Origin of the sequence: Pseudomonas mendocina (assembly GCF_900636545.1) — a bacterium.
GTDB classification, from domain to species: Bacteria; Pseudomonadota; Gammaproteobacteria; order Pseudomonadales; family Pseudomonadaceae; genus Aquipseudomonas; species Aquipseudomonas mendocina.
In genome coordinates this window covers 1,144,340-1,201,298 of the sequence record NZ_LR134290.1, presented here as the reverse complement: position 1 = coordinate 1,201,298, position 56,959 = coordinate 1,144,340, and the positions used below count along the sequence as shown (strand labels likewise).

Genomic DNA, 56,959 nt, shown 5'->3' with positions numbered 1-56,959 from the left:
CCCCTGCTGCTCGGCGCCTTGTGCCTCACGGTACCCCTGGCCCAGGCCAACCCGACGCAGCATCAGTTCGACTACCGCGTGCGCAGTGCACCGGCTGACGAACTGCATATGGAAGCGCCAAAGCTGCCGGACCTGTCCGGCTACACCAAGGAGGCCGTGCTGGCCAAGATTCCGCGTGACAAACGCGGCAAGGTAGTGGTGCGGCGTATGCTGCGCCAGGACGCGCTGAAGGACTTCACCGGCGGCAACGAACGCCTGCGCGAATGGATCAAACGCCAGCAGGGCATGCCCCAGGCGATCTTCATCGAAGGTGGCCTGGTCACCGCCCAGGATCTGGCCAAGGCGCTGCCCGACAGCCAGTTCGCCGAACAGGAACCTGGCGTCTACCTCGCTCGCCTGCCCATCGTCGTGGCAGAAGGCGCAGCGCTGCACGTCGGCAAGGAAACCCGCGAACTGCGCCTGTCGCAGGAGCGCGGCTCGTTCCTGGTCAACGATGGCCTGATGTTCATCACCGATACCCGCGTCACCGCCTGGCGCGAGGCCGACAACGGCCCGGCGACCATGCGTGACAACGGTAAGGAATTCCGCCCGTTCCTGGTCTCCTGGGGCGGCAGCGAGCTGTATATCGCGGGCAGCGTGATCACCAGCCTGGGCTACGACAACTCCAAGTCCTACGGGGTGTCGATCACCCAGTACACGCCGAACATGCACGAGCGTCTCAAGCGCGACGAGCCGACCGGCTGGCTGATCGACTCCGAGTTCGTCGACCACTGGTACGGCTTCTACTGCTACGAAGCGCAGAACGTGGTGATCAAGGGCAACACCTACCGCGACAACATCGTCTACGGCATCGACCCGCACGACCGCTCGCACGGCCTGATCATCGCCGAGAACACCGTGTTCGGCACCAAGAAGAAGCACGGCATCATCATCTCGCGCGAGGTCAACGACAGCTGGATCATCAACAACGAGAGCTACGACAACAAGCTCTCCGGCGTGGTCATCGACCGTAACAGCGAACGCAACCTGATCGCCTACAACCGCGTGCACGGCAATCACTCCGACGGCATCACCCTGTACGAGAGCGGCGACAACCTGCTGTGGGGCAACCATGTACTGGGCAACCAGCGCCACGGCATTCGCATCCGCAACAGCGAGAACATTCGCCTCTACGACAACGTCTCGGCGATGAACCAGCTCACCGGTGTGTACGGCCACATCAAGGACCTGTCCGACACCGACCGCGACCTGGACCTCGACCCGTTCGATACCAAGATCTCGATGATCATCGTCGGCGGCACCCTGGCCGGCAACGGCTCCAGCCCGATCAACATCGACTCGCCGCTGTCGGTCGAGCTGTACCGCGTGAAGATGCTCGCACCGCGCAAGAGCAGCGGCATCCAGCTCGCCGGCATCCTCGGCGAGAAACAGGACGAAATCCTTGACCTCATGGTGCGCCAGCGCCTGCCCGTGCTGATCGATCCGATCGAGCCCGAGCCGATGACCAACTGACGAGGCCTCCCATGACTGCATACAAATTCAAGACCCTGGCCCTGGCAGTGACGTGCGCCGCATTCGGCAGCGCACTGCAGGCCGAAGAGCGCCAGGCGCCGCAATACCAGGTGGAAGATTGCTGCTCGCTGTGCCCGGCTGCACACGACGCCAGCCGTTACACCACCAGCTATATGAAGAACTTCGTCACCCTGATGGATGCTGACGAGGGCTGGCTGTTCCGCAGTGTCGAAGACCTGCGCACCGAGTTCGGCACCACCGAGATGGGCTACCAGCGCCTGAAGGAACTGCGCGACGGCCTCAAGCAGCGCGGCGTGGAACTGGTGGTGGTCTATCAACCGACCCGCGGCCTGGTCAATCGCAGCAAGCTGCGCCCGGCCGACTACCAGCGCTTCGACTACGACAAGGCGCTGCGCAACTACCGCCAGGCACTGACGCGCTTCGAACAGCTGGGTATCTGGGTACCGGACCTGACGCCGCTGACCGACGAGGACAGCGACAAGGAGTTCTACTTCCGCCGCGACCAGCACTGGACGCCCTACGGCGCCGAGCGCACCGCACGCCTGGTGGCCGAGACGGTCAAGCGCATCCCCGGCTTCGAAGATATTCCGCAGAAGGAATTCGTCACCGAGCGCATCGGCCTGATGGGCAAGACCGGCACCATGCAGAACGTCGCCAGCCAGCTGTGCGGCACCGGCTATGCAGTGCAGTACGTTGATCAGTTCGTCACCGAGCCGAAGGACGCCAGCGATGGCGACGCGCTGTTCGGCGACGACAGCAGCCCGAAGATCACCCTGATCGGCACCAGCCACAGCGGCAAGAACTACAACTTCGGCGGTTTCCTCGAACAGTACCTGGGCACCGACGTGCTCAACGCGGCCTTCCCGGGCGGCGGCCTGGAAGGGGCGATGCTCGAGTACCTGGCTAGCGAGTCGTTCCAGAACGATCCGCCGAAGATCCTCATCTGGGAATTCTCGCCGCTCTACGACCTGGCCTCGGACAAGATCCACCGCCAACTGATGGCCACCCTGAACAACGGCTGCAGCGGCCAGACCGAACTGCTCAGCAGCGAGAAACGCCTGCATCCGGGCAGCAACGAGGTGCTGGTCAATGGCGAGAACAAGCTGCTGACCCTGCGCGGCAACCGCCACCAGCTCGACTTGCGCTTCAGCGACCCCTCGGTCAAGCGCGTCGACGCCACCATCTGGTACCTCAACGGCCGTCGCGAGCAGCTCAAGCTGGAGAAACCCAACACCGTCGATACAGACGGCCGCTTCGCCGTGGAACTGCGCGACGAGCCGGGCTGGGGCGAAGAGAACTTCTTCGCCCTGGAAATCCAGAAACCCGAGGACAGCGCCGACGATCTGAAAGTCCAGGCCAGCCTGTGCCAGCGCCCTGACGGGCCCAACCAGCAGGTCGCGCAGCACAGCGCGAACGACTGAGGAGGCCATCATGCCCAAACGACTCGCTCCACTCACGCTCATGGCGCTGCTGCTCAGCGGCCCAGCCTTCGCCGCGCTGCAGCCGCCAGCGGGTTACTACGCCGCCGTGGGCCAGCGCGAGGGCAAGGCGCCCGTCTGCCCTGCGGTTCCGCAGCCGTACACCGGTGAGCTGCAGTTCACCAGCAAGTACGAAGGCTCCGACAGTGCCCGCGCCACGCTCAACCGCAAGGCCGAGAAGAACTTCCGCGAGCAGACCTCGCACATCACCCGCCTGGAGAAGGAAGCCGGGCGGATGATCACCGGTTACATGCGCACCGGTCAGCCGGAGCGCCTGGAATGCGCCATCGAATGGCTGGATCGCTGGGCCAGCGCCGATGCGCTGGAGTCCGAGCAGTTCAACCACACCGGCAAGTCGATGCGCAAATGGGCGCTGGGCAGCCTGGCCGGCGCCTGGCTGCGCCTGAAGTTCTCCGAGTCGCAGCCGCTGGCCGCCTACCCGCAGCAGAGCGCACGCATCGAAGCCTGGTTCACCCGCCTGGCCGAACACACGGTGCGCGAGTGGAGCGACCTGCCGCTGCGCAAGATCAACAACCACAGCTACTGGGCGGCCTGGTCGGTGATGGCGGTCGCGGTGATCAGTGATCGCCGCGACCTGTTCGACTGGTCCGTGGGCCAGTTCCGCATCGCTGCCAATCAGGTCGACGACGAAGGCTACCTGGCCAACGAAATGCGCCGCAGCCAACGCGCCCTCGCCTACCACAACTACGCCCTGCCGCCGCTGGCGATGATCGCCGCGTTCGCCGAGGCCAACGAAGTCGACCTGCGTGGCGAGAACCATGGCGCTCTGCAGCGCCTGGCCGAACGCGTGCTGCAAGGCGCGCGCGACCCGGCTGCGTTCGCCCAGCGCACCGGCGCCAAGCAGGACATGAGCGAGCTGCGCAAGGACTTCAAGTACGCCTGGCTGGCGCCCTACTGCAGCCTCTATGCCTGCAGCGAACAGACGCGCGAAATGAGCCAGGAGATGGGGCCGTTCAACAGCTTCCGTCTCGGTGGCGAGGTGACCCAGGTATTCAACGGCCGTAGGGCGGACTCAGGAGCGCCAGCGAACAGTCCGCCATAGCGTTTAAGAGATTCACCCGGCGTACTGCTTCGCGACGACTGCATGGATGCAGGAGGTAGAGAGACGCAGGAGGCAAAAGCCGAGTACGCCCTACGGCGAGAGCAGCCGGCAGGGCCGCGTAGGGCAAGCAGTCAGCCATCGTATGCAACAAAACAAACCCTCCGCTCGCCGGGGGGAAAGGGGGGCGCTGCCCCGACTGTTCACGGAGAAGCACGGATGGTCTTTTCATCCAACGTCTTTTTGTTCCTGTTTCTGCCGATCTTCCTCGGCTTGTACTACCTGTGCCCGAATCGCGGGCGCAACCTGCTGATCCTGATCGGCAGCTACACCTTCTATGCCTGGTGGCGGGTGGACTTCCTCCTGCTGTTCGCCGCCGTGACGCTGTGGAACTACCTGTTCGGCCTGCGCATTCACGCCCATGCCGGCACCCAGGCGGCGCGCCGCTGGGTGGTGGCCGGGGTGGTCGGCAACCTGGCCACGCTGGGTTACTTCAAGTACGCCAACTTCGGCGTGGCCAACATCAATGCGGTGCTCGAATCGATGGGGATGGAGCCCTTCATCCTCACCTCGGTGATCCTGCCGATCGGTATCTCCTTCTACATCTTCCAGTCGATCAGCTACCTGATCGACGTGTATCGCCGCGACACCGAGCCAACGCGCAACCTGATCAACTTCGCCGCTTTCATCGCCCTGTTCCCGCAGCTGATCGCCGGCCCCGTACTGCGCTACAAAGACCTGGCCGACCAGTTCACCGACCGCACCCACAGCATCGACAAGTTCAGCGAAGGCGCCACACGCTTCATGCAGGGTTTCGTCAAGAAGGTGTTCATCGCCGACAGCCTGGCGCCGCTGGTCGACCACTGCTTCGCCCTGGAGAACCCCAGCACCGGCGACGCCTGGCTGGGCATGATCGCCTACACCGCGCAGCTGTACTTCGACTTCTCCGGTTATAGCGACATGGCCATCGGCCTGGGCCTGATGATGGGCTTCCGCTTCATGGAGAACTTCAACCAGCCCTATATCAGCCAGTCGATCACCGAGTTCTGGCGGCGCTGGCACATCAGCCTGTCCACCTGGCTACGCGACTATTTGTACGTGCCCCTGGGCGGCAACCGCCACGGCACCTTCAACACCTATCGCAACCTGTTCCTGACCATGCTGCTGGGCGGTTTCTGGCACGGCGCCAACTGGACCTTCCTGATCTGGGGCGCCTGGCACGGCATGTGGCTGGCCATCGAACGGGCCATGGGCGTGAAGGCTGCGCCGACCCTGTTCAACCCACTGAAATGGGCCTTCACCCTGCTGCTGGTGATGCTTGGCTGGGTGATCTTCCGCGCCGAGAACCTGGAGGTGGCCGGACGCATGTATGCCGCGCTGTTCAGCTTTGCTGACTGGCACCTGAGCGAACTGACCCTGGCACGCATCACCGGGCTGCAAATGGTCACGCTGGTGCTGGCCTGGGTGGTGATCGGAGTCTGCGGCGCGCGCCAGTTCCTCGCCAGCCGCAGCCATGAACCGGGCCTGATCCTGGCCAGCGCTGGCGTCGCCCTGCAGGCCATCGACCTGCGCATGGTGGCCCTGCGTGGCGCCCTGCTGGTGCTGTTCTGCGTGTCGCTGCTCAAGCTCTCGGCGCAGAGCTACTCCCCCTTCCTCTACTTCCAGTTCTGAGCGGAGGCCGAGAATGAATCGCTCCTTCAAGACCCTCTACGTCGTGCTGTTCGCCCTGCTGCTGTTGCCGGCCAGCCTACTCGCCCTGACCAGGCTCGCCGACTACCACATGCCGGCGCAGCCAAGCGTGCTCGACGGCGGCCTGGCAAAAAGCATCGAACGTCACTACGACGAGAACTTCCCGCTCAAGCAGGCGGGCATCAACCTCTGGGCGGCCGTGGAATACCTGCTCTTCGGAGAAGGACGCAGTGGCCTGGTGATCGGCGAGGACGGCTGGCTGTATTCGGACGAGGAGTTCGACCCGGTAGCCGACGGCCAGCGCCAGATGCGCGACAACCTGGCACTGATCCGCGGCGTGCAGCGCCAACTGGAAGAGCGCGATATCCAGCTGCTGCTGGCCATCGTCCCGGCCAAGACCCGCCTGTACCCGGAGCACATCGGCAACCATCGTCCCAGTGCCCTGCAGCGCAGCCTCTACCCGCGCTTTCACCGCGCGGTGCGCAATGCCGGGATCGCCGCGCCGGACCTGCTCGTACCGCTGCAAGCGGCCAAGAATCAGGCGCCGATGTTCCTGCGTACCGACACCCACTGGACCCCGGAGGGCGCCGACGTCACTGCCAAGGCGCTGAGCGAAGTGGTGCGCAGCGCCATCGAGCTGCGTGGCGAGCCACAGCAGTTCGTCACCGAGACCGTGGAAACCCGCGCGCACGAGGGAGACCTGACCCGCTTCCTGCCGCTGGCCCCCTTGTTCGAAAGCCTGATGCCGCAGGCCGACCGCCTGCAGCAGCGTGAAACCCATGCCGCCGAAGGTGGTGGCGACGACCTGTTCGGCGACAGCGACCTGCCGGTGACGCTGGTCGGCACCAGCTACAGCGCCAATCCTGCCTGGAATTTCGCTGGTGCCCTGCGCGAGCACCTGCAACGCGACCTGGCCAACCACGCCGAAGAAGGCGGTGGCCCGCTGGTGCCGATGCTCAAGTACCTGCAGAGCGAGGAGTTCGAGAACAACCCACCGCAGTTGGTGATCTGGGAATTCCCCGAGCGCTACCTGCCGATGACCAGCGACTTCACCGATTTCGACCCGCAATGGCTCGCCGCACTCAAAGACGGTGGCGAGCGCCAGGGGCTGGCTGCAGCCAGTCACTGATTCATCCCCCAAGGAGGACTATCCGATGAGCAATCAAACCACTCTACGCCGCTTCACCCTGGGCGCCTGCGCCCTGGCTCTGGGCCTCGGCATGATCCAGGCACAAGCCGATGACGGCGCCCTCTACGGACCCAAGGCGCCCAAGGGTTCGGCCTTCGTCCGCGCCTACAACGCCAGCAGCTCCGAACTCGATGTCAGCGTCGGACAGACCCAGCTCAAGCAGATCTCGCCGCTGGGTTCGAGCGACTTCAAGTTCCTTCCGGCCGGCAGCTATCAGGCCCAGGTAGGCAACTCGCAGATGCCGGTGGACCTGGCACCCGAGCATTACTACACCCTGGTCAGCCAGACCGGCGACAAGCCGCGCCTGGTCGAGGAGCCGCCCTTCACCAGCCGCCAGAAAGCGCTGCTGCGCGTGCAGAACCTGACCGATAGCACCCTGAGCGTGAAGACCGCTGACGGCAAGACCGCCGTGGTCGCCGACGTGAAGCCGGACGGTCGTGGCGACCGTGAGATCAACCCGGTCAAGGTCGGCCTGGCGCTGTTCGACGGTGAGCGCAAGGTCGCCGACCTGAAGCCGGTCACCCTGGAACGCGGTGAAGTGGTCAGCCTGTTCGTCACCGGCGGCCAGGGCAAATTTTCGCCGGTGTGGGTCAAGCGCCCCATCGACGGTTGATGCAGTGAATGGATTTTCTAGAACAAGGAAAACGGCGGGCACACGTCGCACCGACACGACACGGGCAAACCACTTGATCAATCGTTCAGGAGAGACACAACCATGACCCCCATCATCCTTTCCGGTGGCAGCGGCTCGCGACTCTGGCCTCTTTCGCGCAAGCTGTATCCCAAGCAGTTCCTCGCCCTGACCGGTGAGCAAACGCTGTTCCAGCAGACCTTGCAGCGCCTGTCCATCGAGGGCATGCAGCCGCCAGTGCTGGTGTCCAATCAGGAGCACCGTTTCATCGTGCTCGAGCAACTGGAGCAGATCGGCCAGCAGGCGCAAATGCTGCTGCTCGAGCCCTTCGGCCGCAATACCGCACCGGCCGTGGCCATGGCGGCCCTGCAACTGATCGCCGAAGGCCGTGACGAGCTGATGCTGGTGCTGCCCGCCGACCACGTGCTGGATGATCAGCAAGCCTTCCGCCAGGCCCTGGCGCTGGCCACCGTGGCCGCAGAAAAAGGCGAGATGGTGCTGTTCGGCGTGCCGGCCAACCGGCCGGAAACCGGTTACGGCTACATCCGCGGCCAGGCCGACGGCACCCTGCCCGACGGCGTGGCGCGCGTCGCCAACTTCGTCGAGAAGCCCGATGCCAAACGTGCCACCGAGTACGTGAAGAGCGGCGACTACTACTGGAACAGCGGCATGTTCCTGTTCCGCGCCAGCCGCTTCCTCGAAGAGCTCAAGCATCACGACGTGGATATCTACGACACCTGCCTGCTGGCGCTGGAGCGCAGCCAGCGCGAGGGCACGCAGATCGCCATCGACCCGGCCACCTTCGCCTGCTGCCCGGACAACTCCATCGACTACGCGGTGATGGAGAAGACCAGCCGCGCCTGCGTGGTGCCGCTGGCCGCCGGCTGGAACGATGTCGGCAGTTGGTCGTCGATCTGGGAAGTGCACGACAAGGACGAAGCCGGCAACGTCACCAAGGGCGACGTGGTGGTCGAGGACAGCCGCAACTGCCTGATCCACGGCAACGGCAAGCTGGTCTCGGTTCTCGGCCTGGAAGACATAGTCGTCGTAGAAACCAAGGACGCCATGATGGTGGCGCACAAGGACCGCGTGCAGGACGTCAAGAAGCTGGTCAGCAAGCTCGACGCGCAGGGTCGCAGCGAGACCCAGAACCACTGTGAGGTCTACCGCCCGTGGGGTTCGTACGACTCGGTGGACATGGGCGGCCGCTTCCAGGTCAAGCACATTACCGTCAAGCCGGGTGCGCAGCTGTCCTTGCAGATGCACCACCACCGCGCCGAGCACTGGATCGTGGTGTCCGGCACGGCCAAGGTCACCTGCGACGAACGTGAGTTCCTGCTCACCGAAAACCAGTCCTGCTATATCCCGATGACCGCCGTACACCGCCTCTCCAACCCGGGCAAGATCCCGCTGGAGATCATCGAAGTGCAGTCCGGTACCTACCTGGGCGAGGACGATATCGAGCGCCTGGAAGATGTGTACGGTCGCAGCGAAGCCGTGACCGTACGCGCCGCAAGCTAGCCACTCGGTAGCAATCGCGGACAAGTCCTCTCTCACGGGTGCCAGAGCCTACACACAGGAGGCTGACAGCACTCAGGTTGTGGGAGCGGAATTGTCCGCGAAACTCTCAGCGCACCTGACGGCCCACTTACGCGAAAATTCATCCGGGGCCTACGCAGTGAGCCCCCTCTCTCATTGGGAGGGCCAAGACACCCAAGCCATTCGGGCTATCTCGTCCTTGCCCTTTCCCACGGACAAAGCTGTCACACTCTGCGACAGCCCACGCGGTTACCCTGACCTGACACCTTGTGTAGGATGAGCGCAGACTTTGCAAAGGGCTGCCCTCATGCTGTTCGGTGTCGTACTCGTCATCACCTGGCTGATTCTGCTGATCCGCTACCCGACCAAGGCTCTGCCGGTGTCCATGGCCGCGCTGGTCGGTCTGGGCCTGGTGGCCACCTGGGTGATCTGGCAGGAAAGCCAGGACGAACGCTACCTTGCCCATCTCGAACTACGCCTGAGCTACGATCCGCAGCGCTGCCCCGCCGATCGCCCGCTGGCCATCGACCTGAAGAACGGCAGCGATGCCGCCCTGCTGGAGCTGCGCTGGGAGGTCGCGGCCTACAGGCCCGGCAACGCCACCAACCTGGCCCAGCGCCTGTATGAATCGCCGCGCTACAGTGGCCCGGGCGAGCTGCTGCCGGGCGCTAGCTGGAGCGACTGCCTGCCCCTGCCTGACCTGCGCAGCGGCTATCGCCCAAACAGCTTGGAGTTTCGTGCCGAGCGCTTGCAAGGCAAGTTCCTACGCTAAGTCATAGGAGTCAATGCGTGGAGCGAACCGTGACGTAGGGCGGCCTCACGAGCGCAGCGAGTAGCCCGCCGAGCCAAACCAAGCATGGCAGCACAACGCCAACGGCGTACTGCTTCGCGACGACTGCGTGGATGCAGGAGGTAGAGCGCCGCAGGAAGCCAAAGCCGAGTGCGCCCTACCCCTCCACCTACATCCTCAGCGCGTAGAGCGGGCTCAGGAGCCTAGGCGAACAGTCCACCTCAATCCAAGCCTGCTAAGCTGCAACCCCATTCGCGTCTCAGGGAGCCACGCGCATGTCTCAACCCAGCGTCCTGATCACCGGTTGCTCCAGCGGCATCGGCCGCGCCCTGGCCGATACCTTCAAGGCGGCTGGCTATACGGTCTGGGCCACGGCGCGCAAGGACGATGACCTAGCGGCACTCGAACAGGCCGGATTCCATGCAGTGCAGCTCGACGTCAACGATGGCGAGGCGCTGCAGCGACTGGCCACACGCCTGAGCGAAGAGATCGGCGGCCTCGACGTGCTGATCAACAACGCCGGTTACGGCGCCATGGGCCCGCTGCTCGACGGCGGTGTGGAAGCCATGCAGCGGCAATTCGAAACCAACGTGTTCTCCATCGTCGGCGTAACCCGCGCCTTCTTCCCACTACTGCGCCGCAGCCGCGGCCTGGTGGTCAATATCGGCAGCGTTTCCGCGCTCTTGGTCACGCCTTTCGCTGGCGCCTATTGCGCCTCCAAGGCCGCCGTGCACGCCCTGAGCGACGCCCTACGCATGGAACTGGCGCCCTTCTCCATCGAGGTGATGGAAGTGCAGCCCGGCGCCATCGCCTCCAGTTTCGGCGCCAACGCCAGCCAGCAGGCCGAAGCGCTGATCCGCCAGGACTCGCCCTGGTGGCCGCTGCGTGACGGCATCCGCGCCCGCGCCAATGCCTCGCAGGACAACCCGACGCCGGCCAGCGACTTCGCCGCACAACTGCTGGCCGCCGTACAGCGCGACAAACGCCCGCGCCTGCTGCGTCTGGGCAATGGCAGCCGCGCCCTGCCATTGCTCGCCACGCTGCTGCCAAAGGCACTGCTCGAGCGTGTGCTGCGCAAACGCTTCGGTCTGGTGCAAAACCTGTGAACCAGGGCCTGCAACTTCGCTACTACGCGGCTGCCGGGGTGATCGCGGCCATAGTACTGAACCTGCTGCTGCGCACCTTCGTACGCCTGGGCGGCGTATTCACCACCCTGCTGATCGCCGCCGCCATCGCCGCCGGCCTGGCACTGGTATTTCACTGGCGCGCCGGGCGAGCGCCGAGCAACGTCGAGCGCTGGCGCTTCACCCTGCTCTATGGCGGCGTGCTCGGCCTGCTCTACCTGGGCCTGCTGGGCATGATGTATCTGCAGGACACGCCCAGCCCCATGGGCCTGTTTCTGTTCAGCCTGCATTACCTGTGCTATCCGGTGCTGGCCTGGGTGGCGTTCTCGCCGCGTCATGGCCGCTAAACCATCTGTCAGGACGACATCTGCATGCTGCATACCCTCGCCGTCGCCAACTACCGCTCGATCAACAGCCTGATCCTGCCGCTGGGCCGGCTCAACCTGATCACCGGCGCCAACGGCAGCGGCAAATCCAATCTCTACCGTGCCCTGCGCCTGCTGGCGGAAACCGCGCAGGGCGGCGTGGTCAACGCGCTGGCACGCGAAGGTGGGCTGGAGTCGAGCTTCTGGGCCGGACCGGAGAAAATTTCCCGACGCATGCTCAAAGGTGATGTGCCGGTGCAGGGCGGCCCACGGCAGAACGCCATGCGTCTGCGCCTGGGTTTTGCCGGTGATGATTTCGGCTATGCCATCGCCCTCGGCCTGCCCGAACCGAGCCACTCGGCCTTTTCCCTCGACCCGGAAATTAAACGCGAATGCATTTGGGCCGGTACCAGCTACCGCCCGGCCTCGCTGCTGGTGGATCGCAGCGGGCCGCTGGTGCGCCTGCGCGAAGGCCGCAGTTGGCAGGTACTGGCCCAACACGTGCCGAACTACGACAGCCTGTTCGACCAGATCGGCAACGACCCGAATTGCCCGGAAGTTTTCCAGCTACGCGAAACCATTCGCCGCTGGCGCTTCTACGATCACTTTCGCAGCGACGCCGACGCCCCGGCGCGCCAGCCGCAACTCGGCACGCGCACACCGGTGTTGCACCACGACGGTCGCGACCTGGCCGCAGCACTGCAAACCATCCGCGAAATCGGCGACCGCGAAGCGCTTAACGCCGCCATTGATGACGCCTTTCCCGGCAGCCACCTACATATCGATTTCCAGGCCGGTGGGCGCTTCGCTGTCGAACTGCGCCAGGAAGGTCTGCTGCGCCCGTTGAGCGCCGCCGAACTGTCCGACGGCACCCTGCGCTACCTGCTGCTAGTGGCCGCCCTGCTCACGCCACGGCCACCGTCACTGATGGTGCTCAACGAGCCGGAAACCAGCCTGCATCCGGATTTGCTGCCGGCACTTGGGCGTCTGATCATCGCCGCCTCGAAACAGACCCAGGTGTGGGTGGTGTCCCACGCCAGCCGGCTGATCGCCACGCTGAAGGAAAGCCCTGAATGCAACACCCTGGAACTGGACAAACAGCTCGGCCAGACCTGCATCCGCGGCCAGGGCATGCTCGATGAGCCGCCCTGGCATTGGCCGGATTGAGTCACCGATAGTGGGAGGCGCTTTAGCGGCGAGCTTTAGAAGTCGCGGCTATGGCTGTATTGGTGCGTGAGCTCGATCAATGCAGGGAAACGCCTTCCCACACACCCCCACTGCCACGTAACCCGGATGAAATCCGGGGAGGTTTATCAGCGTTTTCGCGGCTGAAGCGGAATGCCGCCCAGCCGCTCCTACAGCCGCAACCGAAGTCACAACCCGTCGAGATACCGCTCAACATCCAGCGCCGCCATGCAACCGGCACCAGCCGAGGTAATCGCCTGGCGATAGATCGAATCGGCCACGTCACCGGCGGCGAACACGCCAGGGATGCTGGTTGCGGTGGCATTGCCATCGCGCCCGCCATTGACCACCAGGTAACCGTCCTTCAGCGCCAGTTGACCGTCGAAGAGGCTGGTATTGGGCGTATGGCCGATGGCGACGAACAGGCCGTCCACCTTCAGCTCGCGATAGGCGCCACCGTATTGCTTGAGGCGTACACCGGTGACACCGCTGGCATCGCCCAGCACTTCGTCGACCTCGGCATTGAGCTGCAGCTCGATCTTGCCCTCGGCGACCCGCTCCTGCAGCTTGTTCTGCAGGATCTTCTCGGCGCGAAAGGCGTTGCGGCGATGGATCAACGTAACCTTGCTGGCGATATTGGCCAGGTACAGCGCCTCTTCCACCGCCGTATTGCCGCCGCCAACCACGGCCACCTCGCGGCCGCGATAGAAGAAACCATCGCAGGTCGCACAGGCTGATACGCCACGGCCCATGAACGCTTCTTCACTGGGCAGCCCCAGATAACGGGCACTGGCACCGGTGGCGATGATCAGTGCATCGCAACTATAGGTGGCGCTATCGCCGACCAGGGTGAACGGTTTTCCGGCCAGGTCCACGGCATTGATGTGGTCGAAGACGATCTCGGTCTCGAAACGCTCGGCATGTTCCTGCATGCGCTGCATCAGCGCCGGCCCGGTGAGCCCATGCGGATCGCCCGGCCAGTTGTCTACCTCGGTGGTGGTGGTCAGTTGGCCACCCGCCTGGATCCCGGTGATCAGCAGCGGCCTCAGGTTGGCCCGCGCGGCATACACCGCGGCGCTGTAACCGGCAGGGCCGGAGCCCAGGATGATGACACGGGCGTGACGAACGATAGGCATCGCTAACTCCTCGCCGGCCCAGGGCCAGCAGGCCAGATAAAAAGGGACTCTCGAAGCGCTAGGGGAAGGCTTGGAGGATGAGAGCCCCACAAAAAAGGGAACTGCGCGCAAGGCTATCCAGGCCGTTTGCAAAGCGGAAATATCGATTGCCAATTTGACGGATAGAATCCGCCTATTGCTGCTGGGGCTACGCGCACCCGGTGGCTGAACTTTCGCCGCGCCCGCGAAGTCGGTATGGTCGCGCGCACTCACCCACCTCAGGAGATCGCCATGCCCGCCGCCCCTGTCCTATCCGGCCCGCAATACCTGCGAGAAGGCCTGAAGCTTGTTCTCAGCCCTGGCCTGCGCCTGTTCGTTTTGCTGCCGCTGGCGGTCAATCTGATTCTCTTCGCCACCATGATCGGTTTCGCCGTGCAGCAGTTCAGTGGCTGGGTGGATACCTTCATGCCCACGCTGCCGAGCTGGCTGAGCTTCCTGCAGTACATCCTCTGGCCGCTGTTCGTGGTGCTGGTACTGCTGATGGTGTTCTTCACTTTCACCCTGCTGGCCAACATCATCGCTGCACCGTTCAACGGGTTTCTCGCGGAGAAGGTCGAGGTAGTAGCGCGTGGTGAAGATCACTTTCCACCGTTCAGCTGGGGCGAACTGGCCGCCATGGTGCCGCGCACCATGGGCCGCGAGATGCGCAAACTGGCCTACTTCCTGCCTCGCGCCATCGGCCTGCTGATCCTCAGCTTCATTCCGGTGGTGAACCTGGTCGCTGCACCGCTGTGGCTGCTGTTCGGCGTGTGGATGATGGCGGTGCAGTACATCGACTACCCGGCGGACAACAACAAGATGAGCTGGCAGGACATGCTCGCCTGGCTGCGCGAGAAGCGCTGGCAGAGCCTGAGCTTTGGCGGCATCACCTACGCCGCCCTGCTGGTGCCGGGGTTGAACATCCTGATGATGCCAGCCGCCGTGGCCGGCGCCACCTTGTTCTGGGTGCGCGAGCGCGGCGTGCGCAGCTAACCACGCGCCAGTACCTTCTGCAGTGCCCGCATCGAGGCTTGCGACTCGCGCTCGACGCGCCTGTGCATGAACAAGCGGTTGGCCAGGCGCATCAGCCAGTTGTCGAAGCCGTACTCGAGGGTGCGCACGAACTCGCAACCACCCTCGACTGCCACGCACTCGTAGGTAAGCAGCAGGTGCAGGCCATGCTCGCCCTGGGCACTGGCCTGCCAACGCTGGGCCGGCTGATAGTCGAGCACGTCCCAGCACAGATGCCCGGCGCGGCCGCCGGCATGTATGTCTTCCTCGAAACATTCCCCTGCAAGCAGCACACCGTCGCGCCCGTAGATACGTAATGACGAGGGATGCCATTCGGGCCAGTGGATCGGCGCCGCAGCGTAGTCCAGTACCCGCTCGGCCGGCAGGGCGATACGAATACGGTGCCGCTGGCGGTTCTGCCGGTGAGTCGGCTCAGGCTCCCAGTGCAGGGTGCCATGCAACCAGTCCATCAGCGGATGGACGATGCCGAAGTTGCGTGAATGCATCAGCTCGCGGCGGTGATGCAGCGCATGCAGGCGGCGCATCTGGCGAATCCACGGCAAGCGCGAAACCGGATGCTCGACCGGCAGATGCTCGCAGGCATGCACCACTTCGTACGTCATGTAACCCAGCAGCATGCTGCCGGCGAACAGCGCGGCGGCATTACCGTCGAGTTGGGACAGCAGCCACCAGGCGGCGAACGTAGGCAGGCTGAACAGTACGATAAGCCAGGCCGGAAACAGGATCACCCGCCAGTCACGCGCCGTTTCATAGGGCATCAGCGTCTCGACAAAGAAGCTGTGGTGATCGCCGGTGTGGCGTTTATAGAAGAGTTTGCCGAAACGCGTCTTGCTGTGGCCGAGACACTTGTGCACCTGATACTCGCCCCAGTTGAAGAACACCAGCGTGGCCGGCACCAGCAACCATTGCCAAGGCGCCACGGCCTCCAATGTGCTCCACAGCCAGCCGATGCAAGATAGCCCGTAAGCCAGCACGAACACGGCGTGCAGCCAGGGGTTGTACCGAGGATGGATGGCAGCTCGGTAATCACTGCGAAAAGCCTGGGCGTTATCGTTGTTGTAGGCCATGGCGCTCTCCTGTGGATTGACAGCAGTCTAGGCCCGGCCAAATCATTCGAATAATGGATAGTTGAAAAGAGCATTATTCGTGATTTCGAATTTACGCCAGCTCGACCTCAACCTGCTGCTGGTCTTCGATGCCTTGATGCAGGAGGGCAATCTGACCCGCGCAGCCCAACGCCTGCACCTGAGCCAGTCGACGGTCAGCAACGCCCTCGCCCGACTGCGCCAGCAACTGGGCGAGGAGTTGTTCCTGCGTACCGCGCGGGGCATGACGCCGACCGCGCGCGCCCTGGCGCTCTACTCGCCCGTGCGCCAGGCGCTGCATCTACTGCAGGCGGGCCTGGGCCCGGCGGAGCCCTTCGATGTACAGAGGCCACACACATTCAACCTGTCGCTCAATGATTACGCCCAGGCCGCGCTGCTGCCGATGCTGCTGGCGCACCTGGCCCGTGTCGCCCCGCAGGTGGAAGTTGTCGCGCACGGCGACGACGCCGACAACCTGCTGCCGCGTCTGGAGAGTGGCGCTCTGGACGTGGCCATCGACTACCTGCACTTCGATTCGCCCGACCTGCACTACTCTCCCCTGCGCGAGGAGGCGCTGGTCGTGATTGGACGCAAGGACCATCCGGCGTTCGCCGGCGGCCTGCGCCTCAAGGGCTATCAGCAGGCCCGCCATGTCATCGTGACGCCACGTGCAGGGCGCGGTTCGCCGCTGGAGATCGTGCTCGGCTCGGCCAAGGTCAGACGCCAGGCAGCACTGCATCTGCCCAACTATCTGCCGATTCCAGCCATCGTCGCCCAGACCGATCTACTCGGCACCGTACCGGCACATCAGGCCGAAGCCTTCGCGCCGTTGTTCGACCTGCAGGTGGCACCACTGCCCTTCGACATGCCTGCCGTGCAGATCAGCCTGATCTGGCATCGTCAGCAGCAACACGACCCCGCGCATATCTGGCTGCGTGAGCAACTGCACAGCCTGCTCGCCTGACATGTAAACGCAACAGAAATGTCACTCTCACTACATGGCTGGGGCAGAGACTGCGTATATGAACGCACCGTCTCTGCATGTCGCCCTGATCAGCGAAACCTTCCCCCCGGAAATCAACGGCGTGGCCAATACCCTCGGCCGCCTGATCGACGGCCTGCGCGGGCGCGGCCATCGCGTGCAGCTGATAAGACCGCGCCAGGAATCCGATCAGCCGGATGCTACCGATGACGACCTGCTGCTGACCCGTGGCTGGCCGCTACCCGGCTACCCCGGTCTGCAATGGGGTCAGTCGTCGCTGCACAAGCTGCTCAGGCGCTGGCAGCGGCAACGCCCCGACGTGCTCTATATCGCCACCGAAGGTCCGCTGGGGCTCTCCGCCCTGCGCGCAGCCAGGCGCCTGGCGATCCCGGTGGTCAGCGGCTTTCACACCAACTTCCAGCAGTACACCGGACACTACGGTTTTGCCCTGCTGACACGGGCGATGACCAATTACCTGCGCTGGTTTCACAACCGCACGCAACTGACCCTGGTGCCGAGCATCGGCCAGCAGGTGGAGCTGGAGCGTCGTGATTTCGAACGCCTGGCCCTGCTCGCTCGCGGTGTCGACAGCCAGCTGTTCCACCCGCGCAGACGCAGCGATGAGCTGCGCGCAAGCTGGGGCCTCGCAGCGGATGACCTGGCAGTGCTGCATGTCGGTCGCCTGGCGGCGGAGAAGAACCTCGGCCTGCTGGTCAAGGCCTTCCGCCAGTTGCAAGCCAGCTACCCGCAACGGCGCATGCGCCTGATCCTGGTCGGTGACGGCCCGCTGCGTTCCAGCCTTCAGGCGCAACTGCCCGATGCCCTGTTCTGCGGTCTGCAACGCGGGGAAGATTTGGCCCGGCACTACGCCTCGGGTGATCTGTTCCTGTTTCCCAGCCTGTCGGAAACCTTCGGCAACGTGGTGCTGGAAGCGCTGGCGTCGAGTCTTGGCGTGGTGGCCTTCGACCAGGCTGCAGCTGCCCAGCATATCCATCACGGCCATAACGGCCTGCTCGCCCGCCCCGGCGACGACGCCGGTTTCTGCGAAGCCGCCTGTGAATTACTGGGGGACGCGGAAGTACTGCGGCACATTCGCCTCAATGCCCGTCGCCACGCCAGCCACCTGAGCTGGGACGGCATCGTCGCGCAGTTCGAGCAGCACCTGCGCAGCGTGATTCAGCCCGCGCCGCAACGTGCAGGGCCAGTTGTGATCGGCGATGCAGCAGCAATGCGCAGCAAGCCCTGAACCTGGCCGTGCCGACTGACTCGCGTTGCCAACGCATTCGCGGTCAAGAACGCTCCCACAATGCAGCTAAAAGCCTGTTGCGCGGAACTGACAACCCTGGTGGGAACAGGCTTTTGGGGGAGTGGACTTGTCCGCGAAGAACATAAAAAAGCCCCGATGTGCCGGGGCTAAAAAACGGGGCATCGGATCGCGACGCCCAGCAGCAACGGATTCAGACCAGAGAAGTCAGCGCCTCGCGGCTGAACGGCAGGATGTCCTGCTCGCGGCCTTCACGCACCTTCAGCGCCCAATCCGGGTCGACCAGCAGCGCACGGCCTACGGCGACCAGATCGAACTCCTCCTTGTTCAGGCGCTCGAGCAGATTCTCCAGGCTGGCCGGCTCGGCCACCTTGTCGGTCTTGACCATGAACTGCAGGAACTCGCCATCCAGGCCGACGCTGCCAACGGTGATGGTCGGCTTGCCGGTGAGCTTGCGCGTCCAGCCGGCCAGGTTGAGGTCACTGCCTTCGAACTCTGGCTCCCAGAAGCGGCGGGTCGAGCAATGGAAGATGTCCACGCCGGCATCGGACAACGGCTTGAGGAAGGCCTCCAGTTGCTCCGGGGTCTGCACCAGGCGAGCGGTGTAGTCCTGCTGTTTCCACTGCGAGTAACGCAGGATGATCGGAAAATCCGGGCCGACCGCGGCACGCACGGCCTGGATCAGCTCGATGGCGAAACGCGAACGCGCCGCCAGGTCACCACCGTAGCCGTCGGTGCGCTGATTGCTGCCTTCCCAGAAGAACTGGTCGATCAGGTAGCCGTGGGCGCCGTGGATCTCCACACCGTCCATGCCGATGACCTTGGCATCGCGCGCGGCCTGGGCGAAGGCCGCGATCACCTCATCGATATCGGCCTGGGTCATGCCATGCACAACCACCTGGCCATCTTTGACCTTTTCCATCGGGCCATAGCCGGGCACGCTGGCATCCGGCTCGGTGCCCAGCTTGCGCACGTTACCCACATGCCAGAGCTGCGGGACGATCTTGCCGCCTTCGGCGTGCACGGCATCGACCACCTGCTTCCAACCAGCCAGGGCGTCTTCGCCGTAGAAGCGCGGCACGTTCGGATAGCCATTGGCGGCCTTGTGCCCGACCGTGGTGCCCTCGGTGACGATCAGGCCCACGCCCGCAGCCGCGCGGCGACGGTAGTACTCGACGACCTTGGCGTTGGGCACACCACCGGGCGAGAAGGAACGGGTCATCGGCGCCATGACCACACGGGTCGGCAGTTCCAGGTTACCGAGGCGGAACGGGGCGAACAGGGCTTGAACGGGAGCGCTCATGATCTTTCCTCTAGGATAGAACGGTTAATCAGGCCTGCAGCAAACGCTCCAGGCGGGTGACGAAAGCTTCCAGCGGCTGCAGGTTGCGGCCCACCTTGAGGCGAGCCAACACGCCCTGCCAGGCGTCGCTGATAAAGGTGGCAAGGTTGCCGCAGTCCTCATCGGCCGGCAGTTCACCGGCGGCCTGCGCCTGCTCTAGGCAGTCGCGCAGGATGTCCACAGATGCCTGCTGAATCGCCGCGACCTCGGCGCCGATCGCCGGCAGCATCTCGCTCATCTCGAAACTCAGGCTGCCGATGAAGCAGTGGTACTGCGGCGTCTCCTGCCGAGCGAAGTGCGCCAGCAGGTCGCGGTAGTAAGCAAGGATGCGTGCACGCGGGCTCAGCGCCGGATCGCTCAGCGCCTGGGCATAGCGCGCCAGGCGCGGCCGATAGATGAAGGCCAGCGCCTGCAGGGCGAAATCTTCCTTGCTGGCGAAGTAGTGATAGAAGCTGCCCTTGGGAATCCCGGCTGCCTGGACGATTTCCAGTACGCCGGTGCCGTGATAACCGCGACGCGTCATCACCGCCGAGCCCTTGCTCAGGATCAGGTCGCGCTTGTCGAGTCGAATGCTGTTCATGGCGCCGAGCATATGACCGGTCGTCTCGCCCGGCACAGCACTATTGATATTGGTGATTGAGGACTAGAAAACGTAGGGCGGGTTTCACCCGCCCTACTTCAAGCTCAGCCCTGCAGCCAGATCAGCGAAGCGAAACGCCCGGTGCGGGCACTGCGGCGATAGGAGTAGAAACGCGGGTCGTTGTAGGTACACAGTCCGCCACCGCTGACAGCGGTCACGCCGATGGCAGCCAGGCGAATGCGCGCCAACTGGTAGATATCGGCCATGAACTTGCCAGCATTGGCACTGGGCACGAACGCAGCAGCAGCCTCGGCATGCTGCCGCACGAAGGCCTCGCGCACCTCGCTACCCACTTCGAAAGCCGCCGGGCCGATGGCCGGGCCGAGCCAGACCAGCAGCTCTTGCGGTGCAACGCTCAACGCCTTGACGGTCGCCTCAAGCACACCACCGGCCAGCCCACGCCAACCTGCATGGGCCGCTGCCACGCGGGTACCGGCGCGGTCGCAGAACAACGCTGGCAGGCAATCGGCGGTCATCGCCGTGCAGGCGATACTCGGCGTAGCAGTCCAGTTGCCATCGGCTTCGATGACCGTCGCCGGATCGGCTTCGGCCACAACAATGCCATGCACTTGGCGCAGCCAAGCTGGCTGGCAACCCAAGGCATCGACCAGATGCTGACGGTTGCTCGCAACCGCCGCTGGGTCGTCCTCGACATGATCACCGAGGTTGAACGTCTCGAACGGTGCAACGCTGACACCGCCGCTGCGCGTGGTGACGCAAGCACGCACATGGGCCGGCGCGGGCCAGTCGGGCGTCAGCCAGTCGTGGGCACTCACCCGACGAACGCCTCGCGATCCTGACGCAGCAGGGTCAGCAGCCAGACCAGATCGTCCGGCAGCGGCGACTCCCACTTCATGCGCTGGCCGGTGGCCGGGTGATCCAGTTCGAGGAAACGCGCATGCAACGCCTGACGCGGAAACTCCTTGAGGCTCTGCACCAGGGTCGGGCTCGCCGCTGGCGGAATGCGGAAACGCCCAGCATAGACCGGATCGCCCACTAGCGGATAACCAACGTGGGTCATATGCACGCGAATCTGGTGGGTGCGTCCGGTTTCCAGCTTGACCCGCACATGGGTGTGTGAACGGTAGCGCTCGAGCACACGGTAGTGACTGATCGCCGGCTTGCCGCCGTCGGTCACCGCCATGCGCTGGCGCTGGCTGGAACTGCGGCCAATCGGCGCATCGATGGTGCCGCCAGCAGTGATCACGCCGATGCAAATGCATTCATAGATGCGGCTGACGCTACGCTTCTGCAACTGCTCGACCAGATTGGTCTGCGCCTGCAGGGTCTTGGCCACCACCATCAGGCCCGTGGTGTCCTTGTCCAGGCGATGGACGATGCCGGCACGCGGTACGTTGATGATGTCCGGCACGTGGTGCAGCAAGGCGTTGAGCAGGGTGCCGTCGGCATGTCCAGCCGCCGGGTGCACCACTAGGCCTGCGGGTTTGTCGATCACCAGCAGGTGCTCGTCCTCATAGACGATGTTCAACTCGATGTCCTGCGCGATCCATTCTCCCTGAGCTTCTTGCTCGGCATCGAGCACCAGCGTCGAGCCGGCATGCACAGTGTCACGCGGGCGCGCCACTGCGCCATCGACAGTCAAACGACCTTCCTTGATCCAGGTGGAAAGGCGCGAACGGGAGTACTCGCCAAACAGCTGCGCAGCCACCTGGTCGAGGCGTTGACCGCCCTGTTCAAAGGGGACGATGGCCTGGAGTTGAATCAGCTGCTTGTTTATAGAAGTCATCTTCGGCAACGGCGGGAGCCTGGCCTTTGGTTTCGGCGACAGGCTTGTGGTTAAATACGGCGTCTTTGCCCCAGGGGTTTCCGGGGGCGCTCATCATAACAGGACGGCCGCGCGGCCGTCACAGGGACGCAAGCCGCCATGCAAGTGAAACACCTGCTGCTGATCGCCATCCTCGCCCTTACCGCCGCCTGCTCTTCCAAGCAGCCGGAGGTCGATGAAAACCTCAGCGAGGTGGAGCTGTACCAGCAGGCCCAGGCCGACCTGGACAACCGCAGCTACACCCAGGCTATCGCCAAACTGAAGGCGCTGGAGTCTCGCTATCCGTTTGGCCGCTACGCCGAGCAGGCTCAACTGGAGCTGATCTACGCCTACTACAAGAACGCCGAGCCGGAAGCTGCCAAGTCCTCAGCCGAGCGTTTCATTCGCCTGCATCCGCAGCATGCCAACGTCGACTACGCCTACTACCTCAAGGGCCTGGCCTCGTTCGATCAGGATCGAGGCCTGCTGGCGCGCTTCCTGCCGCTGGACATGACCAAGCGTGACCCGGGCGCCGCGCGCGACTCCTACAACGAGTTCGCCCAGCTCACCAGCCGCTACCCGACCAGCCGCTACGCGCCGGACGCCAAGCAGCGCATGATCTACCTGCGCAACCTGTTGGCTGCCTACGAAATCCACGTTGGCCACTATTACCTCACCCGCCAGGCTTACGTCGCCGCCGCCAACCGTGGCCGCTATGTAGTGGAGAACTTCCAGGAAACCCCGTCGGTCGGTGACGGCCTGGCGATTATGACCGAGGCCTACCAGCGCCTGTCGCTGGACGATCTGGCAGCCACCAGCCTGGAAACCCTCAAGCTCAACTACCCTGACCACCCGACGCTGGAAAGCGGCGAATTCGTCCCACGTGAAGAAGAAGCCGACAACCGCTCCTGGCTAGCCAAGGCCACCCTGGGCCTGATCGAAACCGACACACCGCTGCCGCCGGGCGAAACCCGTGCCAGCCAGGATGTGATCCGCCAGTACGAAGACGCCGAACAACAGATCCCGGCCGAACTCCAGCAGGACGCCAAGACCGGCGAAACGGCCAAGAAGCGTTCGATCTGGAGTTACCTGACCTTCGGTCTGTTCGACTGATCGCAGTATTACCGAGAAGGGAGGCCACGGCCTCCCTTTTTATTGCCTGACGCTTCTGCCTCCGATTTCCTGCATGACTGCCACATCGGCCCACAGGCCACGCTCGGAAACAGCTCACAGGCTGCCATGCGGATACTGTGCCGAAGCGCTCGGCTTGGCTAAACTGCGGCCTTTGAACGAACAAAAGAGCACGATATGGGTCTTTTTCGCCTGCTGTTCTGGATCGCCGTCATTTTCGCAGCGGTCTGGATCTGGCGCCGCTATATGAGTAAACCTAAAAGCACTCGCCCCACGGAGGCAGCTGCCGCCCCGATGGTGCGCTGCGCACACTGCGGCGTGCACGTTCCCAAACCGCAGGCCCTGAGCCAGGATAAGCAGTGGTACTGCAGCCGAGCCCATCTCGAACAAGGCCCGCACGCCGGTGACCGCTGATCTCAGCTTGCAAGGCGGTACGCAGGGGCGACGCATCCTCAGGCTTTATCACTTCTATCGCCTGAGCATCGGCCTGGCCCTGATCCTGCTGATATCCAGCAACCTCGATGAACAGTTTCTGGATGTGGTGCATATCGAGCTGTTTCGGACAGGCAGCTGGGCCTATCTGATCCTCAACATCCTCATCGCCGTGCTGGTGCAAAAGCCCAAGCACCTGATGCAGCTGTTCAGCCTGGCGCTGGTGGACGTGATTTTCCTGTCCGCGCTGTTCTATGCCGCTGGCGGCACGCCCAGCGGCATCGGCAACCTGCTGGTGGTAGCGGTGGCCATCGCCAATATTCTGCTGCGCGGCCGCATCGGCCTGCTGATCGCCGCCATCGCTGCCATCGCACTTATTTACCTGACCTTCTATCTCAGCCTCAGCCGCCCCGCCGCTGCCGCCCAGTACGTGCAGGCCGGCGCACTTGGCGCGCTGTGTTTCGCCGGCGCACTGTTTATCCAGGGCATCACTCGCCGCCTGCAGGTCAGCGAAAGCCTGGCCGAGCAACGCGCGGCCGATGTCGCCAACCTGGAGGAGCTCAACGAGCAGATATTGCAGCGCATGCGCACCGGTATCCTGGTGCTCGATACCCAGCATCGCGTGCTCCTGGCCAACCAGGGCGCTACGCAACTGCTGGGCCGCGGGGAGCTGACCGGCAAGATCATCGACCCGCACTGCCCGGAACTGGTCAAACGGCTGCAACAGTGGCTGCACAACCCGACACTGCGCCCGGACAGCCTTCAGGCGCAAGTCGATGGCCCGGTCCTGCAGCCCAGTTTCATTTCCCTGCAACGCGGCGAGCAGCAGCACATCCTGGTGTTTCTCGACGACATTTCGCAGATTGCCCAGCAGGCGCAACAGCTCAAACTGGCCTCGCTCGGCCGCTTGACCGCCGGTATCGCCCACGAGATTCGCAACCCGCTCGGCGCCATCAGCCACGCCGCGCAGTTGTTGCAGGAGTCCGAAGACCTGCAAGGCCCGGATCAGCGCCTGGCGCAAATCATTCAGGATCACTCCAAGCGCATGAATCTGGTGATCGAGAACGTGCTACAGCTGTCGCGCCGGCGCCAGGCCGAGCCACAGCTGCTGGATCTCAAATACTGGCTGCACCGCTTCGCCAGCGAGTTTCGCAGCTCGGCCCCAAGCGACCGGCAGATCCACCTGGAAACCCAGGGCGGCAGCCTGCAAACACGCATGGACCCGCACCAGTTGACCCAGGTGCTGACCAACCTGGTGCAGAACGGCTTACGCTACAGCGCGCAGAAACATCGACTCGGCCAGGTCTGGCTACGCCTGTTCCGCGACGAGAGCAGCGACCTGCCAGTGCTGGAAATACTCGACGACGGCCCCGGTGTGCCGCCCGAGCAGGAGCAGCACATCTTCGAGCCCTTCTACACCACCGAGAACAAAGGCACCGGCCTCGGTCTGTATATTTCTCGCGAGCTGTGCCAGGGCAACCAGGCCCGCCTCGACTATAAACCTCGTGAAGGTGGCGGCAGTTGCTTCCGCATCACCTTCGCCCATCCGCGCAAACTGAGCTGAGCATGAACCGTCAGAGAGCCCTGATCGTCGACGACGAGCCCGATATCCGCGAACTGTTGGAAATCACCCTCGGACGCATGAAGCTGGACACCCGCAGCGCGCGCAACGTCAAAGAGGCGCGCGAGTGGCTGGCGCGCGAGCCCTTCGACTTGTGCTTGACCGATATGCGCCTGCCCGACGGCACCGGCCTGGATCTGGTGCAGCACATCCAGCAGCGCCACCCGCAGGTTCCCGTGGCGATGATCACCGCTTACGGCAGCCTGGATACCGCGATCAACTCGCTCAAGGCCGGGGCCTTCGACTTTCTCACCAAACCGGTGGACCTCGGCCGGCTGCGCGAACTGGTGGCGACCGCCCTGCGCATTCGCGCACCCGAAGGTGAGGAAACACCAGTCGATAGCCGCCTGCTCGGCGACTCGCCACCGATGAAGTCGCTGCGTAAGCAGATCCTGAAGCTTTCGCGCAGTCAGGCACCGGTCTACATCAGCGGCGAATCGGGCAGTGGCAAGGAGCTGGTTGCCCGCCTGATCCATGAGCAGGGCCCACGCATCGAACAACCGTTCGTGCCGGTCAACTGCGGCGCGATACCCTCGGAGTTGATGGAAAGCGAGTTCTTCGGTCACAAGAAGGGCAGCTTCACCGGCGCCATCGAAGACAAGCAGGGGCTGTTCCAGGCAGCCAATGGCGGCACCCTGTTCCTCGACGAAGTCGCCGATCTGCCGTTGCCAATGCAGGTCAAACTGCTGCGCGCGATTCAGGAGAAGGCCGTGCGCGTCGTCGGTGGCCAGCAGGAAGTGGTGGTCGATGTGCGCATCCTCTGCGCCACCCACAAGGACCTTGCCGCCGAAGTCGCTGCTGGCCGCTTCCGTCAGGACCTCTACTACCGCCTCAATGTCATCGAGCTGCGCGTGCCACCACTGCGTGAACGTCGCGAGGACATTGCCCTGCTGGCTGACGTGATGCTCGCGCGCCTGGCCGATGGCACCGGTCTGGCCGCCGCCAAACTGCACCCCGACGCACTGGAAAAGCTGAAGAGCTATCGCTTCCCTGGCAACGTGCGCGAGCTGGAAAACATGCTCGAACGCGCCTACACCCTGTGCGAAGACGATCAGATCACGCCCGGCGACCTGCGCCTGGCCGATGCCAGTGGCCCCAGCAACGAAGGCGGCGAAGCCAGCCTGGCGCAGATCGACAACCTCGAGGACTACCTCGAAGACATCGAACGCAAGCTGATCATGCAGGCCCTGGAAGAAACACGTTGGAACCGCACAGCGGCGGCGCAGCGCCTGGGCCTGACCTTCCGTTCGATGCGCTATCGACTGAAGAAGCTGGGTATCGACTGAGACAAGACCCTGCTCACGCCTGTGTAGGAGCCGGCTTGCCGGCGATCACGATCGCAGCTTGAAGTCCCGCAACCCTTTGATGCGGGGCTGACGGCCCACTACTGCAACCGCCCCGCTGGCGCATAAGGCGCCGGATCAATGATTGGCTCACGCCCCAGCATCAGATCAGCCAGCAACTGGCAGGAGGCTGGTGCCAGCACTAGCCCATTGCGGAAGTGCCCGCAGTTCAGCCATAGACCTGGATACGAGGGCACTTCCCCGATAAAGGGAATGCCTTCCGGTGAGCCGGGCCGCAAGCCAGCCCAATGCCCCACCACTTCAGCATCCTTGAGTGCAGGCAAAAGCTCCTCGGCCGATGCTTTCAGGCTTTCCAACGCGTTATCGGTCGGCGTCTTGTCGAACCCTGCATACTCCAGCGTGCTGCCAATCAGAATATGGCCATCACGCCGCGGAATCGCATAACGCCCCTTGGCCAACACCATGCTTGGCAGAAAATCCTCGGCGCACTTGTACAGAATCATCTGCCCCTTCACCGGCTCGACGGGTAGTTCCAGGCCAAGCGTCTTCAGCAACTCGCCACTCCAGGCTCCAGCGGCCAGCACCACCCGCTCGGCGCGAATCGATTCAGTGCCGGTGGTGACGCCACGGATACGACCACCCTCGCGGATGAAGCTGGTCACCGGGCAGTGCTCACAAATCTCGACGTTCGGCATAGCGGCCAACGCCGCACGCAACGCCTTGACCAGACGAGGGTTGCGCACATTGGCCACGCCCGGCATGTGGATCGCACGCGTAAAACCACCGCCCAGAACAGGTACCTGCTGATAAGCCTCAGCGACATCCACCGAAAACAACGGACGCCTCTCACGCTGCCCCCAGGCCAATGCCTCGGCCTCATCATCCAGATCCAGCCAATACAACCCTGTGACATGCACCTCGGGGTCCACACCAGTGCCCTCCAGCAACTGCTGTGCAAACCCCGGATAGAAATCCTGCGACCAATGCGCCAACGCCGTCACCGCCGCGCTGTAGCGCCAGGGATAGAGCGGCGAAACGATGCCGCCACCGGCCCAGGAGGATTCGCTACCAGCGCCCTGACGATCCAGGAGAAGCACCTGCTTACCCTGTAAAGCCAACATACGGGCTGACAGTAGCCCCAACGCGCCACCGCCTACGAAAATCACATCCAACAAAATCAAGCACTCCACATAGACTGGGAAAACTCGGGGTTTGTTCTACGCTCAAAAATCTCAGGGAAAACAACGTTAGGAACTCAGGATGAGAACCAATAGGATTTCGGGCTATAGCCTGCTAGAACTACTCCTTACTTTGGCTGTGCTCGGACTATTAATGGGTATGGTGATACCCTCAACTTCGGTTTGGCGTGATCGCCAGCAGATGAACAGCCTGAAAAACGGTCTGTTCCATATGACTAGCAAGGCCCGCTATGTAGCTATGACCAGCCAGAGCCGGACCACCCTCTGCTCGCTCTCGGAACAAGGTGTTTGCCGCCAAAGCTGGAGCGAAAGCATTACCGCATTTATCGATAGCAATGGTAATCGTCGCCTAGATCCGGGAGAAGAAATTATCAGCACTCTCTACCTGCCCAGTAGCATCAACCTGCACTGGAGAGGAATGCAGCCGAACAACTCGATCCACTTCAGTAGCCAGGGAGTCACCTTCGTCAGCAACGGTACGATGAGCCTATGCCCAGCTAAGGCCAGCGCGAAGGCAGGAACGTTAGTCATCAGTCGCCAGGGCAGGATAAAAACATCGGACGAAGGCGCCCGCTGCCCCCCCTGAAGACACTGCACGACCATTCGGTACCACAAAGCCACCAGACGTCCCAACCGTCCTTGAAGCACCTGGAGTGACCAGCAATGATGTGAAGCACATTGCAAGGATTCCGCCAGATGAAGCGACAACACGGATTCACCCTTATCGAGTTGATGATCACCTTGGCACTGCTGGGGATCATTTTGGGCTTAGCTATACCTGCAGTCACCAACTTCACCATCAAACAACGCGTCAGCTCTAAAGCGAACGAAATGATGCTTTCCCTTGCATTTGCCAGAAGCGAGGCACTCAAGCTCAACCAAGATGTTCGGGTCATTCCCCGTACGGGCACCGCCAGTGGCTGGAGTGATGGCTGGTGTATAGGCCCTACCACCATTGGTGGCGATTGCAATCATGCGGACGTTATTCGGATCTTCGCCGCTACCAACGGCGTAAGCATTACCAGTTCGGGCATCGGCAACCCACCAGTTCTGATATTCCGCCGCAACGGTGCAGCATCAAACAACGTCAACGCATTTCTTAAAGTGACATCGCCAAGTTTAGATTCTTCTAGCGACAATGCTCGGTGCATTACGCTGACCCCGCTCGGCCGCGCGGAAATTGAGAAGACGACGCGAGACGCGGCCTGCTGATAGTCAAGGAATGCATATGAACTCATCCTCATACACGCAGCGCGGCGCTTCGCTAATCGAGGTACTGGTCGCTCTACTAATATTCACGGTCGGCCTTCTGGGACTTGCTGCCATGCAACTCAGCTCGCTGCGAAGCACTGCCGACAGTGGTCAGCGCTCACAGTCGGTCTGGTTGATGCAAGACTTCATTGAGCGCATGCGCGCAAATCCAGCTGGTACTGAAGCTCAATATGCCACCGCACAAAACTGTGCCGCGCTGCCCGCTCGTATGTGTGCAGATTACTACAACCCAAGCACCGGGGCCAAAGTCAACGCCAGCGAGTGCAATGCCTCTCAGATGGCAGCCTTTGATGCCTGGGAGACACAGTGTAGCTATGCCGCAATTGCTAACTTCAATACCATCGATGCACGCTTCAACAGCCGAGACTTCATTACGCCTCCCACTATCGGCAACATGCTAGTTCCAGTGATCAATGGTAACGGCTTGAATGTAAGTCTGAACTGGCAGAACAGAGGAAGTGCAAATAATAAGAACGACGCAGTAACTACTAATGGCACCACCACATTGAGGGTCGAACGATGAACCATCGTAGACATTTCCGCCCCTCGAAACAATACGGCTTTTCAATCGTAGAGCTCTTGGTGGCTGTGGTCATTAGCATGCTACTGCTAACTGGTGTTATACAAGTATTTTTCTCCTCGAAGCAAACTTACGCCAGCAACGAAGCTGCATCGCGCCTACAAGAAAATGGACGTTTTGCATTGGAGTTTATCGCTCAAAGTGCACGCCATGCGGGCTATGTAGAAGCAGCCAACTCAACTACTGTGCCACCTAATCCTATCGCGACACCTGGCGCCACGAACTGCAACACGCCACGCGTATGCAGCTCTCAGGGGGCAGGTAACGCGTCAGATACCATTGGATTTGCATTGCAGCCACGGATGCTTGAGGGCGCACGCCGAGATTGCCTAGGCAATACCCTCACCGGCGCCACCGCCAATACGGATCTGATAATCAATCATTTTGAAATTATCCCTGGAGCCAACGGCACTCCCTCTGCGCTTGGCTGTAGGTCTTGGAACTTCACCAAAGGCACTGGCGAATGGGTCGCCGGTCCCGGGGTTTCGCCGCTGATTGATGGGGTGGATGCACTGCAAATCCAGTACGGAGTCAGCACCAGCGGCGATCGCAATAATGTCAACCAATATATTTCTGCCGACCGCGTTACCGCATTGAACGCTTGGAATGACGTCATAGCGGTTCGTATCGCCGTCTTGGCCAACTCGATTGACCGTGTGGATCCGCCTGCCCCGGCGCGCCGTTATGTATTGTTGGATGCTGCTCCGACCGCAGTTTTTGATGACGGCAGAGCCCGTCAGATATTCACTACCACTATCAAGTTACGCAATACCTTTTGAGGCCAGGCGCCATGAATATTTAGCCCCATCCCGCCAGACCGGAGCCACTCTAATCGTTGCACTGGTGTTTTTGATCGTGCTCACCATCGCCGGAATTACCGCCATGCAGTTTTCCACTTTAGAGGAGCGCATGGCCAGTAACTCGCAGTTCCGTAACGAAACGTTCCAGCTGGCCCAGAACGAAATTCGCTCCGAACTTCTCGCGTTCAACACCAGTATCTCTGGTCGTATGCCCTTGTTGGAGGCACTGAACGCGGGCCGGTACTCCGACGGTAGTGGCGGATATCCGAAGAAACTTAGCGCCGCCCAGCTACAAGCACTCGGTCTTCCTGCCAGCACCGCTGGCAGAGGGGTCGACACGCAGACTCCAATCCCCCCACCCGGCTTTACCGTGGTGCGTTATACCCGCCCCAGTCTCTGCACGGGCGCAAGTCTCGAACGTTTTGAATGCACCGACTATGAATTGCAAACCCGCTCGCAGCTGAACAACGGCGCCTACTCGGATCAGTCGCAAGGCCTAGTCTTCATGAATACCAAAGGCTAGGGAGACTCAATATGTACAAGATTTTAACCACTCTAATACTACCTATTGGACTTACTTTGAGCCTTGGCGTATATGCCGAGGAAGACATCAACAGTTATACACCACTAGAGATGATTGAAGTCTCCATCCGCATGACGGGCGGCCACCCTTATGGCGAACTGCGTCCCTGCCCGGAATGCCCCATGCGACTACTGCCCTTTGCACCAGGTGCTTTGGTTTATATCAACGGTCAAAGAATAACAGCCGACAGTTTACAGGATGGCAAAACCCTGAAAGGAACCGTCTTCCTGCGCAACAAACCTATCGACTCTATCTATGAAATCGTCGCCAAGTAACAGGACACTATAGAATATGAACACTCGCTCATTCTCACTCGTCCTCGGCAGTTTCATATATGTTGGCCTAACTGTTCAGACCGTATTGGCAGACGACACCGAAATTTATGTTAGCCGCAAACTACCGGAAGACCAGCAGGTTCGCCCCAACCTGATGTTTGTCATCGATAACTCTGGATCCATGGACGCTGCAGTCCCAGGCACGACATGTGCCATCGCAGATCGAGACATACGCAACCGCTGCGTGACCATTGGCAGCGGCAGAAATAGAACCTATCAGCAGACACGCCTCCAAGTCGTAAAAGATGTAACCAATCAGCTCATTGAAGAACTGCGTTTAAGTGATGATGTAAACGTCGGCCTGATGCATTTCGATGCATCCAGTAGCTACCAAGGTGGCATGGTGGCTATTCCCGTAGGGCGTGTCAGCACTACTGCAAACGCATTCAAGAACGAACTCAATGCGCTTTATGCAGGTTCTAACACACCGTTATCCGAGTCCTACTACGAAGCTGCCCTTTACCTGAAAGGGCAACGACCAAAATTCGGTAACAACACCCGAGCCGCATATGAAAACGGAAACTCTTACACTATAGTGAGCAAGCCCAGCGTTGCCGCATCTAAAACGGGGAGCAACTATAAGAGTCCCATTGAGTACTCCTGCCAGAAGAGCAATATCATTCTGCTCACCGACGGCGAACCCACCTACGACAATGCGGCCAACAACGATATCCGCGCGCTGATCAGCACCTCCGGCGCTGCAAACACCCAGTATCTGGCCGCCACCTGTCGCGACCCCGGTACCAGCAGCACCAGTCGAAGCGGCGAATGCATGCCACACCTGGCCGAGCATCTGGCCAACCAAGACGTCAGCAGCAGCCAGCCGGGCAAACAGACCATCAGCACCTACACTATTGGCTTTGCTACTAACCAGACGCTACTGCAGAATACCGCCACCGCTGGCAACGGTCGCTATTTCACCACCGACAACACCTCCGGCCTGGTATCGGCGCTCAAGTCGATCCTGGTGGAAATCCTAGCCGAAAACACCACCTTCGCTACGCCCAGTGTCGCGGTAAGTGCCTACAACAACTTGGGCTTCCGTAACGACCTCTATTACGCGCTGTTTCGCCCGGCCGAGGGTGCGCGCTGGGTTGGCAACGTCAAACGCTACACACTCAAGCCCGAGAGTACCGATGCACAAGGCACCCCTATTGCGGCACAGATCGTCGACAAGAACGGTCAACCGGCAGTAGACGAAGCAACGGGTTTCTTCAAAGAAAGTGCGTCCAGTTATTGGTCATCGCTTGACGGCAGAGATGTGGCCAAAGGCGGTGTAGCCGGCATGCTGAGTAGCCCTAGCAGCCGCAACATCTACACTTGGACGGCTGCCGACCGCTCCCCGACGGCCAGCGCAGGGGTTACCGGCAGCGTGCTACTGAGTACTAGCGCGTATGCGCTGAGCACGGGCAATAACGCCATCACCAATGCCCTTATGGGCGTCACCAGCGCTACCGCAAGAGAGAATGCCATCAAATGGGGGCGCGGCCTGGATCCTGACAATGGTGATCAAGCACGCCAGCAACTGGCTGATGTGCTGCACAACGAACCTCGCCTGGTAGCCTACAAGACCGATGAGGACCTCGTGCGCGTCGAAAAAGCCAAGAAGGGTGAAACAACATCCCCCGAACAGCTCTATATGTTCTTCGGCACCAATGAAGGCTTCATCCATGCCGTCGACCCCAAGACTGGCGAAGAACAGTTCGCGTTCATTCCGAAAGAGCTGCTGCCCAACCTCGATGCCTACTACCGCGACCCCAAGGGCTCCGAGAACAAGCGCTATGGCATGGACGGTCAGTTCAACCTCTGGGTTGAATACGGCGCACTTAACACTGCGACCAAAACTCGTGATATTGCCAAGAGCATTCTTTACGCAGGCATGCGCCGCGGGGGCCGCAATTACTATGCGCTGGATGTCGGCACAATAAGCGCTCCTGCAATGAAATGGGTGATCAAAGGTGGCGCTACTCCCGGCTTCGAAAAACTGGGGCAGACCTGGGCCACCCCCAAACTGGCCGATATCAAAGTCAATGGTACAAAGACCAAGGTGCTCATCTTTAGCGGCGGCTACGATCCCCAACAGGACAACGACAGCCCCAATACACCGCTGGCGAGCGACCGCTATGGCAACAGCCTGTATATCGTCAACGCCGAAACCGGCCAGTTGATCTGGCGAGCCGGCCACACCACGGAAACCGGAGCCAACCTGCAATTGGCCAGCATGACCCATAGCATGCCAGCTGACCCTGTGATCATCGATATCAACGGCGATGGCCTGGCCGACATTCTGTATGCCGCCGATAGCCGGGCGCAGGTTTTCCGCTTCGACATCAACAATGCCAACACCGGCGCAGCCAACCTGGCAACCGGCGGCCGTATCGCCAGCCTTGGCGGTGACACAGCCCTGAGTAATCGTAGGTTTTTCAGCACGCCGGACGTGGCATTGATCCGTGAACGCGGCGGCAAGACCTACTTCACAATCTCCCTCGGTTCGGGCTACCGCGCTCACCCACTCAACGAGGACACCATCGATCGTTTCTACGTGCTGCGAGATGCCAATGTCTTCAACAAACCGAGTACCTACACGACCATGACCGAGAGCGACTTGGTGGACGTCTCCAGCGTCGACCTGACAGACGCCCAGGCTGCGAAGATACTTGAGGACATTGCGGAGCTCGAGGCCAAGATCAATGCCTTGAATGCTTCCGTAGGCTCAGCTCGAGATGTGTTCAACGCCTACAAGGATTCGTCCGGCTTCACTGCGGCATACAACGCGATGCTGCAGGCAAATAGCAGCGCCAATGACACTCAAGCCCAGATCGATGCCATCATGGCCGCCGATCCCTACCTGCTGCCGCACGCGGCCGAGAGCGACGAGCAAAGCAAGCTGCAGCAAGGTCTGCTGGAAACCCAGCAAACCCTAAAAGCCATGCAACAGGCGCGTAACGATGCCGAGGCCGATCTGGCCAGCAAGCAGACCGCCTACGATACAGCACTGGCTAATCGCAATGCCGCTCAAGCAGCCTATGACGCAGATAACTCACCGCAAAACTCGCAGGCACTGAGTGATGCTCAAGCGGCCTACGACGCTGCCTCAAGCGCGCGCGATCAGTCAGAAGCGAAGCAGCAAGCGCTGTCCACCTATAGCCTGTCGCTAGCCGAAAGCTACGGTTCCTTGATTAACCTGCAAAGTGGGCTGAGCACCCTCTATCAAGCTATTGTCGATAAAGAGCAGGCACTTCTCGATGCCAAGGCAGCATCAGCGAATGACGAGACCATCACCAACCTGCAGGCCGAGCTGGACGGACTGAACCAGAGCTATGCCGGCAGCCCCGAAGCGGATCAACGTAACGATCTCAATGACGGCCAGACCAGCACTGCCCTGCGAGAAGCTCTGGCGCAACTCAATAGCGCGATCAGCGCAGGGGACAACACCGCCATAGGCCAAGCACTGGCCGAACTGCAAGCCCTCACCGGTTCAGCATCCCCAACACCGAACGAGGCCGACCTGCTGGCCCGCGACGAGGCAAGCAAGAACACCACACTCGCTAATAACGCGGCTAACCTGGCCAGCAACGTAGCACTGGTTGCACAACTGGAAAACACCCGCAACGATCTTCGAGCCAAAGCCGACGCTGCGCAGGTGAGCGCCAATCTGATCTCCAGCGCCGCCTATGACGAGGGCTCTGGGTTACTCACGCAGGAACAGCTGGCCGCAGCCAAGGAGATCTACGGCGACGACCTGACGGAGTTCGAAGCCTACCAGTTCCTGGTTGATCAGGCGCAACTGGCAACACTGGATGAAACCAATGGCCTGCCGGCACTGCGCGATCAGATAAATACTCTCTATGCTCAACTGACCCCTGGAAACAGTTACGTACCTAACCGATCGTTGCTGGCCAATAGCAAGGGCTGGTTCCTCCGCCTACCAAAGGGCGAGAAAATACTCTCTGCGTCCTTGTCCTTCCGTGGTGCGGTACTGTTCAACACATTCAGTCCAAGAGGTGAGACCGTCACCACCTGCGGCCCAGACGTTGGTCGCGGCCGAGCCTACGCCCTTAGCCTGATAGACGCCGGCGCCATCTTCACCAAGAATGAGGTACCGATCCGTAGTTATGCCCTAGTACGCTCGGGAATTCCGCCGTCTCCAGCGATCGTGTTCTCCGATGACGGCACCCCGAACATTATCAACGGTTCAGAAGTTGGCGGGCTTGGGGCTGGCGGTGACGACAAACCGGGGCCAGACGGCTGTGTTGAAGGTACAGAGTTCTGCGAAAATCCCGCACCAGTGTCTACGACTTATTGGAGAGAAAACTAATGCGGTACCAGCGCGGTTTTACGCTAATAGAACTTATGATTGCAGTAGCGATAATCGGCGTACTCGCAGCCATTGCTTACCCCAACTATCAACAGTACCAGCTCAAGGCAGGACGCTCAGACGGTCACGCAAAGCTGACACAGATCATGCAGGCTCAGGAGCGTTTCTATTCTCAGAATCAAAGCTATACTGCCAACCTAGGCGCTGGTGGGCTGGCCTTCCCTGGCATTGCAGCTAACGCTCCCATCGTTAGCGATGAAGGGCGGTACAGTATTGCCGCTCAGGCATGCGCAGCAGGCACGCCACTAACCCGCTGCGTGAGACTTGTCGCCACTGCAGTAGGCCCTCAAGCTGCCGACGCGCAATGCGGCAATCTTGGACTTAACAGCCAAGGTATAAAGACTGAAACTGGCACTGGCACAGTTGAAAGCTGCTGGTAGACAAGTAAATAAAAACCGGCTTTTAGCCGGTTTTTTCATAAATATCTAAAGCTGCTTAACCCTCAACTCCTTCGGCATCGAAAACGTAATGTTCTCCGGCCGCCCATCAAGCTCCGTTTCTCCCTCCGCGCCCCAAGCACGCAACTGGTCGACCACGCCGCGCACCAGCACCTCCGGCGCCGAGGCGCCGGCGGTGATGCCGACACCGTCCACCCCCTCGAACCATTCAGCCTTGAGGTCTTCGGCGCCATCGATCAGATAGGCCGGGGTGCCCATGCGTTCGGCCAGCTCGCGCAGGCGGTTGGAGTTGGAGCTGTTGGGGCTGCCGACGACTAACAGCACATCGCAGTCGCTGGCCAGTTGCTTCACCGCATCCTGGCGGTTCTGGGTGGCGTAGCAGATGTCATCCTTGCGTGGGCCGCCGATAGCCGGGAACTTGGCGCGCAGGGCATCGATCACCTTGCTGGTGTCGTCCATCGACAGGGTGGTCTGGGTCACGAACGCCAAGTTTTCGGGATTACGCACCTGCAACTCTGCGACGTCGGCCTCATCTTCAACCAGATAGATGGCGCCGCCATTGCTGGCGTCGTACTGGCCCATTGTGCCTTCGACCTCAGGGTGGCCTTCGTGGCCGATCAGGATGCACTCGCGCCCTTCACGGCTGTAGCGCACCACTTCCATATGCACCTTGGTCACCAGCGGGCAGGTAGCGTCGAAGACTTTCAGCCCGCGGCGAGCAGCCTCGTCGCGCACGGCCTTGGAGACGCCATGAGCACTGAAGATGACGATGACGTCATCCGGGACCTGATCCAGCTCTTCGACGAATACCGCGCCGCGGGCCCGCAGATCCTCGACCACGAACTTGTTGTGCACCACTTCATGGCGCACGTAGATCGGCGGGCCGAACACTTCCAGGGCGCGGTTGACGATTTCGATGGCGCGATCGACGCCGGCGCAGAAGCCGCGGGGATTGGCGAGTTTGATATACATGCAAGGCATCTCGCGATAATCGAGGGATCGCCCAAGGCGCTTGAGCGATCCCGAAAGTCGAAGCCTGCGCGCAATGTGTGCAGGCTGCAAGAAGAGCTCGCGGCTAAAGCCGCTCCTACAGGGTCGGCACTACTATTTAGAGCGCCTTGACCTCAATGATTTCCACGTCGAACTGCAGGGTCTTGCCCGCCAACGGATGGTTGAAGTCGATGGTGACCTGCTTGTCATCGAACGCTTTGACCACACCTGGCAGCTCGGCATTGGCGGCATCGTTGAAGATCACCAGCAGGCCTTCGGACAGTTCCATGCCCTCGAACTGGCTACGCGGCATGATCTGCACGTTCTGCGGGTTGGGCTGGCCGAAGCCCTGCTCCGGCAGCACCTGCACGCTACGCTTGTCACCGGCCTTGAAGCCGTACAGCGCCTGTTCGAAGCCCGGCAACAGGTTGCCGTCACCGACCTTGAAGGTAGCCGGTTGCTTGTCGAAGGTGCTGTCGACCACATCGCCGTTTTCCAGCCTGAGGGCGAAGTGCAGGGTCACTTCCCTGTCCGGACCGATGCGTACGTCTGTCATTGCGCAGCCTCCTTCACGGACTTGTCGCTCTTGAACATATCCAGCGCCAGCAGGATGGCACCGATGGTGATAAAGGTGTCAGCCAGGTTGAAGGCTGGGAAGAACCAGCGGCTCTGCCAGTGCACCAGAATGAAGTCGACCACGTGGCCAAGCACCACGCGGTCATAGAGGTTACCCAGCGCACCGCCCAGGACCATGGCCAGAGCCACGGCCAGCAGGGTTTCGTGACGCTTGAGGCGCTTGAGCCAGACCACCAGCACGACACTGACGACGATGGCGATGGCGGCGAAGAACCAGCGCTGCCAGCCGTCGGCATCGGCCAGGAAGCTGAAGGCAGCACCCGTGTTGTAGGCCAGGGTCCAGTCGAAATAGCCCGGAATAACCTCGATGCGCTGATACATGCTCAGGCCACCCTCGAAGATGTCCTTGGTCACCCGGTCGACAACCAGGATCAGCACGCTCAACAGCAGCCAGGGCAGATGCCCGAAACGCGAGGACTCAGGCATGCTTGCGCACCTCCCCCTCACCTTCGATGTTGCTCACGCAACGATCACACAGCTCCGGATGGGCGGCATGACTGCCGACGTCCGCGCGGAAATGCCAGCAGCGGCCGCATTTGGCGTGGGCGGACTTGATGATCTTCAACTTCAGACCTTCGACTTCGGTCACCACGGCGTCGGATGGCGCATCGGCCAACGGAGCAGCCTGCGCCGCCGAGGTGATCAGGGCAAAACGCAGTTCGTCACCGAGCTTGGCCAGGTCGGCTTGCTTGGCCTCGTCGCAGAACAGGGTGACTTCGGCCTGCAGGCTGGCACCGATGGCCTTGGCCGAGCGCAGGTTCTCCAGCTCCTTGTTGACTGCTGCCTTGACCTCCATGACCCGATCCCAATAGGCGCGATCCAGCTCGAAGCCTTCCGGCAGACGTTCCAGACCAGCGTACCAGGTGTTGAGCATTACGGATTCGTTACGCTCGCCAGGCAAGAACTGCCAGATTTCCTCGGCAGTGAAGACCAGGATCGGCGCGATCCAGCGCACCAGCGCTTCGCTGATGTGGAACAGCGCGCTCTGGCAGGAGCGACGCGCGACGCTGTCGGCGGCAGTGGTGTACTGACGGTCCTTGATGATATCCAGATAGAAGCCACCCAGCTCCTGCACGCAGAAGTTGTGCACCTTCGAATAGACGTTCCAGAAGCGGTAGTCGGCGTAGGCTTCGATGATCTCTTCCTGCAGGCGCGCCGTGGCATCCAGTGCCCAGCGGTCGAGGTCGAGCATCTGCGCAGGCTGCAGCAGGTCCCTCGCGGGGTCGAAGCCGTTGAGGTTGGCCAGCATGAAGCGTGCGGTGTTGCGGATGCGGCGGTAGGCATCGGCGCTACGTTGCAGGATCTGATCGGAGACAGCCATTTCACCGGAGTAGTCGGTGGAGGCGACCCACAGGCGCAGGATATCGGCCCCCATGCTGTCGATCACCTTCTGCGGCGCGACCACGTTGCCGAGGGACTTGGACTGCTTGCGGCCCTGCTCGTCGACGGTGAAGCCGTGGGTCAGCAGTTCCTTGTACGGCGCATGGCCGTCGATGGCGCAGCCGGTCAGCAGGGATGAGTGGAACCAGCCGCGATGTTGGTCGGAACCTTCCAGGTACAGGTCTGCAGCGGGGCCCTGAGCATGCGCCAGCTCGGCGTGGGAGCCGCGCAGCACGTGCCAGTGGGTGGTGCCGGAGTCGAACCACACGTCCAGGGTGTCGCGGCTCTTGTCGTACTGATCGGCCTCGGCGCCCAGCAGCTCTGCGGCGTCCAGCTTGAACCAGGCCTCGATGCCCTCCTGCTCGACGCGCTTGGCGACCTCCTCCATCAGCTCGACGGTGCGCGGGTGCAGCTCGCCGCTCTCCTTATGCGTGAAGAACGGGATCGGCACACCCCAGTTGCGCTGACGCGAGATGCACCAGTCCGGGCGGCCGGCGATCATGCTGTGCAGGCGCGCCTGGCCCCAGGCCGGGACGAACTTGGTCTGCTCGATAGCCGCCAGGGAGCGCTCACGCAGGGTGCCGCCCTCCTTCGGCTGACTGTCCATGCCTACGAACCACTGCGCAGTGGCACGGTAGATCAGCGGCGTTTTGTGGCGCCAGCAATGCATGTAGCTGTGGCTGATGGTGGCGTGCTTGAGCAGCGCGCCCACTTCCTCGAGCTTGGCGATGATGGCCGGGTTGGCCTTCCAGATGAACTGGCCACCGAAGAAAGGCAGCGAGTCGACGTACACACCGTTGCTCTGCACCGGGTTGAGGATCTCGTCGTTGCTCATGCCATAGCGCTTGCAGCTGTGGAAGTCGTCCTCGCCGTAGGCTGGCGCGGAGTGGACGACACCGGTACCGGCGCCCAGCTCGACGTATTCGGCCAGGTACAGCGGCGACAGGCGGTCATAGAACGGATGGCGGAAGTTGATCAGTTCCAGCGCCGAGCCCTGTGCAGTGGCGATCACCTGGCCTTCGAGGCCAAAGCGCTGCAGGCAGCTCTCGACCATTTCCTCGGCCAGCAGCAGCAGGCGGTCGCCCACGTCCACCAGCGCGTAGGTGAATTCCGGGTGCACGTTGAGCGCCTGGTTGGCCGGGATGGTCCAGGGCGTGGTGGTCCAGATGACGATGGCGGTCGGCTTGCTCAGGCTGGCCAGGCCGAAGGCAGCGGCCAGCTTGTCTGCATCTTCGACCGGGAAAGCCACGTCAATGGCTTCGGACTTCTTGTCCATGTACTCGACTTCGGCCTCGGCCAACGCCGAGCCGCAATCGAAGCAGAAATTGACCGGCTTGAGCCCCTTGAACACGAAGCCGTTCTTGACCATTTCCGCCAGGGCGCGAATCTCGCCGGCCTCGTTGGCGAAGTTCATGGTCAGGTAGGGGTTGTCCCAGTCACCCAACACACCAAGACGAACGAAGCCGGCCTTCTGCTCTTCCACCTGGTCGGCGGCATAGGCGCGGCAGCGCTCACGGGTCAGGTCCGCCGGCTGGTTCTTGCCAAAGGTGGTCTCGACCTTGTGCTCGATCGGCAGGCCATGGCAATCCCAACCCGGCACATATGGCGCGTCGAAGCCGGCCATGGTCTTGGAGCGGGTGATGATGTCCTTGAGAATCTTGTTCAGCGCATGACCGATGTGAATGCTGCCGTTGGCATAGGGCGGGCCGTCGTGCAGGACGAACTTCGGCCGACCTTCGCCAATCTCGCGCAGCTTGCTATACAGACCAATCTCGTTCCAGCGCTGCAGGGTCTGCGGCTCGCGTTGCGGCAGGCCGGCCTTCATCGGGAACTGGGTATCGGGCAGGTTCAGCGTAGCTTTGTAGTCGGTCATTTCGGGCTCTTCATCAGCGGGTGGCTCTGCCAATAATCACGGGCAGCGGCGATATCAGCGGCAATCGCCGCCTTCAAGGCCTCCAGCGAGGCGAAACGCTGCTCATCGCGCAGCTTGTGGTGGAAAGCCACCGAGAGACGCCGGCCATACAGATCACCGGCAAAATCCAGAAGGTGCACTTCCAGATGGGCGCGGCCGTCACCGGCAACGCTGGGGCGCACGCCGATGTTGGCGACGCCCGGTTGAATCACGCCATCGATTTCGCAGCTCACCAGATAAACGCCGGTCAGCGGCACCTTGCGCCGCTTGAGCTGGATGTTGGCCGTGGGTGCGTCGAGCTGGCGGCCGAGCTTCTGCCCGTGCAACACCCGCCCGGCGATACGGAACGGCCGGCCGAGCAAGGCTTCGGCTAGTTCGAAATCACCATCGACCAGCGCCTGGCGCACACGCGTGCTGCTGACCCGGCCGCCCAGAACTTCGACGGTGGTCGAGGCCTCGACGCTGAAACCGTGACGCTGGCCGGCGGCCTTGAGAAACTCGAAATCGCCGGCACGGTCGCAGCCGAAGCGGAAGTCATCGCCGATCTCAAGGTCCTTGACGCCAAGCCCGTCGACCAGCACACGCTGGACGAACTCGGCGGCCGACAACTCGCGCAGGCGGCGGTTGAAGGCCAGGCACAACACCATGTCGACGCCTTCGGCAGCCAGCAGCGCAAGTTTGTCACGCAGGCGGGTCAGGCGCGCTGGCGCAGTGTCTGGACCGAAGTATTCACGCGGCTGCGGCTCGAAGATCACCACACAGCTGGGCACGGCCAGTTCAGCGGCGCGCTCGCGCAGACGCGCCAGGATGGCCTGGTGCCCACGATGAACGCCGTCGAAATTACCGATGGTGACCACACAGCCCCGCGCCTGGGGCTGCAGGTTATGAAGACCTCGAACCAGCTGCATAGCACGCTTCTTGTTCACAAAGTGGCCGATTATACGCACAGCACGCCATGCACAACAGGCATCGCGACGCCAGGAACCACTACAACGCCCGCCGGGCAAAATCGCGTGGACGGAATCCCAATATCAGCAGCATGCCGAAGTAGGCGACCAGCCCGGCCACCACCAGCGCGCCTAGACGCACCAGGCGTACGAACATCTCCCCTTCCGCCCAGGCTGGCATGACCTGCAGCAGCCCCAGCAACACCGCGACCATCACAGCGACTGCGACCACCAGCTTGAACAGGAACACGCCCCAACCAGGCAAAGGCCGGAAGATGTCGGCACGGAGCAGTTGCCAGTACAGCAGGCCGGCGTTGAGGCAAGCTGCCAGGCTGATCGCCAGCGCCAGGCCGACGTGCGCCATCTCCAGACCGAATACGAACAGTGCGTTCATCGCCTGGGTCGCCAGCAGGCTGATCACGGCGATGCGCACCGGGGTCTTGATGTTCTGCTGGGCATAGAAGCCCGGCGCGAGGATTTTCACCAGGATCAGCGCCAGCAGCCCGACCGCATAGGCCATCAACGCCTGCTGCGTCATCAGCGAGTCGTTGGCGGTGAACTTGCCGTACTGGAACAACGACACCACCAGCGGCTCGGCGAGAATGGCCAGCGCCAGGGTGCAAGGCAGCACCAGCAGAAAGCACAGACGCAGGCCCCAGTCGAGCAGACGCCGATACTCATCGCGATTCTTGCTCGCATAGGTCTTGGAAAGCGCCGGCAGCAGGATGGTGCCCAGCGCCACGCCCAGCACACCGGAGGGCAACTCCATCAGGCGGTCGGCGTAATACATCCAGGACACCGAGCCGGCAACCAGGAAGGAGGCGAAGACGGTGTTGATGATCAGGGAAATCTGGCTGACCGATACGCCGAAAATCGCCGGCCCCATCTGCTTGAGTACCCGCCACACGCCCAGATCGCCGAAACTCAGGCGCGGCAGCACCAGCATGCCGATCTTTTTCAGGTGCGGCAGTTGCCAGAGCAATTGCGCCAAACCACCGGCCAGCACCGCCCAGCCCAACGCCATGATCGGCGGATCGAAATAGGGTGTCAGGAACAACGCGAAGACGATCATGCTGACGTTCAGCAACGTCGGCACGAATGCCGGTACCGAGAAGCGATTCCAGGTATTGAGAATGGCGCCGGCCAGCGATGACAGAGAGATCAGCAATATATAAGGGAAGGTCACCCGCAGCAGGTCGACGGTGAGTTCGAAGCGCTCGGCCTCGTCAGCGAACCCCGGCGCCGTGGCCCAGACGATCCAGGGTGCAGCGAGCACGCCGATGGCAGTGACCAGCGCCAGCACCAGGGTCAGCAAACCGGAAACGTAGGCGATGAAGGTGCGCGTGGCCTCCTCCCCCTGCTGCATCTTGTATTCGGCCAGAATGGGCACGAAGGCCTGCGAGAAAGCGCCCTCGGCGAAGATGCGGCGCAACAGGTTGGGCAACTTGAACGCCACCACGAAGGCATCGGACGCCACGCCAGCGCCGAAGGTACGGGCGATGATGGTATCGCGCACGAACCCCAGCACACGCGAGACCATGGTCAGTGAGCTGACGGCAGCCAGGGATTTGAGCAAATTCATGGGGTGTTTCGGCTTCCATAAAGGGTTGCAGTAGCGGACAATCCGCCACCCAACGAAGGCGACGAGTGTAGCGAGCCACCACTGGTCAGGCCAGCACAGGAAAGCGTCATCGGACTTGACAGAAGGCAGATGGATCGGCATGATTCGCGGCCTTATTTGTCGTAACCCCCCAGTTTTCGAGGAGCTTGACGGTGGCCAACTCACCTTCTGCCAAAAAACGCGCCAAACAGGCTGAGAAGCGCCGTAGCCATAACGCCAGCCTGCGCTCGATGGTTCGTACCTACATCAAGAACGTGGTCAAGGCTATTGCTGCCAAGGATCTCGAGCTTGCCAAGACCGCTTACACTGCAGCCGTTCCGGTCATCGACCGCATGGCTGACAAAGGCATCATCCACAAGAACAAAGCCGCTCGTCACAAGAGCCGCCTGAACGCGCACATCAAGGCGCTGGGCGAAGCTGCTGCCGCCTAATCGCGACAGGTTCTTGAAAAACCGGCCCTTGAGGCCGGTTTTTTATTGCCTGCATTTTTCATGAATGTCGGATCGCAACGAATCGCGGACACGCCTGCCCCACCACAAGCCTCGCCCCCCTGCCGCCTGAACTGTCGGCTTGCGCCCCCCCCGTGGGAACTGTCTCGACTGCGAAGCTTTTCCTGCCGCGATTCACAGACAAGTACGCGCTCACAAAAAGCGGGCCCAAAAAATGCCCGCCTCCTCGATGGAGAGCGGGCATTTTCGTTGCCGTCGGAAATCAGCCGCGAGCAGCCTTGATCACCTCGATATAAGGCTCGGCGTTGCGCTGGTCCTGAATCAGCGCAATGAAATCATTGCCCTGCGCATCGGTGGCAGAGAGGTCGTAGCCTTCGGCTTTGAAGAAACCCACAAAACGCTCGAAGTCATCGATACGCAGACCGCGGTAAGCCTTGACCAGCTTGTGCAGCGAAGGCGGCGTGGCGTCCGCTGGTTCCACCGCAAGGAACAGCTTGATCGAGTCATCGCTGATTTCTTCGCCAATCACCTGCTTCTTGTCTTTACGCATCGCCCGCTCCCGCCAGCATTACAGAGGGCCGGCAGTGTACCGCCGAGCCACGCGCGGCTCAACGCAAAGCCGGCAAGGCTAACACCCGAACAATCGACACAACAGCAGACCTAGGTCATGCCGCAGCGCATGGTCTGGCTCCTATAATGCGCCAAGCCACTAGGGAGCCAGCATGTCACGTCAATCGTTACCGCTGTTCGCCGCCTGGCGCCAGACTCTGCGCGCGGGCTACTCTTGGAAGACCCTGCGCGGGGATCTGAGCGCCGGTCTGACGGTCGGCATCATCGCCATTCCACTGGCCATGGCGCTGGCCATCGCCGTAGGTGTAGCGCCACAACATGGGCTCTACACGGTACTGATCGCCGCGCCACTGATCGCACTGTGTGGTGGCTCGCGCTTCAACATATCCGGGCCCACTGCGGCGTTCGTGGTGATTCTGCTGCCGATCACCCAGCAATACGGGCTCGGCGGCTTGCTGCTGTGCACCTTGATGGCCGGCATCATCCTGATCTGCCTTGGCCTACTGCGCGCCGGTCGCCTGATCGAGTTCGTGCCCTACCCGGTGACGCTGGGTTTTACCGCCGGCATCGGTATCGTCATCGCCGTCCTGCAGATCAAGGACCTGTTTGGCCTGCATCTGGCCGGCGCCCCTCAACACCTGCTGGAACAGCTGAATCTTCTGGCACACGCATTTCCCAGCCTGCAGCCCGGCGATACCCTGGTTGGCGCCGTGTGCCTGGCGACGCTGCTGATCTGGCCGCGCCTGATGCCGAAGATCCCAGCGCATCTGGTAGCACTGGCGATCGGCGCGCTACTGGCACTGGCACTGGAGCGCCTGGGGCTGCCCGTAGCGACATTGGGCGAGCGCTTCAGCTATCAGCTCGACGGCATCGAATATCCCGGTATCCCACCCTTCCTGCCAGACCTGGCGTTACCCTGGAACCTACCGGGTGCCGACGGCCAGCCATTGGTGCTGTCATTCGAACTGATCCGCCAACTGCTGGCACCGGCATTCGCCATTGCCATGCTCGGCGCCATCGAGTCACTGTTGTGCGCGGTGGTGGCCGATGGAATGACCGGCAGCAAGCATGATCCCAACGCCGAATTGATCGGCCAGGGTCTGGGCAATCTGGCTGCGCCGTTCTTCGGCGGTATCACCGCCACCGCGGCCATTGCCCGTACGGCCGCCAACGTGCGTGCCGGTGCGTTCTCCCCACTGGCGGCACTGGTTCATGCGGGCGTGGTGCTGGCGGCGATTCTGTTACTCGCGCCGCTGTTCAGCTATCTGCCCATGGCTGCCCTAGCGGCACTGCTAATGATGGTGGCGTGGAACATGAGCGAGCCAAACCATGTCGTCCATACGCTGCGCATCGCGCCACGCAGCGATGTGCTGGTACTGCTCACTTGCCTGGTACTGACGGTGCTGTTCGATATGGTGCTGGCCGTGGGCGTGGGCCTGCTGCTGGCGGCCGGCTTGTTCATCAAGCGCATGAGCGAACTGACCGATACCGCGGCGCTGAATCGGCAGCAACGTCAGGCCTTGCTGGATCTGCCCGAGCACGTGCTGGCTTACGCCATTCGCGGCCCGCTTTTCTTCGGCGCGGCAGAAAAGGCGTTGAGCGTGCTGCGTCGCTTCACTCCTGGGGTGAGAGTCGTCATCGTCGATATCAGCGCGGTGCCACTGCTGGACATGACTGCCATTGCCGCTTTGGACAACGTGCTGCGCGACTACCGCCAGCAGGGTGTGGCGCTGATCCTCAGCGGCCCCACCGCGCAGGTAAGGCTGCAACTACGCCGCGCCGGCATCCACCGGCGCGCCGGACAGTTGGCTTACGTTCACGATCTGCTGCAGGCACGGAAGAAAGCCCTGCGCTGGCTGGATGACACAGCACCGAAGGCCCTAGCCGAGTAGGGCGCGCCATGCGCACTGAGGAGCATCAATAAAGCCGGTGCGCGCAGCGCCCCCTACGCGCTACAACCGCTTACAGCCCCTTGACCGCGAAGATGCCGGCGGCGTTGCGCCAGTAGCCCTTGTAGTCCATGCCGTAACCGAAGATGTAACGGTCAATGCACTGCAGGCCCACGTAATTGGCTTTCAGATCCGGACGCGCCTTGCGGTCATGCTCCTTGTCGATCAACACCGCGGTATGCACGGCACGTGCACCGGCATGGCGGCAGAAATCGATGATCGCACCGAGGGTGTGCCCTTCATCGAGGATGTCGTCGACGATCAGCACATCGCGGTCGATGAAGGAAACTTCCGGCTTGGCCTTCCAGAACAGTTCGCCACCGCTGGTTTCATTGCGATAACGGGTCGCGTGTAGATAGGACGCTTCGAGCGGGAAGTTCAGCTTGGTCAGCAGTTTGCCGGAGAAGATCAGGCCGCCGTTCATCACGCAGAACACCACCGGATTGCGCTCGGCCAGCTCGGCGTTGATCTGGCTGGCAACCCTGTCGATGGCCGCTTCCACCTCGGCTTCGGTGAACAGGCAGTCGGCTTCCGCCATGATTTGGCGAATGTGCGCGAGATCGGCGGACATGATGAATTCTCTCTTGATCGGCTGATGAGTGGCGGCGAACAGCCCGAAAGCTGATCGACTCGTCAAATAAAAGCGGGCAAAGGTACAGACCCGTGCAACGCTTGCCAAGTATCGACTGACCAGCGTAGCCGATGCACGTCGGCGAGCACCGTGACTCATCAGTCACCCACCACTTGGCACAAGCAATGCTTTAATCTAACGCGATTTTTCCCAGAGCCCCGTTGGAGATCCCAGCCCATGCCCACTCGCGAGATCCGCCACCCGCTGATCCGTCACAAGATCGGCCTGATGCGCCGCGCCGATATCAGCACCAAGAATTTCCGTGAGCTGGCCCAGGAAGTGGGCGCCCTGCTGACTTATGAGGCCACCAACGACTTGCCTCTGGAAGCCTACGACATCGAAGGCTGGGCGGGCACCGTTCAGGTGGAGAAGATCGCCGGCAAGAAGATCACCGTAGTCCCCATCCTGCGTGCCGGCATCGGCATGCTCGACGGCGTGCTCAGCCTGATTCCCGGTGCCAAGGTCAGCGCAGTGGGCGTGGCACGCAACGAAGAGACGCTCGAAGCACACACCTATCTGGAGAAGCTCGCTCCGGAAATCGACTCGCGCCTGGCCCTGATCATCGACCCGATGCTGGCCACCGGCGGCTCGATGGTCGCCACCATCGACCTGCTGAAGAAGGCCGGCTGCAAGGACATTCGCGCCATGGTCCTGGTTGCCGCTCCCGAGGGCATCAAGGCAGTCGAGCAGGCTCATCCGGATGTGACCATCTTCACCGCCTCAATCGATCAGTGTCTGAACGAACACGGCTACATCATTCCGGGCCTGGGCGATGCCGGCGACAAGATCTTCGGCACCAAGCAAAAGGACGCCTGACATGTCGCAAACGGAATTCAACGATCCACTGTGGCGCCAGGGCATCTCCGGCGCACAGATGCTGTTCGTGGCCTTCGGCGCGCTGGTACTGATGCCACTGATCACAGGCATGGACCCCAACGTCGCGCTGTTCACTGCCGGCATCGGTACCCTGCTGTTCCAACTGGTCACCAAGCGTCAGGTACCGGTGTTTCTGGCCTCCAGCTTTGCCTTCATCGCGCCGATCCTGGCAGCCAAGGGCGAGTTCGGCCTACCCGCCGTGATGGGGGGCGTGATCGCCGCCGGCCTGGTCTACATCCTGCTGTCGGCACTGGTCAAACTGCGCGGCCCCAACTTCATCGACCGCCTGCTGCCCCCCGTCGTGATCGCGCCGGTGATCATTTCCATCGGCCTGGCGCTGTCGCCGGTCGCGGTGAACATGGCCATGGGCAAGGCCGGTGATGGCAGTGTCGAGCTGCTGCCCTACAGCACCGCGATGATGATCTCGATGCCAGCTCTGATCACCACCCTGCTGGTCGCCGTGCTGGGCCGTGGCATCTTCCGCCTGGTGCCGATCCTGGCGGGTATCGCAGTCGGTTGCGCCATCGCCGCCGTGCTCGGCGTAATCGACACCAGTGCCGTCAGCCAGGCCTCCTGGCTCGCCGTACCCAACTTCATCGCACCGGAACTGCACTGGGGCGCGATCCTGTACATGGTACCGGTCGCTCTGGCGCCAGCCATCGAGCACATCGGCGGCGTGGTCGCCATCGGCAACGTCACCGGCAAGAACTTCGTCAAGCAGCCCGGGCTGCACCGCACCCTGCTTGGCGATGGCCTCGCCACGTCGGCAGCCGGCCTGTTCGGCGGCCCGCCCAACACCACCTACGCCGAAGTGACCGGCGCGGTGATGCTGACCAAAAGCTACAACCCGAAGATCATGACCTGGGCCGCGGTATTCGCCATCGCCCTGGCCTTCATCGGCAAGTTCGGCGTAGCCCTGCAGAGCATCCCGGTACCGGTGATGGGCGGCATTCTCTGCCTGCTGTTCGGCTCCATCGCCGTGGTCGGCCTCAACACACTGATTCGTCACCAGGTCGACCTGTCCGAAGCGCGCAACCTGATCATCGTTTCGGTGACCCTGGTGTTCGGCATCGGTGGCATGGTGATTGGCGGCAAGGAATTCGCTCTGTCAGGAATTTCCCTCTGCGCGATCAGCGCCCTGCTGCTCAATCTGGTGCTGCCGGGCGGTGCCGGCTGGCGCAAGCGGGACGCAGAAGAAGCTTGACTCCGTGCCAATAAAAAGCCCGCGGTCATCGCGGGCTTTTTCGTTTGCAGCGGCGCTAAGACCTACCAGCCAACACCGAAACCCAGAGTGTAGCGGGTTTCGTCCAGATCACCCTCGGCACCGCTGACCATATCCTTCTCGGCCTTCATGTTCAGCGACGCCCAATCGGTCACCTTGTAACGCAGACCAACTTCGGCATCCAGGGTGTAATCGGCAACCCCTTCAAGGGGTTTACCCAGCTCGCCGACACTGAACAATTCGACGGTCTTGCCGATCAGGTAGCGGTTGTAGTCCCACTTCACGCTCAGCGCATAGAAGCGGTCCTGCTCACCATTGCTGTAGCGGTAATCGCTACGGTTGGCCAGGGTGGCGATGGAGAACGCGCCCAGCTCGTCATCCCAGAACTGGTAACCAGGGCCGGTACCGAGGGTGCGCTGACGCTGCACTTCCTCAATGAGGTCGCGCTTGTACTCGAAGCGTCCCTGCCAGAACCATTTCTCGGAGAGGAAACGGTCGAGCGCGTATTCGGCGCTCCAGTTGTCGGTGCTGACCACGTCGTTCTTCAGCTCGCGGTTATAGTCGGCAATTGCGTTATGCCGCCAAAGACCGTGACGGGCCTGGGTCTTGATATCGACGTCGTAGTCGTCGGAGTCACGCTCGCCGCGCTTGTAGTCCAGACCAAGGTCGATATTGCCCTTCCAGGTGAAGTCCTCCACCAGCGGCTTGGGTTTCATGATCTGCTCGATCTGCGCCAGATCGATGGTCTTGGGCGCCTCGCCATTGGCCAACGTGACCTTGCCGGGCTCGGCGGCCAGCAGCGACTTGGCACGCTCACCGTCAACCGGACCGAGTTTGACCAGCAGTTCGTGGTCGCTCTCCAGTGTGGCGATCTTTTTCCAATCCAGCGGGATGGAACCGCCGTAATCGGTTTCCAGCAGCAATTTGCTGCCGTCGAAGAAGCGGATGGTGCCGGAAAGGCGATCACCGTTCTTCAACCAGACGGTATCGGCGAAAGCGGCAGAACTGCACAGAGCGATGCTCAGGCCTAGCAGGGACAGTGATGTAGAGCGCGACATAAGTTGGGCAATGGCGTTGGTGGGCGAAAGCCGGGCATTATCCGCAACCCCGGCGCCAGAGCAACAGCTGACCGGGACTGATTCGCAGAGTTCAGCTTTTTCCGTCGAACGGTGCTCTGTCGAGGGGCTTCACCAACCGACGCCCACGCCGATCAGGTAATGCCGGTCCGACACCGTACGCCCCTGTCCACGCAACTGGTCCAGTTCATACAAAAGAGAAAGGCGCGCCCACTGATTGAGCCGATAGCGCAAGCCGAACTCACTATCGAGCACGTAGTCGATCTCATCGATGTGCGGAACCTGCAATTCGGCATTGGCGTAAAACTCCAGTCGCGTGCCCCACAGCAGACGCTTGTAATCCAGTTCCAGCGACGTCGTGTTGAAGGCCAGGTCGGCTATATCAGACTCAAGGCGTACACGGTTGAACTGACCAATCAAATCGAAGCGCCCCAGTTCGTCATCCCAGAAACGATACCCAGGGCCGGTACCGACGATGCGCTGGCGGTCGACCGTTTCGAACTCGTCCTCGGCCTGCTCCACGCCAACCCGCCAGAACCAGTGCTCGGAGAGAAAACGGTCGAGGTCGTATTCCAGCTCCCAGTTGTCCTCGACCTTCCTGTCGTTCTTGGTTTCGCGCTCCAGTTCGCCACTGAGCACATGGCGCCAGCGCCCGTGTTCGATGCGGGTATCACCCTTGAGCTTCCATTCATCGACATCGTTCTGGTTGCGCTTCATATCCAGCTTGGCGTCGAGGTTGCCCTCCCAGAGGCGGTCTTCCAGCACTGGCCGCGGCGGAATCAGCCGTTTGATCTGCGCCAGCGGCAGGGTGTACTCGCGCTCCCCCTGCACTCGGACCATGCCCGCCCCGGCTGCTGCCAATCTTTCGCTGCGTTCGTTGTCGAAACCGCTGCGCCTTACCAGCAGGGGCTTGTCCGAACTCAGGGTATCGATATCCTTCCAGTCGATCAGCACCTGGCCGGCATACTTGGTCTTCAGCGCCAGCTTGCCGCCATCGAGCAGGATGATTTCACCGCTCAGGCGGTCACCGTTGTTCAGCCAGACGGTATCGGCCCAGAGCGGGGCTGCCAGGGTGAAAAGGAACAAGGCGATCAGCGCGCGCATGATAAGGATGAACCCTATGGGCAAGACGAAACTGCCAGAGTCTGCATGGCAGGCACCGCCACCGGCAAGCGCGGAGGCGCGCCGCGAAGCGCTGTACCTGGTGCTGGCGCAAGTGCCGACAGGCAAGGTCATCAGCTACGGGGAACTGGCACAGCTCGCCGGCCTTGGCCGAGCTGCACGCTGGGTCGGTCGCACGCTGAGCCAATTGCCCGACAGCACCACGCTGCCCTGGCATCGTGTGATCGCCGCTGGCGGACGCCTCAGCCTGGCCGCCGGGAGCCCCTCTGGTAACGAACAACGGGCGCGCCTACGCGCAGAAGGCATCAGCATCCTGAACGAACGTGTGGATATGCGTCGTCACGGCTGGCGCCCGATGGAGCACAGCAGTTAGAGTGCGCCCTACGAACCACCCCTGCCCAGATTCGAGCCTGATGCCACGCAAATCCTGGCGAGACGCCCTCGCCACCTATGCCAACCCCGCCACACTGGCTCTTCTGCTTCTGGGTTTCGCCGCCGGCCTGCCCTACATGCTGGTGTTCTCGACCCTTTCGGTTTGGCTGCGCGAAGCCGGTGTGGCACGCGAGACCATCGGCTTCGCCAGCCTCATCGGCCTGGCCTACGCCTTCAAGTGGGTCTGGGCGCCGATGCTCGACCAGTGGCGCCTGCCGCTGCTCGGCAAACTCGGCCGGCGCCGCTCCTGGCTGGTGCTGTCGCAAGGCCTGGTCGCCATCGGCTTGATCGGCATGGCCAACTACGATCCGCAGACGCATCTATCGACGCTGATCGCCCTCGCCGTGCTGGTGGCCTTCGCATCGGCCACCCAGGACATTGCCATCGACGCCTACCGCCTGGAAATTCTCGGCGATGAGCATCAGGCTGCGCTGGCCGCCGCCTACATGACCGGCTACCGCGTCGCTGCGCTGCTGGCAACCGCCGGTGCGCTGTACTTTGCCGAAGGCTTCGGCTCAACCGCCAAGAACTACCAGTTCAGCGCCTGGACCGGCACCTATATGGTGTTCGCCCTGCTGATGCTGCCAGGCCTGCTCACCTCCATCTGGATGCGCGAGCCACCTGCGCCGCCACACATCCATGCGGCACCACCCAAGCACGGTTTCTTCCACCAGTTGCTGGCGATCAGCGCGGTCATCGTGCTGATCATCTCCGTGCCGACCATGTTCATCCAGTTCTACCAGAGCGACCTGGTGCCCATGCTGCTGGGCGACGTCAGCATGCAGGAATTGCTCTACAACGACCGCGCCTTCCTGCGCGCCATGCTCTACAGCACCCTGGCCTGCGTGTGCGCCTCCGGGCTGTTCTGGGGCGGCCTGGCGCCCGTGCTGAAAACCGCCGCGGCGAAGTACGGCTTCTTCCACCAGCTGCTTTCCGTGCTGCTGCTGATCATCCTGCTGATCTCCATTCCCGCGATGGTCACCCAGTTCTACGAAAGTGACGTGACCCTGCTGCTCCAGGGCCTGATAAGCCTGCAAGAGCTGCTGTACTACGACCGAGCCTTCCTCCGCGCACTGCTTTATACCCTGCTCACCGGCCTGTCCATCTCCAGCCTGTTCTGGGGCGGCATGGCGCCGGTGCTGACGCCGGTCAACGACTTCATCGTGCGTTATCGCTGGCAGGCATTACTACTGCTAAGCCTGATCGCCACCTATCGCCTGTCCGATACGGTAATGGGCGTCATGGCCAACGTGTTCTACATCGACCAGGGTTTCACCAAGGAACAGATCGCCAGCGTCAGCAAGCTCTTCGGCCTGGTGATGACCCTGCTCGGCGCGGGTGCCGGCGGCCTGCTGATCGTGCGTTTCGGCATTATGCCGATCCTGCTGATCGGCGCAGCGGCGTCGGCGGCAACCAACCTGCTGTTCATGCTGCTGGTGGGCATGGGCCCGCACCTGAACATGCTGATCGTCACCATCAGTTGCGACAATTTCAGCGCCGGCCTGGCCACCTCGGCATTCGTCGCCTACCTGTCGAGCCTGACCAACCTGAAGTTCTCGGCCACCCAGTACGCCCTGCTCAGCTCCATCATGCTCTTGCTGCCACGTCTGATCGGCGGTTATTCCGGAGTGATGGTCGAACACCTCGGCTATGCCCATTTCTTCCTCGCCACGGCGCTGATGGGCATCCCGACGCTGCTGCTGATCGTCATTCAGTGGCGCCGCGACAAGCGCCAGCCGCTACCCGAAACGCCGCCAACTGCGGTCGAAAAGGCCTGATCAGCAGACAGAAAAAAGCCCCGGATCGACCGGGGCTTTTTCATTGCATCGCGCCTTACTCGGCCTTGGCCAGATGCACCACACGTTGCGGGAAGGGAATACCGATGCCGGCCTCGATCAGGCGTTCCTTGGCCTGCTCGGTGAAGGCGAAGGTCACCGGCCAGAAGTCGCCGGTCGCGACCCATACACGCAATGACAGATTCACTGCGCTGTCACCCAGACCGGTGACGAACACCACCGGCGCCGGGTCGAGGTGTACCCGAGGGTCCTTGGCGATATCCAGCAGTACCTCACGCGCGAGCTTGATGTCGCTGGAATAATCGATGCCGATATTGATGTCGGCGCGACGGCGCGGCTCACGCGAGTAGTTGGTGATATGGCCGTTGGAAAGCGCACCGTTGGGTACGATCACCACCTTGTTGTCGCCGGTCTTCAGCGTGGTGTGGAAGATCTGGATGCTGTCGACACTGCCGGATACGCCCTGAGCCTCGATCCAGTCGCCGGCACGGAATGGACGAAACAGCATGATCAGCACGCCGCCCGCGAAATTGGCCAGGCTGCCCTGCAGCGCCAGACCGATGGCCAGGCCTGCCGCACCGATCATGGCGATGAAGGACGTGGTTTCCACCCCGACCATCGAGGCCACGCTGATCAACAACAGAATGCGCAGTACGATGCTGACCAGGCTGCCGATGAAGCTGCTCAGCGCACGATCGACCTTGCGTGCCTCGAGCATGCGCCCGATGCTGGTGGTGAGCCTGCTGATCAGCCACCAACCAATCAGCAGGGTAATCACCGCCAGGGTCAGCTTGCCGCTGTACTCCAGCACCACGGGCAGCCAGGCCTCGGACAGCTTGACCAGTTCGTCGACGTTCATCTCCATAGGGGTGCTCCCGTTTTTCCCGTACATGAAACGAAACCGCCATGGCATGCCATGGCGGTCAGAATGCTATCAACCTAGGCTGCGACGCCTCAGCGCCACAGAGGTTCAATCGCGGAAGTTGTTGTACTGCAGCGGCATGCCGAATTCGTGACCGCGCAGCAAGGCGATGGCTTCCTGCAGGTCATCGCGCTTCTTGCCGGTGACACGCACCTGCTCACCCTGGATGGCGGCCTGCACCTTGAGCTTGGCATCCTTGATGTGGGCGACGATTTTCTTCGCCAGCTCCTTGTCGATGCCTTCGCGGAAGGTGACCTCCTGCTTCATCACCTTGCCCGAAGCGTAGGGTTCCTTGGTTTCCATGCACTGGCAGTCGATCTTGCGCTTGACAAGACTGCTGCGCACGATGTCGAGCATCTGCTCGAGCATGAACTCGGCTTCGGCGGTCAAGGTCAGCGCCTTGTCCTTGCTCTCGATGCTGCACTTGCCGCGCAGGTCGAAACGGCGGTCGAGTTCCTTGATGGCGTTGTCGACCGCATTGGTCAGTTCGTGTTTGTCCAGTTCGGACACGACGTCGAACGAAGGCATGAGAGGGCTCCTGATGGACGGCGCGATCCTCTTCACGGAGTGAACGCGCCTGACTTGACGATAACTTTGGCGGGCCCATTATAACCAGACTGAAATACGCCGTTTGGCGTCCTTCCTCTCTGCCTGTGAGCCCGCACCATGCCCAACCCCCATCTCAGCATCCTGGTAGTGGACGACGCCAAGTTTTCCAGCGCCATGATCGGCCGTGCACTGAGCCAGGCCGGCTACCAGGATGTGCGCTTCGCCAGCAGCGCCAGCGAAGCGTTGCAACTGCTGGAACAGCGCCCGGCCAGCGTACTGCTGGCCGACTGGCTGATGCCTGAGATCGATGGCTTGGAGCTGACCGCCCGGGTGCGCCAGTTGGACGAGACGGCCGACCACTACACCTACATCATCCTGCTGACCGGCAAGGAAGGCGAAAACGTTCTGGGCGAAGCCTTCGACCGCGGCGTCGATGACTTCATCAGCAAGGCAGCGATGAACGAACAGTTGGTGCCACGCGTCTACGCTGCCGACCGGCTGTGCAACACCTTGCAGCGCCTGCTGCACGAGAACCGCATGTTGACGCAGAACATCGCCAGCCTGGAGCGGCGTAATCTCGTCGATCCGCTTACTGGACTGGGCAACCCGCGCTATCTGCGGCAGAAGCTTACCGACAGCCTGCGCCAGATCGAGTCTCGTGGCGGCGCCGTCTGCTACCTGCTGATCGGCCTGCAGGATGCCGGACAATTGCGCAGCCAGTATGGCGATCGGTTCTTCAACGAACTGCTGCACGGCGTAGCGCGCCGCCTGCAGCAACTGGTGCGGCCGCTGGATGTGCTGACCCGCCTGGATGACAACCACTTCGGCCTGATCACCCTGCTCGAAGACCTGCACGAATGCTCGCCAAGCAGCTTCAAACGCCTGCATGAAGGGCTGAATCTCAAGGCATTCAAGACCAGCGAGGGCTTCATCACCCTCAAGGCTGGTATCAGCCTGGTCGGGCTGGACGCCAAGGCACTGCCTACCGATCCCGAGCAATTGATCCAGCATGCGGACAAACTGCTGGCCGAGTCATACGCCAGCGGCCGGGTAGCTGCCATGCGCCTGCCCCTGCCGTGACCTGGCACATCCTCGGCGCGGGCAGCCTCGGCAGCCTCTGGGCCACTCGCCTGGCTCGTGCCGGCATGCCGGTCCGATTGATCCTGCGCAACCCGCAACGACTCGAGGCCTATCGACAGGCTGGCGGCCTGACGCTGATCGAAGCGGGCCAGCCCGCGCAGTACGCCATCCCCGCGGAACTACCGCAGGCGCAGACGCCGATCCATCGCCTGCTGCTCGCCTGCAAGGCCTATGACGCGCGAAGCGCGGTGGCCAGCATCGCCCAGCGTTTGGCCCCGGGCGCCGAACTGCTGCTGTTGCAGAATGGCCTGGGCAGCCAGGATGAAGTCGCCCAGCAACTACCCGAACAACGCTGCCTGTTCGTCTCCAGCACCGAAGGCGCCTTTCGCCCCGCCGACTTTCAGGTGGTGTTCGCCGGCAATGGTCACAACTGGCTGGGCGACCCCGGCGACCCTCGCCCCCTAGCCTGGCTGGACGAGCTGCAACGCGCCGGCATCGCCCACCAGTGGAGCACGGATATCCTCGCGCGCCTGTGGCGCAAGCTGGCGCTCAATTGCGCGATCAACCCGCTCACTGTGCTGCACGACTGTCGCAATGGCGGCCTGAGCGAACACCCGGCCGAAGTCGCCATCCTGTGCACTGAACTCACGGAGCTGCTGCAGCTCTGTGGCCAACCGGCTGCGGCGGACAACCTGCACGAGGAAGTGCAACGGGTGATTCATGCCACCGCGGCAAACTACTCCTCCATGCACCAGGATGTAGCCCTGGGTCGCCGCACCGAGATCAGTTATCTGCTTGGCTACGCCTGTGCCGCTGCGCATCGCCATGGGTTGCAGTTGCCGCACCTGCAGCATGTGCAACAGCGCTTGCTTGAGCATCTGCAAGCACGTGGCCTGCCAGTGAACTAGCGGGCCAGGCC

The 56,959-nt window shown here is 62.0% G+C and carries 53 protein-coding genes and 1 pseudogene (1 of these 54 only partly in view); 35 read left to right on the top strand and 19 right to left on the bottom strand.

From position 1 onward, the window contains the following. From algG to EL191_RS05415, 11 genes are all read left to right on the top strand, one after another. Positions 1-1,512 carry the 3' portion of a mannuronan 5-epimerase AlgG gene (gene algG, locus EL191_RS05465; protein ID WP_041977071.1) on the top strand. Its footprint begins 24 nt before the window's first position, so 1,512 of the gene's 1,536 nt are visible here — the last part of the coding sequence; its start codon lies off the left edge, out of view; it ends in the stop codon at positions 1,510-1,512. An 11-nt stretch (positions 1,513-1,523) separates the two neighbouring features. After that, positions 1,524-2,954: an alginate O-acetyltransferase gene (locus EL191_RS05460; RefSeq protein WP_041977069.1), complete on the top strand. Its 1,431-nt coding sequence runs from the start codon at positions 1,524-1,526 to the stop codon at positions 2,952-2,954. A 10-nt stretch (positions 2,955-2,964) separates the two neighbouring features. Further along, entirely contained in the window at positions 2,965-4,074 is a 1,110-nt protein-coding gene (locus tag EL191_RS05455) for a mannuronate-specific alginate lyase (protein ID WP_041977066.1), read from the top strand. Between the two features lie 216 nt (positions 4,075-4,290). Continuing rightward, entirely contained in the window at positions 4,291-5,742 is a 1,452-nt protein-coding gene (locus tag EL191_RS05450) for an MBOAT family O-acyltransferase (protein ID WP_041977064.1), read from the top strand. Positions 5,743-5,755: 13 nt separating this feature from the next. Beyond that, positions 5,756-6,889: an alginate O-acetyltransferase gene (locus EL191_RS05445; protein ID WP_041977062.1), complete on the top strand. Its 1,134-nt coding sequence runs from the start codon at positions 5,756-5,758 to the stop codon at positions 6,887-6,889. A gap of 25 nt (positions 6,890-6,914) precedes the next feature. Continuing rightward, positions 6,915-7,562 carry an alginate O-acetyltransferase AlgF gene (locus EL191_RS05440; protein ID WP_041977060.1) on the top strand — a complete coding sequence of 216 codons (648 nt, stop codon included), beginning with the start codon at positions 6,915-6,917 and terminating at the stop codon, positions 7,560-7,562. Positions 7,563-7,664: 102 nt separating this feature from the next. Further along, entirely contained in the window at positions 7,665-9,101 is a 1,437-nt protein-coding gene (locus EL191_RS05435) for a mannose-1-phosphate guanylyltransferase/mannose-6-phosphate isomerase (protein WP_041977057.1), read from the top strand. Between the two features lie 325 nt (positions 9,102-9,426). Then, positions 9,427-9,891: a hypothetical protein gene (locus tag EL191_RS05430; RefSeq protein ID WP_041977055.1), complete on the top strand. Its 465-nt coding sequence runs from the start codon at positions 9,427-9,429 to the stop codon at positions 9,889-9,891. Between the two features lie 293 nt (positions 9,892-10,184). Continuing rightward, positions 10,185-11,015, top strand: coding sequence for an SDR family oxidoreductase (locus EL191_RS05425; RefSeq protein WP_013714208.1), 831 nt, complete (start codon positions 10,185-10,187; stop codon positions 11,013-11,015). After that, on the top strand, positions 11,012-11,380 hold the full coding sequence (locus EL191_RS05420) for a hypothetical protein (RefSeq protein ID WP_041977053.1): 369 nt from the start codon (positions 11,012-11,014) through the stop codon (positions 11,378-11,380). Before EL191_RS05425 ends, EL191_RS05420 begins: the two co-directional genes overlap by 4 nt. 24 nt (positions 11,381-11,404) lie before the next feature. Beyond that, positions 11,405-12,565 (top strand): AAA family ATPase, encoded by a 1,161-nt coding sequence (locus EL191_RS05415; RefSeq protein ID WP_013714206.1) that lies wholly within the window; start codon positions 11,405-11,407, stop codon positions 12,563-12,565. A 206-nt stretch (positions 12,566-12,771) separates the two neighbouring features. Here the strand turns inward: EL191_RS05415 and trxB are convergent, their stop codons facing one another. Continuing rightward, entirely contained in the window at positions 12,772-13,719 is a 948-nt protein-coding gene (gene trxB / locus EL191_RS05410) for a thioredoxin-disulfide reductase (RefSeq protein ID WP_041977050.1), read from the bottom strand. Between the two features lie 270 nt (positions 13,720-13,989). Between trxB and cysZ the strand changes: the two genes are divergently transcribed. After that, on the top strand, positions 13,990-14,730 hold the full coding sequence (cysZ, locus tag EL191_RS05405) for a sulfate transporter CysZ (protein ID WP_041977048.1): 741 nt from the start codon (positions 13,990-13,992) through the stop codon (positions 14,728-14,730). Here the strand turns inward: cysZ and EL191_RS05400 are convergent. Further along, positions 14,727-15,836 (bottom strand): SRPBCC family protein, encoded by a 1,110-nt coding sequence (locus EL191_RS05400; RefSeq protein WP_041977045.1) that lies wholly within the window; start codon positions 15,834-15,836, stop codon positions 14,727-14,729. The genes cysZ and EL191_RS05400 overlap by 4 nt on opposite strands. Before the next feature lie 79 nt (positions 15,837-15,915). Between EL191_RS05400 and bsrA the strand changes: the two genes are divergently transcribed. Both bsrA and EL191_RS05390 read left to right on the top strand, forming a co-directional pair. Continuing rightward, the gene (gene bsrA, locus EL191_RS05395) at positions 15,916-16,818 is read left to right on the top strand and encodes a LysR family transcriptional regulator BsrA (RefSeq protein WP_041977042.1); all 903 of its coding nucleotides are present in this window, start codon (positions 15,916-15,918) and stop codon (positions 16,816-16,818) included. Between the two features lie 58 nt (positions 16,819-16,876). Continuing rightward, on the top strand, positions 16,877-18,082 hold the full coding sequence (locus tag EL191_RS05390; protein WP_080764246.1) for a glycosyltransferase family 4 protein: 1,206 nt from the start codon (positions 16,877-16,879) through the stop codon (positions 18,080-18,082). A gap of 211 nt (positions 18,083-18,293) precedes the next feature. Here EL191_RS05390 and EL191_RS05385 read toward each other — a convergent pair whose 3' ends face one another. From EL191_RS05385 to rluD, 4 genes are all read right to left on the bottom strand, one after another. Then, entirely contained in the window at positions 18,294-19,403 is a 1,110-nt protein-coding gene (locus tag EL191_RS05385) for an NADH:flavin oxidoreductase (protein WP_041977037.1), read from the bottom strand. A 28-nt stretch (positions 19,404-19,431) separates the two neighbouring features. Further along, positions 19,432-20,022 (bottom strand): TetR/AcrR family transcriptional regulator, encoded by a 591-nt coding sequence (locus EL191_RS05380; protein WP_026041940.1) that lies wholly within the window; start codon positions 20,020-20,022, stop codon positions 19,432-19,434. Between the two features lie 104 nt (positions 20,023-20,126). Then, a complete protein-coding gene (pgeF, locus tag EL191_RS05375; RefSeq protein WP_041977035.1) occupies positions 20,127-20,858 on the bottom strand; it encodes a peptidoglycan editing factor PgeF in 732 nt (243 codons plus the stop codon). After that, positions 20,855-21,829: a 23S rRNA pseudouridine(1911/1915/1917) synthase RluD gene (gene rluD / locus EL191_RS05370; RefSeq protein ID WP_041977181.1), complete on the bottom strand. Its 975-nt coding sequence runs from the start codon at positions 21,827-21,829 to the stop codon at positions 20,855-20,857. The genes pgeF and rluD overlap by 4 nt, the downstream gene beginning before the upstream one ends. Before the next feature lie 138 nt (positions 21,830-21,967). Between rluD and EL191_RS05365 the strand changes: the two genes are divergently transcribed. The 4 genes from EL191_RS05365 to EL191_RS05350 all read left to right on the top strand — a co-directional run bounded on the left by EL191_RS05365 (position 21,968) and on the right by EL191_RS05350 (position 26,317). Beyond that, positions 21,968-22,960, top strand: a complete 993-nt coding sequence (locus EL191_RS05365; RefSeq protein ID WP_013714195.1) for an outer membrane protein assembly factor BamD — start codon at positions 21,968-21,970, stop codon at positions 22,958-22,960. Between the two features lie 195 nt (positions 22,961-23,155). Next, complete coding sequence (locus EL191_RS24515; RefSeq protein ID WP_041977033.1) at positions 23,156-23,392, top strand: PP0621 family protein; 237 nt, start codon at positions 23,156-23,158, stop codon at positions 23,390-23,392. Continuing rightward, complete coding sequence (locus EL191_RS05355) at positions 23,382-24,974, top strand: sensor histidine kinase (RefSeq protein ID WP_017361287.1); 1,593 nt, start codon at positions 23,382-23,384, stop codon at positions 24,972-24,974. Before EL191_RS24515 ends, EL191_RS05355 begins: the two co-directional genes overlap by 11 nt. Positions 24,975-24,976: 2 nt before the next feature. Beyond that, complete coding sequence (locus tag EL191_RS05350; RefSeq protein WP_041977031.1) at positions 24,977-26,317, top strand: sigma-54-dependent transcriptional regulator; 1,341 nt, start codon at positions 24,977-24,979, stop codon at positions 26,315-26,317. A gap of 98 nt (positions 26,318-26,415) precedes the next feature. On the opposite strand, the gene EL191_RS05345 is transcribed toward EL191_RS05350, so the two are convergent. Next, complete coding sequence (locus tag EL191_RS05345; protein ID WP_232005511.1) at positions 26,416-27,456, bottom strand: NAD(P)/FAD-dependent oxidoreductase; 1,041 nt, start codon at positions 27,454-27,456, stop codon at positions 26,416-26,418. Positions 27,457-27,595: 139 nt separating this feature from the next. Here EL191_RS05345 and EL191_RS24725 point away from each other — a divergent pair. The 9 genes and pseudogenes from EL191_RS24725 to EL191_RS05305 form a co-directional block, all read left to right on the top strand. Then, positions 27,596-27,646: pseudogene (locus EL191_RS24725) on the top strand (hypothetical protein); the annotation flags it as partial. A gap of 69 nt (positions 27,647-27,715) precedes the next feature. Beyond that, a complete protein-coding gene (locus EL191_RS05340; protein ID WP_169746326.1) occupies positions 27,716-28,120 on the top strand; it encodes a GspH/FimT family protein in 405 nt (134 codons plus the stop codon). Between the two features lie 110 nt (positions 28,121-28,230). Then, complete coding sequence (locus EL191_RS05335) at positions 28,231-28,746, top strand: GspH/FimT family pseudopilin (RefSeq protein WP_017361291.1); 516 nt, start codon at positions 28,231-28,233, stop codon at positions 28,744-28,746. Between the two features lie 16 nt (positions 28,747-28,762). After that, positions 28,763-29,329, top strand: a complete 567-nt coding sequence (gene pilV, locus EL191_RS05330) for a type IV pilus modification protein PilV (protein WP_017361292.1) — start codon at positions 28,763-28,765, stop codon at positions 29,327-29,329. Next, entirely contained in the window at positions 29,326-30,165 is an 840-nt protein-coding gene (locus EL191_RS05325; RefSeq protein ID WP_080764245.1) for a PilW family protein, read from the top strand. Before pilV ends, EL191_RS05325 begins: the two co-directional genes overlap by 4 nt. A 76-nt stretch (positions 30,166-30,241) precedes the next feature. Next, entirely contained in the window at positions 30,242-30,709 is a 468-nt protein-coding gene (locus tag EL191_RS05320) for a pilus assembly PilX family protein (RefSeq protein WP_232005510.1), read from the top strand. 11 nt (positions 30,710-30,720) lie between these two features. Then, positions 30,721-31,044 (top strand): hypothetical protein, encoded by a 324-nt coding sequence (locus tag EL191_RS05315; protein ID WP_017361295.1) that lies wholly within the window; start codon positions 30,721-30,723, stop codon positions 31,042-31,044. 16 nt (positions 31,045-31,060) lie between these two features. Next, the gene (locus EL191_RS05310) at positions 31,061-35,422 is read left to right on the top strand and encodes a PilC/PilY family type IV pilus protein (RefSeq protein ID WP_126403456.1); all 4,362 of its coding nucleotides are present in this window, start codon (positions 31,061-31,063) and stop codon (positions 35,420-35,422) included. Beyond that, on the top strand, positions 35,422-35,862 hold the full coding sequence (locus EL191_RS05305; RefSeq protein ID WP_017361297.1) for a type IV pilin protein: 441 nt from the start codon (positions 35,422-35,424) through the stop codon (positions 35,860-35,862). Before EL191_RS05310 ends, EL191_RS05305 begins: the two co-directional genes overlap by 1 nt. A gap of 45 nt (positions 35,863-35,907) precedes the next feature. Here the strand turns inward: EL191_RS05305 and ispH are convergent, their stop codons facing one another. From ispH to murJ, 6 genes are all read right to left on the bottom strand, one after another. Further along, on the bottom strand, positions 35,908-36,852 hold the full coding sequence (ispH, locus tag EL191_RS05300; RefSeq protein WP_041977019.1) for a 4-hydroxy-3-methylbut-2-enyl diphosphate reductase: 945 nt from the start codon (positions 36,850-36,852) through the stop codon (positions 35,908-35,910). A gap of 136 nt (positions 36,853-36,988) precedes the next feature. Beyond that, positions 36,989-37,426, bottom strand: a complete 438-nt coding sequence (locus EL191_RS05295; RefSeq protein WP_013714182.1) for an FKBP-type peptidyl-prolyl cis-trans isomerase — start codon at positions 37,424-37,426, stop codon at positions 36,989-36,991. Beyond that, entirely contained in the window at positions 37,423-37,932 is a 510-nt protein-coding gene (gene lspA / locus EL191_RS05290; protein WP_013714181.1) for a signal peptidase II, read from the bottom strand. Before lspA ends, EL191_RS05295 begins: the two co-directional genes overlap by 4 nt. Next, complete coding sequence (gene ileS / locus EL191_RS05285) at positions 37,925-40,759, bottom strand: isoleucine--tRNA ligase (RefSeq protein WP_041977017.1); 2,835 nt, start codon at positions 40,757-40,759, stop codon at positions 37,925-37,927. The genes lspA and ileS overlap by 8 nt, the downstream gene beginning before the upstream one ends. Continuing rightward, positions 40,756-41,706 (bottom strand): bifunctional riboflavin kinase/FAD synthetase, encoded by a 951-nt coding sequence (gene ribF / locus EL191_RS05280; protein WP_017361300.1) that lies wholly within the window; start codon positions 41,704-41,706, stop codon positions 40,756-40,758. Before ribF ends, ileS begins: the two co-directional genes overlap by 4 nt. Positions 41,707-41,785: 79 nt before the next feature. Beyond that, on the bottom strand, positions 41,786-43,327 hold the full coding sequence (murJ, locus tag EL191_RS05275) for a murein biosynthesis integral membrane protein MurJ (protein ID WP_041977014.1): 1,542 nt from the start codon (positions 43,325-43,327) through the stop codon (positions 41,786-41,788). Between the two features lie 191 nt (positions 43,328-43,518). On the opposite strand from murJ, the gene rpsT reads away from it, so the two are divergent. After that, positions 43,519-43,797, top strand: coding sequence for a 30S ribosomal protein S20 (gene rpsT / locus EL191_RS05270; protein ID WP_003243036.1), 279 nt, complete (start codon positions 43,519-43,521; stop codon positions 43,795-43,797). Positions 43,798-44,077: 280 nt separating this feature from the next. On the opposite strand, the gene EL191_RS05265 is transcribed toward rpsT, so the two are convergent. Continuing rightward, positions 44,078-44,365 carry a PA4642 family protein gene (locus EL191_RS05265; protein ID WP_013714177.1) on the bottom strand — a complete coding sequence of 96 codons (288 nt, stop codon included), beginning with the start codon at positions 44,363-44,365 and terminating at the stop codon, positions 44,078-44,080. A 172-nt stretch (positions 44,366-44,537) separates the two neighbouring features. On the opposite strand from EL191_RS05265, the gene dauA reads away from it, so the two are divergent. Then, complete coding sequence (gene dauA, locus EL191_RS05260; RefSeq protein ID WP_041977011.1) at positions 44,538-46,277, top strand: C4-dicarboxylic acid transporter DauA; 1,740 nt, start codon at positions 44,538-44,540, stop codon at positions 46,275-46,277. A gap of 70 nt (positions 46,278-46,347) precedes the next feature. On the opposite strand, the gene EL191_RS05255 is transcribed toward dauA, so the two are convergent. Continuing rightward, positions 46,348-46,905 carry a hypoxanthine-guanine phosphoribosyltransferase gene (locus EL191_RS05255; RefSeq protein ID WP_013714175.1) on the bottom strand — a complete coding sequence of 186 codons (558 nt, stop codon included), beginning with the start codon at positions 46,903-46,905 and terminating at the stop codon, positions 46,348-46,350. A gap of 237 nt (positions 46,906-47,142) precedes the next feature. Between EL191_RS05255 and upp the strand changes: the two genes are divergently transcribed. Beyond that, positions 47,143-47,781 (top strand): uracil phosphoribosyltransferase, encoded by a 639-nt coding sequence (upp, locus tag EL191_RS05250; RefSeq protein ID WP_041977009.1) that lies wholly within the window; start codon positions 47,143-47,145, stop codon positions 47,779-47,781. Position 47,782: 1 nt separating this feature from the next. Beyond that, positions 47,783-49,045, top strand: coding sequence for a uracil-xanthine permease family protein (locus EL191_RS05245; RefSeq protein WP_013714173.1), 1,263 nt, complete (start codon positions 47,783-47,785; stop codon positions 49,043-49,045). Between the two features lie 62 nt (positions 49,046-49,107). Here EL191_RS05245 and EL191_RS05240 read toward each other — a convergent pair whose 3' ends face one another. Both EL191_RS05240 and EL191_RS05235 read right to left on the bottom strand, forming a co-directional pair. Continuing rightward, positions 49,108-50,121 carry a DUF481 domain-containing protein gene (locus EL191_RS05240; RefSeq protein WP_041977006.1) on the bottom strand — a complete coding sequence of 338 codons (1,014 nt, stop codon included), beginning with the start codon at positions 50,119-50,121 and terminating at the stop codon, positions 49,108-49,110. A gap of 129 nt (positions 50,122-50,250) precedes the next feature. Further along, positions 50,251-51,243, bottom strand: coding sequence for a DUF481 domain-containing protein (locus EL191_RS05235; RefSeq protein WP_013714171.1), 993 nt, complete (start codon positions 51,241-51,243; stop codon positions 50,251-50,253). 16 nt (positions 51,244-51,259) lie between these two features. Here EL191_RS05235 and EL191_RS05230 point away from each other — a divergent pair, with 16 nt between their 5' ends. Then, positions 51,260-51,634 (top strand): MGMT family protein, encoded by a 375-nt coding sequence (locus EL191_RS05230; RefSeq protein ID WP_017361308.1) that lies wholly within the window; start codon positions 51,260-51,262, stop codon positions 51,632-51,634. A gap of 40 nt (positions 51,635-51,674) precedes the next feature. Next, a complete protein-coding gene (locus EL191_RS05225) occupies positions 51,675-53,471 on the top strand; it encodes an AmpG family muropeptide MFS transporter (protein WP_041977004.1) in 1,797 nt (598 codons plus the stop codon). A 55-nt stretch (positions 53,472-53,526) separates the two neighbouring features. Here EL191_RS05225 and EL191_RS05220 read toward each other — a convergent pair whose 3' ends face one another. Both EL191_RS05220 and EL191_RS05215 read right to left on the bottom strand, forming a co-directional pair. After that, positions 53,527-54,354: a mechanosensitive ion channel family protein gene (locus EL191_RS05220; RefSeq protein WP_041977002.1), complete on the bottom strand. Its 828-nt coding sequence runs from the start codon at positions 54,352-54,354 to the stop codon at positions 53,527-53,529. A 105-nt stretch (positions 54,355-54,459) separates the two neighbouring features. After that, positions 54,460-54,939: a YajQ family cyclic di-GMP-binding protein gene (locus EL191_RS05215; RefSeq protein WP_013714167.1), complete on the bottom strand. Its 480-nt coding sequence runs from the start codon at positions 54,937-54,939 to the stop codon at positions 54,460-54,462. A gap of 138 nt (positions 54,940-55,077) precedes the next feature. Between EL191_RS05215 and EL191_RS05210 the strand changes: the two genes are divergently transcribed. Then, the gene (locus tag EL191_RS05210) at positions 55,078-56,040 is read left to right on the top strand and encodes a GGDEF domain-containing response regulator (protein ID WP_017361310.1); all 963 of its coding nucleotides are present in this window, start codon (positions 55,078-55,080) and stop codon (positions 56,038-56,040) included. Then, positions 56,037-56,948, top strand: coding sequence for a putative 2-dehydropantoate 2-reductase (locus tag EL191_RS05205; RefSeq protein WP_041977000.1), 912 nt, complete (start codon positions 56,037-56,039; stop codon positions 56,946-56,948). Before EL191_RS05210 ends, EL191_RS05205 begins: the two co-directional genes overlap by 4 nt. Positions 56,949-56,959: the final 11 nt, after the last annotated feature.

What these genes read in the sequence shown, in the direction of transcription:
- EL191_RS05460 (WP_041977069.1), top strand. Translation starts at nt 1,524, where the DNA reads ATGACTGCATACAAATTCAAGACCCTGGCCCTGGCAGTGACGTGCGCC.
- EL191_RS05455 (WP_041977066.1), top strand. Translation starts at nt 2,965, where the DNA reads ATGCCCAAACGACTCGCTCCACTCACGCTCATGGCGCTGCTGCTCAGC.
- EL191_RS05450 (WP_041977064.1), top strand. Translation starts at nt 4,291, where the DNA reads ATGGTCTTTTCATCCAACGTCTTTTTGTTCCTGTTTCTGCCGATCTTC.
- EL191_RS05445 (WP_041977062.1), top strand. Translation starts at nt 5,756, where the DNA reads ATGAATCGCTCCTTCAAGACCCTCTACGTCGTGCTGTTCGCCCTGCTG.
- EL191_RS05440 (WP_041977060.1), top strand. Translation starts at nt 6,915, where the DNA reads ATGAGCAATCAAACCACTCTACGCCGCTTCACCCTGGGCGCCTGCGCC.
- EL191_RS05435 (WP_041977057.1), top strand. Translation starts at nt 7,665, where the DNA reads ATGACCCCCATCATCCTTTCCGGTGGCAGCGGCTCGCGACTCTGGCCT.
- EL191_RS05430 (WP_041977055.1), top strand. Translation starts at nt 9,427, where the DNA reads ATGCTGTTCGGTGTCGTACTCGTCATCACCTGGCTGATTCTGCTGATC.
- EL191_RS05425 (WP_013714208.1), top strand. Translation starts at nt 10,185, where the DNA reads ATGTCTCAACCCAGCGTCCTGATCACCGGTTGCTCCAGCGGCATCGGC.
- EL191_RS05415 (WP_013714206.1), top strand. Translation starts at nt 11,405, where the DNA reads ATGCTGCATACCCTCGCCGTCGCCAACTACCGCTCGATCAACAGCCTG.
- trxB (WP_041977050.1), bottom strand. Translation starts at nt 13,719, where the DNA reads ATGCCTATCGTTCGTCACGCCCGTGTCATCATCCTGGGCTCCGGCCCT.
- cysZ (WP_041977048.1), top strand. Translation starts at nt 13,990, where the DNA reads ATGCCCGCCGCCCCTGTCCTATCCGGCCCGCAATACCTGCGAGAAGGC.
- EL191_RS05400 (WP_041977045.1), bottom strand. Translation starts at nt 15,836, where the DNA reads ATGGCCTACAACAACGATAACGCCCAGGCTTTTCGCAGTGATTACCGA.
- EL191_RS05390 (WP_080764246.1), top strand. Translation starts at nt 16,877, where the DNA reads ATGAACGCACCGTCTCTGCATGTCGCCCTGATCAGCGAAACCTTCCCC.
- EL191_RS05385 (WP_041977037.1), bottom strand. Translation starts at nt 19,403, where the DNA reads ATGAGCGCTCCCGTTCAAGCCCTGTTCGCCCCGTTCCGCCTCGGTAAC.
- EL191_RS05380 (WP_026041940.1), bottom strand. Translation starts at nt 20,022, where the DNA reads ATGAACAGCATTCGACTCGACAAGCGCGACCTGATCCTGAGCAAGGGC.
- rluD (WP_041977181.1), bottom strand. Translation starts at nt 21,829, where the DNA reads ATGACTTCTATAAACAAGCAGCTGATTCAACTCCAGGCCATCGTCCCC.
- EL191_RS05365 (WP_013714195.1), top strand. Translation starts at nt 21,968, where the DNA reads ATGCAAGTGAAACACCTGCTGCTGATCGCCATCCTCGCCCTTACCGCC.
- EL191_RS24515 (WP_041977033.1), top strand. Translation starts at nt 23,156, where the DNA reads ATGGGTCTTTTTCGCCTGCTGTTCTGGATCGCCGTCATTTTCGCAGCG.
- EL191_RS05350 (WP_041977031.1), top strand. Translation starts at nt 24,977, where the DNA reads ATGAACCGTCAGAGAGCCCTGATCGTCGACGACGAGCCCGATATCCGC.
- EL191_RS05345 (WP_232005511.1), bottom strand. Translation starts at nt 27,456, where the DNA reads ATGTTGGCTTTACAGGGTAAGCAGGTGCTTCTCCTGGATCGTCAGGGC.
- EL191_RS05340 (WP_169746326.1), top strand. Translation starts at nt 27,716, where the DNA reads ATGAACAGCCTGAAAAACGGTCTGTTCCATATGACTAGCAAGGCCCGC.
- EL191_RS05335 (WP_017361291.1), top strand. Translation starts at nt 28,231, where the DNA reads ATGAAGCGACAACACGGATTCACCCTTATCGAGTTGATGATCACCTTG.
- pilV (WP_017361292.1), top strand. Translation starts at nt 28,763, where the DNA reads ATGAACTCATCCTCATACACGCAGCGCGGCGCTTCGCTAATCGAGGTA.
- EL191_RS05325 (WP_080764245.1), top strand. Translation starts at nt 29,326, where the DNA reads ATGAACCATCGTAGACATTTCCGCCCCTCGAAACAATACGGCTTTTCA.
- EL191_RS05315 (WP_017361295.1), top strand. Translation starts at nt 30,721, where the DNA reads ATGTACAAGATTTTAACCACTCTAATACTACCTATTGGACTTACTTTG.
- EL191_RS05310 (WP_126403456.1), top strand. Translation starts at nt 31,061, where the DNA reads ATGAACACTCGCTCATTCTCACTCGTCCTCGGCAGTTTCATATATGTT.
- EL191_RS05305 (WP_017361297.1), top strand. Translation starts at nt 35,422, where the DNA reads ATGCGGTACCAGCGCGGTTTTACGCTAATAGAACTTATGATTGCAGTA.
- ispH (WP_041977019.1), bottom strand. Translation starts at nt 36,852, where the DNA reads ATGTATATCAAACTCGCCAATCCCCGCGGCTTCTGCGCCGGCGTCGAT.
- EL191_RS05295 (WP_013714182.1), bottom strand. Translation starts at nt 37,426, where the DNA reads ATGACAGACGTACGCATCGGTCCGGACAGGGAAGTGACCCTGCACTTC.
- lspA (WP_013714181.1), bottom strand. Translation starts at nt 37,932, where the DNA reads ATGCCTGAGTCCTCGCGTTTCGGGCATCTGCCCTGGCTGCTGTTGAGC.
- ileS (WP_041977017.1), bottom strand. Translation starts at nt 40,759, where the DNA reads ATGACCGACTACAAAGCTACGCTGAACCTGCCCGATACCCAGTTCCCG.
- ribF (WP_017361300.1), bottom strand. Translation starts at nt 41,706, where the DNA reads ATGCAGCTGGTTCGAGGTCTTCATAACCTGCAGCCCCAGGCGCGGGGC.
- murJ (WP_041977014.1), bottom strand. Translation starts at nt 43,327, where the DNA reads ATGAATTTGCTCAAATCCCTGGCTGCCGTCAGCTCACTGACCATGGTC.
- EL191_RS05265 (WP_013714177.1), bottom strand. Translation starts at nt 44,365, where the DNA reads ATGCGTAAAGACAAGAAGCAGGTGATTGGCGAAGAAATCAGCGATGAC.
- dauA (WP_041977011.1), top strand. Translation starts at nt 44,538, where the DNA reads ATGTCACGTCAATCGTTACCGCTGTTCGCCGCCTGGCGCCAGACTCTG.
- EL191_RS05255 (WP_013714175.1), bottom strand. Translation starts at nt 46,905, where the DNA reads ATGTCCGCCGATCTCGCGCACATTCGCCAAATCATGGCGGAAGCCGAC.
- upp (WP_041977009.1), top strand. Translation starts at nt 47,143, where the DNA reads ATGCCCACTCGCGAGATCCGCCACCCGCTGATCCGTCACAAGATCGGC.
- EL191_RS05245 (WP_013714173.1), top strand. Translation starts at nt 47,783, where the DNA reads ATGTCGCAAACGGAATTCAACGATCCACTGTGGCGCCAGGGCATCTCC.
- EL191_RS05240 (WP_041977006.1), bottom strand. Translation starts at nt 50,121, where the DNA reads ATGTCGCGCTCTACATCACTGTCCCTGCTAGGCCTGAGCATCGCTCTG.
- EL191_RS05235 (WP_013714171.1), bottom strand. Translation starts at nt 51,243, where the DNA reads ATGCGCGCGCTGATCGCCTTGTTCCTTTTCACCCTGGCAGCCCCGCTC.
- EL191_RS05230 (WP_017361308.1), top strand. Translation starts at nt 51,260, where the DNA reads ATGGGCAAGACGAAACTGCCAGAGTCTGCATGGCAGGCACCGCCACCG.
- EL191_RS05225 (WP_041977004.1), top strand. Translation starts at nt 51,675, where the DNA reads ATGCCACGCAAATCCTGGCGAGACGCCCTCGCCACCTATGCCAACCCC.
- EL191_RS05220 (WP_041977002.1), bottom strand. Translation starts at nt 54,354, where the DNA reads ATGGAGATGAACGTCGACGAACTGGTCAAGCTGTCCGAGGCCTGGCTG.
- EL191_RS05215 (WP_013714167.1), bottom strand. Translation starts at nt 54,939, where the DNA reads ATGCCTTCGTTCGACGTCGTGTCCGAACTGGACAAACACGAACTGACC.
- EL191_RS05210 (WP_017361310.1), top strand. Translation starts at nt 55,078, where the DNA reads ATGCCCAACCCCCATCTCAGCATCCTGGTAGTGGACGACGCCAAGTTT.